The following is a 56,175-nucleotide window of genomic DNA, read 5'->3' as shown; positions in this document are numbered from 1 at the left end:
CCTCGCGGCCGCCGGCGTACGTCTCGCCCGCGAGGACCGCCGTCTCGCCGGCGGACTTCACCAGACGCACCCGGTGCTCCAAGACGTCACCCGGGTAGGCCCGCACGCCGACGGTCACCTCGTTGATGGAGCCAGCCAGTTCGAGCTTCCCGGCCAGCACGTCCGGGTTGGGCGTCTCCCACACCGACAGCAGCACCGCGGACTGCGCCCACGACTCGATGACGAGGGAGGTGGGGTAGGCGTAGTCGGCCGGGGCGGCTTCCTGGCCGAGCCGGGCGTAGCAGGGTTCGTTGCCGGAGACGGCCTTGAGCGCGGTCAGGGTCTCGCCCGGCACCACCCGCGTGACACGGTCGACCAGGAGGATCTCCCCCCGGTGCGGGATGGTGTTCTTGATCCGGACGACGCCGTACCCGGTCACGGGGTGTCCTCTTCCTGGTCGTGCTGGTGCCGCACGCGGTAGCGCAGGCGGATGTCGGCGACCTTGCCGCGGTTGGTGGCGACGGCCGCCTTGAAGAGCAGCCCGGCCGCGTTGTCGACGACGGACACGTCGGACAGGACCCGGTCGCCCGGGAAGACGGGCCGATGGAAACGGCAGCGGTCCATGGCGACCAGTTCGACGTCGGCGCCGTCCGCCGCGGGCACGTTGGTCCTGGCCCACTGGCGCACGGTGCGGTCCGCGGCCTCGATGAGGAACACGCCGGGCAGCACCGGAAAGCCGGGGTAGTGACCGGCGAGGACGGGGTCGTCGTCCACCGGGGCTTCGAAGACGGTGGCCGAGCCCTCGGCGCCGGTGCGGATCGTCTCCAGATCGCCCAGCGGCGAAGCGGCGCTCACCGTGTCTCCCGCAGCTTGCTCTCCAGCAGGTCGTACGTGGCCTGGAGGGAGCTGATCGAGGCCAGCTCGGTCTCGGCGAGCCGCACCCCGTACTCCTTCTCCAGGCGCACGGTGATCTCCAGTGCCATCAGGGAGTCGACCTCCAGGTCGTCCATGAAGTGGGCGTCGTCGGTGACCTCGGCCACGTCCAGATCCAGGACGTCGGCCACCAGATGACGCAGCTGCTCCTTGTCGAGCCCGGATGTGGTGATGTCGGCCATGGTGTGCACGCGTCCTTTCGGTGGTGGTGGATGTACGGGCGGTGCGACGCGGGGGTAGGTCGGCGTCATCTGGTGCCGGTACGCAGGACGACCGCGCCGGTCTGGCCGTCCGGGTCTAGGGAGGTGACCAGCACCGGCCGGTCCGCTTCCGCGGTGAGGGCCGCGGCGAGCTGGAGCGACGCGGAGGCCGCACCGCAGTCGCCGGTGAGTCTGCGCAGCCGCAGCCGGTCCGGCCGGTGCTCGCCGAAGATGCCCGCGAGTGCCGCGTCCTCGCGGGCGCCCAGCGGTCCGCCGCTGTCCGAGGGCACCAGCAGGCCGACCTCCTCGGGGCGCACGTCGGCCTCCTTGAGGGCCTCGGTGACGGCCCGTCCCAGGGCCTCGCCGGCCCACTCGGGGTCGGCGAAGGCGATGAACCGGGCACCGCCCAGTACGACGAGAGCGCTGCGGCCGTGGGCGCGGGCCCTGGCGAGCGGTTCGAGCAGGAAGAGCGCGCAGCCCTCACCGAGCGGCCCGGCGGGCTGCCGGTGCGGCCCGCCGGTACGGGCCCGGTACTCCAGCCAGGCGCGCTCGGTCGAGAACTCCTCGACGGCGCCGCACAGCACGGCCTCGCAGTGCCGCTGCCGCAGCAGCCGCGTCGCGTAGTTGAGCGCCAGCAGACCGGTCACCGCACCGCCCGCCACGGTGGTGTTGGGGCCGCGCAGCGTGTGCCAGATGGCGCTCTGGCCGGCGGCCCGGTTCATCACCGTGTTCGGGAACAGCGCCGGGTCGACGTGGAAGGGCTTCTCGCCGGTCAGGGAGTCCCGGGTGAAGTCCATGATGCTCTGCACGCTGCCGTGCCCGGTGCCCAGCACCATGCCCACGGCTTCCGGGTGGTCCTGGGCGAGGCCCGGGCCGGCCTGTTCCAGGAGCAGCCCGGCGGTGGCGACGGCGAGGGCGGTGGCGCGGTCCATCGCCCGGGTCCCCTTGCGGCCCAGCACGGCTCGTGGGTCGAAGTCCGGTACGCGGCCGGCCCGTTCGTACGGGCCGAGGTCCGCCGTGCCGTCGGCGGCCCGCACCGCCGGACGGTTGTCCCGTACGCCTTCGGTGAAGGGCTCGGCGCCGCGCCCGTACGGCGACACCGCGGACCAGCCGGATACGACCAGGGTGTCCGGGTCCGCCCCGGTGGCAGGACTGAGACTCATCGCTGTCTGCTCCAGAAGGTGGAAGTCGGTGGAAGTCGTAGGGGAACGGGCGGCGGGGCTCAGCCCCACGCACCTGCGGCGGCGTGCAGTTCCGCGCCGTCCACGCCGATGGTGTTGCCGGTCAGCCACGAGGACTCGCTCCGGGAGAGCAGCGCGACGGCGTCCGCGACGTCCTCGGGGCGCGTCAGACGGCCGTGCGGGTTGTTCTCGGCGGCGCGCTCCAGGTAGCCGGCGTGTTCGGGGATGCGGCGCAGCGCGGGGGTGTCGGTGGTGCCCGCACGCAGGGCGTTCACCGCGATACCGCTGGTCGCCAACTCGCAGGCCAGCTGGCGGACATGGGACTCCAGGGCGCTCTTGGCCGCGGAGACCGCACCGTAGCTGGGCAGGTGCTGCGAGGTGCCGGCGCTGGTCATCGCGTAAACCTTGGAGCCGGTGCGCAGCAGCCCGGCGGCGTACAGGTCCTGCGTCCAGTAGACGAGGCTGTTGGCCATGACGTCGAGGGTCATCTCCAGCTGCCGTGCGGCGATCGGCTGCTGCCGGCCGTCGCGCGGAAGGAAGGGCATCAGACTGCCGAAGGCGAGCGAGTGGACGAGGATGCGGATGCCTCCCGAGGCGCCGGTCAGTTCGGCGAGCTCGGCGACGAGCCCTTCGCGGGTGGCGCGCGCGGCGGCGTTGGCGTTGAAGAAGTGCGTCTCGACGCCCCGCGCGCGTAGTTCGGCGACCAGTTCCTCGATCTCCTCGGCGCGCGCCGCCGTGTCGAAGTGCACCCCGGCGATGTTGACGCCCTCGGCGGCGAGCCCGAGGGCGATGGCCCGGCCGATACCGCTGGAGGCCCCGAGGACCAGGCACCAGCTCCCTTCAAGCGGCTTCAGCATGCTGTGACTCCTGTGTCTGGTGGGGCGATACGGGGCTGACGCGGACCAGGGCGACATGACCGGCGCCGGTCGCGCAGACGACGAGCCGGTCGCCGCCCGCCCGCGCGGTGACGGCGCGGGCGAGGGCCAGGGCGGGGCCCAGGCAGCCGGTCCGGCGCGGCGGCAGGGGCCGTCCGGGCCCGGCTGGGTCGTCGGCCTCGGGCGGCCCGTCCGGGTGCGGGCCCGCGGCGTGCGGCTGCGGCTGCTGGACGGGGATGCTGGTGACCGCCGCGGCCACCGCCTCGGAGACCGCCGAGGAGTCCAGGTCCAGGTGGACGGTCGGGGGCGGGTCTGCCGCCGGGAGCAGCCGGGCGAGCGCCGCCGTGAGGGCGCGGTCGGCGCGGGCCCGCCCGTGCGTGGCCTCCAGCGCCGGGGGCGGTAGGAACAGCGAGCGGGTCCACAGGGTGGCGTGCACCTCGATGCCCCGGGCCCGGGCCGCGGCGGCGGGCTCCAGCGTGAGCGCCACGGCGCCCGTCTCGCCCCCGCCTCCGCGGGCGGCCGGAACGGGCTCCTCGGCCGCGGCCAGCACCAGCGTGTCGCACCGGCCCGAGGCCAGGGCGAGCGCGCCGGTGGACAGGGCGTCCAGGGCAGCCGTACGGGCGGTGGCGACGGTCAGGGCGAAGCCGTTCATCGACAGTTCGGCGGCCAGCCGGTTGCCGAGGACGTTGACCGCGAAGTACGGCGCCGAAGCGGGCGGGATACCGGCCGCGCCCTCGGCGGCGACGGTCGCGTCCATACTGTCGAACAGACCGGCGAGCCCGGCGTTGGTGGCGAGCAGGAGGCCACGCCGGTCCGCCGGATGCGCCTCGGGACACCCGCCGTCCGCGAGCGCGGCACGGGCTGCGGCGAGGACGTACCGGGCGGCCGCGGGCAGGTACTTGTAGCCGCGCGGACCGAGCCGCGCCCGGTGGTCGAACCACTCGGCGTCCGGGGACGCCGCGGCCCCGCCCGCCACGGCCGTCTCCGGGGCGTCGCCCCACGGGGAGACCACCCCCACACCGGTGACGGCCAGTTCGGCCGGAGCCGCATACCCGGTGCTCACCACGGCTCACCCCCGTCGTCCGGTCCGGGTCCGCCGGCCAGCACGAGGGAGGCGTTGTTCCCGCCGAACCCGTACGCGTTGACCAGCACCCGGCGGGCCGTCGCGGGCAGCGGCACCGCCTCGCACTGCGGCAGCAGCACCTCGCACTCCGGGTCCTGCTCCTTCAGCGGCACGTTCGGCGGAATCACGCCGTGCCGCAGAATCTGCGCCGCCGCGACCGCCGCCAGCGCGGCGGACGCGCCGCCGGTGTGACCGAGCAGCGCCTTGAGGCTGTACAGGGGCACGCGCGCGGCACGCGGGCCGAGGACTCGGTGCAGGGCGCGGCTCTCCAGGACGTCGTTGAGCCGGGTGCCGGTGCCGTGCGGGACCACGCAGCCGACTTCGGGTGCCGTGCTCCCCAGGGCCTCGCGCATGGCGCGGACGATCTGTTCGCCGTCGGACCGGGGAGCGGTCGGATGGTCGGCGTCACAGCTCCATGCGACCCCGGTCAGCCGCAGCACGCGGCCGGGGCCCTGCGGTGTGCCGCCGTCGTGGGACAGGACATCCCGGGCCCGGGCGTGGTCGGCCGACTCCACGACGAGCATGCCCGCGCCCTCGGCGAAGACCGTGCCGGCGCGGTCCTTCTCGAAGGGGCGGCAGCGCTCCGGGTCGACGGCGCCGAGCCGGTTGAAGCAGCCGAGCGCGACGCGCGAGTAGGGGTCGGAGCCACCGGCGATCACGACCTCCGCCTCGCCCGCGCGCACCAGGTCCGCCGCGATGCCCAGGGCGTACCCGCCTGCCGCGCAGGCGTTGGCGACGTCGTGGACGGTGGCGAACAGCCCAAGTTCGGCGGCGAGCGCCGCCGCGAGGCGGAACGGCGGCAGCCAGCCCCCGCCGCCCCGGCCGCGCTCGTTGGACCCCGGCTCGCCCATGCAGCTGCCGGCGACCACGGCCGTGCGGGCGGCGGCCAGGGACGCGGCGTCGAGCCCGGCGTCCGCGAGCGCCTCGGCGGCGGCGAGCGAGGCGAACCGCGTCGCCCGCTCGGCCGTCAGGTCGGGATCGGGCACCAGGCCGATCAGCGGCAGGTCCATCCGGGCGAGCGGGTCCGCCGGCCGGTCGGGCAGGCGGGTACCGGCCGCCGTCATGGCCTGCCACAGCGTGTCCGCGCCGGCACCGTGGCAGGTGACGGCGCCGACCCCGGTGACCACGACCTCGACCTCGCGGTTCATGCCGTCCGGCCCTCCAGGGCCGCGTTCATACGGTCGTCGAAGGGCACCAGGGACCAGTCGCGGCGGTTCTCGATCACCGCGTAACCGTGGGTGATCCGGCCGGTCGCGGTCTGCACGAGCGTGCCGTCGCGCACCACGTAGGTGTCCATGCGGGAGTCGTACGTGAACCCCTTGAAGACGCTCTCCACGGTGAGGACCACGTACAGGTCCTCCTCCATACGGGCCTCGTCCAGGACGGTGATCCGCGAGTGCGGCACCACCGGGATCCAGTTCCGCTCGTCCAGGAGCGTCTTGATGGACACACCGCGGTCGGCGACCAAGCGGTCCTTGGCCTCCTCCATCAGGCGCAGGTAACCGGACATCTGCTGGCGCTCGGTGAAGTGGCAGTACCAGTACGGGATCCGGAACCTCCAGGCGTACGCGTTGCGCCCCGCCGTCAGCTCCTTGACCAGGTCGTCGGCGGAGAGGTCCGCCGCCACCGGCTCCGGCTCCCAGCCGGGTTCGGCGGCGAGCCGGTCGACAGCGAAAGGCGCGAGCGGGGCCGGGACGGGCTCCGCGCCACCGCCTCGCGGGTCGAGGCGGAGCTGCACCCGGACGGTCGAGGTGACGGCCTTGAGCTCGGTCTCTCGCCGCACGTGCAGCGTGACGGCGAAGAGCAGTTCGCCGTCCTTCGCCCTGCGGTGCGGCCGAACCTCGGCGACGGCCGTGTCGTCGATGTGGAAGGCGTGCAGGATGCGGGTGTCGATGTCGACGATGTCCGTGCACAGGCCGTACACCTCGTAGATGGTGCCCGGAGCGATCCCGGCCTGCCTGAGGTGGTTCAGGACGGCTTCCTCGACGAGGTAGTTGACGTGCTTGAACCCGATCCAGGTGCAGATGTTGGAGCCCTCGTAGCGGGGGCGGATCTCCAGTCGGCTGGGCTCCTTCAGGGCGAGGACCGAGGCGGCGAGGTCGGCGGGGTGCGTGGTCACGGCGACTCCGGTGCGTAGAGGTGGAGTTACTGGAAGGCGGGAGGGGAAGCGGGGTGGAGCGGGGAGGGAATCGGTCAGGAGGCGGCGCGGGCCGGGAGCGCCGTACCGCCGGCGAGGCCGGGAAAGACCTCGCCCAGCAGGCCGTGCACGGCGTCCGCGAAGCGCTGCGGCTGTTCGGCCATCGCGAAGTGGCCGCAGTCCCCGAAGAGCTGGAACCTGCCATCGGGCAGGGCCGCGGCCAGCGCCCGGGCGTCGTCCGGCGGGGCGGCGAAGTCGTCCGCGCCGGCCAGCACGAGCACCGGCAGGCGCAGCGCGTCGACGTCGAGCCAGGGACTGCGCAGGTACGCGCCGAAGAACTGCTGCCAGCCGTACGGCCCGATCCGGTCCCGCACCCGTAGCGCCATGGCGCTGCGCAGCTCGGACGAGATGCGGTCTCCCGCGCCGATCCGCAGCCCCTCCTCCAGGATGCGGTGGAAGCCGCCGAGGTAGTACTGGGCGTCGTCCCAGCCGAAGTCCGCGGGACTGCGCCGGTGGAACGGGGCGACCACCACCACGGCCCCCGGCCCGCGCCCGGCTGCCCGGCGGGCGAGTACGTCCAGGGCGGGCCCCGCCGTGAAGGAGTGCACGACGAGCGCGTCCACCCCGCCGGGCACCCCGTCCAAGGCGTGCTCCACGTGGTCCGACGGGTCGTCCCGCAGGCTCCACCCGGGGTCGCCCTCGGCCCCCCAGGGCAGCACGGCCTCCCAGATCTCGACGCCGTCCGGCGCCAGCCGGTCGTAGGCGCGCCACACGGACGTACTGCCCGCCAGACCGTGCAGGAGCAGCATCCGCACCGGCGGCCCGGCGGCCCGGGCCGGGCGTCGGCGGCGGACGACGGCGACACGGTGCCCACCCGGCCCCAGGAGTCCACCGGGCCCGGCCGCGCCCTCCGAACCGGCGGAACCGGCCGAAGCAACTCCGGTATCCCCGTCCGGCGAGCCCTGCGCCCTCATCGCGCACTGCCCGCGAGCCCGGGCGCGACGGCGTCCGGCACGGTCAGGATCAGAGCTGCGCCGGCGTCCTGCCCGCCGGCGTCACCGGTGCCCGCGCTGACGAGCACCACGTCGTCCGCTCCGCCGCGGCCGCCCAGCCAGACGGCCGCCGCCGCGCACTGCAGCACGCCGTGCGCGCCGGACGAGGCACCGTGGAGCGCGGACAGGTCGCAGACCGGGACACTTCCCACCGCCGCGCCGAGACCCGGCGCGGGGGCAGGTACTCCGTCGGGGTGCTCGGGTACACACCACAGCCCGACCGTGCCCGGCCACCGGCCCCGCACCTCGGCGACCGCGTCGGCGTGGCCGCCCCGTCGCGCGTACGGGCCGACGGCTGCCAGCGGGCGCACGCCCCGGGCCTCGGCAGACGCGGGTGACTCGACCACGAGCGCCACCGCACCGTCGAAGAGGTCGGGGGCGCCGCTCGTGTCGTCCGGGTCCGCTCCGGGCGCGTCCGCGACATGGCGCACGGCCGGGTTGTCGGGCTCGACCCCGACGACGAGCATCCGCTCGACCCGGCCCGAAGCGATCATCAGCCGGGCCCAGTTGACGGCGTCGAGACCGGAGGTCGGCCCGTTGCACAGGGTCAGGTTGGCGCCGCGCAACCCGTGGGTGATGGCGACCCAGGAGGCGACGACGTTGCTGGAGGTGGCGGGCAGCATCATGGGGCTGGTCGCCAGGTAGCTGTCGTCAGCGATCGTCCGCACGGTCTCGCAGACCGTGTCGACGTTGCCGTAGTTGGTGCTCGCGCTCACGCCGACGCTCTCGCCCGGGACCCTCAGGCCGCCGGCGTCGTCGGTGAGTGCGGCCGCGCGCAGCGCGTCCCGGGCCGCCACCATGGCGAGCTTGGTGGCCCGGTCCTTGTAGCGCAGGCCGCGTCCGCTGAGCCGGGAGACCGGGTCCGCCGCCCGGCGGTGATCCGGGGGCAGCGGCCCGAGCAGGCCCTCCGGCCCCATAAGCCCGCGAACGGCGGTGCCCAGTCCGGTGATCACGGCGTGCGCCGTGGGTACGCTCCTCACTGGCCTCACTGGTCCGCTCCCTCCGGATGCCCCGCACTGCCACCGGGGTCCTCGATCCGCTCCACGACCGCCACGGCGTTGAGCCCGCCGAACCCGAACGAATCGATCTGTGCGAGCCGCAGCGGCTGCCGCGGCCGCTCGGCGGTGCCGCGCACCAGGCGGAAGCCAGCCACGGCGGCCACGGGGTCGTCGAGGTACACGGTCGGCGGGACGATGCCCGTGCGCAGGACGTCGACGGCCGCGACCAGGCTGTGCAGCCCCGAGGCACCCGCGGTATGGCCGGTCATCGACTTGATGGCGGTCATGTACGGCGACGGGGCGAGCCCCGCGAACACCGAGCCCAGCGCGGTGGACTCGGCCTCGTCGTTCAGCGGCGTGCCGGTGCCGTGCAGCATGACGAGGTCGATGTCCGCGGGTCGCACGCCGGAGCGCCGGTGCGCCTCCTGGATCACGGTGGTGATGCTCTTGGCGTCGGGTGCCGAGGGGTGGTACGCGTCGCAGTTGACCGCGACGCCGCGCAGCCTGGCGTGCGCCCGGGGCGCGGGGCAGGGACCGTCGGCCTCCCTGCGCAGCACCACGGCCGCGGCACCCTCGCCCTGCAGCATCCCGCGCCGGCCCCGGTCGAACGGCCGCACCCGGTCGGGTGCTTCGGGGTAGCAGCGGTCCAGCAGCCCGTAGGTGCTCTCGGTGATGGTGTCGACGCCGGCGACGACGACGGTGTCCGCCTCACCCAGGTCGAGCAGGTCCGCGCCCAGCGCCAGGGCGTACAGCGAGGCCGAGCAGGCGTTGGCCACGGTGTGGGTGTCCGCGGCGCCGAAGCGGCGCCGAAGCATGGTTCCGAAGTGCAGGTCGGACGCGTCGAAGGGGATCCCGTCCCGCCAGGACAGCTCCACCGAGCGCAACTCGCGCAGGGTGGTGCCCACCAGCACCGGTACGCGCGACAGGTCGTCCCCGAGGCCCGCGTCCGCCGCGGCTGCGGCGACGGCTCGTTCCAGCCAGCGCGTCGCCCGCAACGGCACGTCCACGCCGGGCTCCGGACGGTCGTCGATCTCGTACGCCATCCGGGCACGGAACCTGTCGTGGTTGTATCCGCGCAGCGGTGCGAGACCGCTGCGGCCGGCGACCAGCGAGTCGAAGATCTCCCGGACGCTGCCGCCGATGCTCGCGACGGCGCCCGTCCCGGTCACGATCCAGCTCATGCCGCGCTCCGGTACGCACCGAGGATCAGGACGGCGTTGTTGCCCCCGAACGCCAGGGCGTTGTTCTGCACCACGTTCAGCTCCGCCTCGACGGCCTTGTTGGGCACGCAGTCGACGGCGCACTCGGGGTCGGTCTCCCGGTGGTTGATCGTCGGCGGGATGAACCCCTCGGTGATCGCCAGCGCGCAGGCAGCCGCCGCGACGGCGCTGGCCGCGCCCATGCTGTGGCCGATCATCGACTTGATGGAGACGGTGCGCGGCATGGCCTGCGCACCGAAGACCTGGCGGATAGCGCCCGCCTCGGTGATGTCGTTCGCCTTGGTCCCGGTGCCGTGGGCGGAGACGAAGTCGATCTGGTCCGGGGTCACGCCCGCGTTACGGTGGGCGATCTCCATGGTCCGCGCGATGCTGTCGCGGTCCGGGGCGACCGGGTGCAGGGCGTCGCAGGCGAGCCCGTAGCCCAGGACCTCGGCGTAGATCCCTGCCCCACGGGCGAGGGCGGATTCCAGGCTCTCCATGAGGAGGATGCCCGCTCCCTCGCCTGTGAGGATGCCTTCGCGGTCCTTGTCGAAGGGACGGCAGACCTCGGGGGCGACCGTGCCGAGCCGGTAGAAACCGGTGAACGTCTTGCGACACGCGGCGTCGGCACCACCGCACAGGGCGATGTCGACGTCGCCGCTGCGCAGGGCGTCGTAGCCGTAGCCGACCGCGTAGTTGCCGGCCGCGCACGCGGTCGGGATCGTCACTGCCTCCACGTCCTCAAGGCCGAGCTCGCGGACGATGCCAGCCGACAGACGGCCGGCCGGAACGCGCCGGGCCACGCCAGGGTCGTACTCCTCGGGACCGGTCTCCAGCCCCGCGGCGACGAGCTGGTCCAGGTCGCGGGACTCGCCGTCCGTGGTGCCCACGGACACCAGGGACCGTCGCGAGCGCACGTCCGCCGCGGTCAGGCCCGCGTCCTCGACCGCCATCCGGGCGGCGGCGACCGAGAACTGGCTCGCCCGGCCCAGCTCTTCGGGGTGCTGCCGGGTGATCCAGCGCCCAGGCTCGAAGTCGGTGACCTCGCAGCCGTTGGCGTGGGCGAATCCGGTCGTGTCGAACGCGCTGATCGGCTTGACGCCGCTGCGTCCTTCACGGAGCCCGGCGGTGAAGGCCTCAACCCCGATGCCGATGCTGGTGACCACACCGAGACCGGTAATCACCACCCGACGTCCGCCGGTCCCACGGCGCGGGCCCCGGGGCTCGCTCTGACCTCGTGCGTCCGTACTGATCGAAGCGTTCATCGAAGCTCACCCATCTGGCGGTCGGGACGGCGATCAGCGCTGGGCGGCTTCGGCCACCACCGCGTACACGCCTTCCAGGTTGACCATGCGGCTGAGTTCGGCCTGGTCGATGGTCACCTTCTGGGTCCGCTCCAGAGCGGCGAGGATCTCGATGGCACGCAGCGAGTCCGCGTCGTGCTCCTCCTTGAAGAGGCTGGTCTCGGTGACCTCGTCCTCGTCGATCTCGAGAATGTCGCAGACGATCTCCTTGATCTCCTGCTTGCGGGCAGCGTCAGGGCCGTTCGTCACGCTCGCGTTGGTCATCTCGACTCCAATGAGGGATCCGTGCCGGATTCCGGCGACTGAGCCATCCGTGTGATGGGTCGAGAGTGGAATGGGCGGCTATACCCGGCCTATACGGCCTCTGCTTCGTCGACCCAGCCCAGCTGGGCCACGCGCAGCCCCGCCTGGAAACGGCTGCGGGCGCCGAGCCGGCTCATCAGTTCAGCGGTGATCCGGCGCCCGGTGCGCACGGACACGCCCAGCTTGCGGGCGACGACCTCGTCCGTGAGTCCCTCGCCGAGCAACTGCAGAACGGTCTTCTCCTGCGGTGTCAGCTCCCCGTCGCCGCGCTCCCTTGGCTGCGGCCGGCCACCGGCGAACGGGACGGCGTTCGCCCAGGCGCGCTCGAACAGGTCGCACAGCGCGACGATGACGCCACGGCCGTTCAGGACGAGAGCCCCGGCCGCGGAGTCGTCGGGATCGGTGGGCACCACGGCGTGGGTGCGGTCGAACACCAGCATCCGGCACGGCAGCGCGGCCGTGGTGCGCACCTCATCGCCGTGGGAGCGCAGCCAGCGCAGATGCTCCACCGTCGCCGGGTCGTTGTAGATGCTCTCCAGGTAGATGCTGCGCATGACCACACCTCGTGCGGCCAGGTTCTCGGTGAGGGGCTGACTGGCCAGGCGGCTGGCCTCACTCTGCGGACCCCCAGTCGCGAAGGCGAGAAGCTCGGACTTGCACTTCCCTGTCAGTTCCTCGATGCGGAGCCTGATCTCCTCAAGGCCACGGAGCCGTTCGATCACCGCGCCCCGCAGGTCCTGCTGGGCCGCGTTGTAGTCGTCGATGAACCGGGTTGCTTCCGTCCTCGCGTCCGCGAGCTGCTGCTGCCGCTCCAGGAGCTCGCTCTCCTGCTGCGCCAGAAGCGCCTTGAGAGCGACCTCCGGACTCACCACGCGGAGATGGTCCGGTGCGCCCCAGGCAGGTTTTACGAGAGAAAGGCGGGCACATTCGTCCAGCACGGAACGGACCAACTCCCGCGACCATCCCAGCGAGGCCGCGAGTTCATCTACGCTGCATTCGGGATTCCTCAGCATGGATCGGTAGATCTCGGACACATGGGGTGACAGGCCCAATGGGTCAAGCATCCGCGCTCCTCCCCCGTGGATCACACACGCCCGAACATCATGTTCGAACGGCAACGAATCCGCAACGAATATGCGACGCCGGGGGAGCGGAACAGCACGAGGGGGCCCGCTCCATTGGAGCGGGCCCCCTCGGTCATCACTGGCTGAATATCAATCCCATATGGGGTCGCCCTGAGCGCCCGGAGTGTCCGAGTCGACCGATAACGCACCCCAGATCGGGTCCTGAGCAGAAGCAGGCGCCGACAGAGCACCCCTCGCCACAGAGACACTCACCACACTCAAGACACCCGCGACCACAAAGGCGGGGACGATGCCGGCGATGCGCGGTAGACCCTTCCGCATATGAAGAACTCCCCTTAAGGCAAGGACTGCTTTCGGCTTTCAGACCGGAATCACCACCGGCCATCCATGAATTATCATCGACACAGGACAGAAATTGCCACGAAAAATGAATGCAGAGAGCTGCGCTGGCAGCACACTGACAGGGGAATCCCTAATTCCGAATTAACTGTGAGAAGTCTGTGCCACAGAAGCAGAGGTCCGACCTGGATCTTCTTCCGTTCGGCACAATCCGCTCCACGATGCGGCCGACCACCCATGCGCGGTCTGGCGGCAACCCCGGCCTCCAGCAGAGGGATCGGTGCAACTTGGTGCCACGGTGGAGATCGCCGAACGGTCCGGCTGAATGCCAGGCATCGGATCGCCCTCTCCTCACGCTCGGGACTGAGTCGCCTCCGAGTGTGGTCCAACGGCCGCTCCTTGAATGCCGCCGTTGTGCCAGGTCGTGCGCGTCTCGGAGTGTTCACGCGGCGCGGCGCCGATCACCTCGGTGGCCTCGGCGTCGATCAGCTCCTGCAGGATGCGCTCGCACACCACCCTGAGTGTGTTCGCGGACGGTGGTGTCGTGCAGTCGTGCGTAGTGGGCCGTCATCTGCGCGGAGTCGTGGTCGAGGATGCGGCGTACGACCTCCTGCGGGACGTCGCGGTTGATCATGCGGGTGCCCAGGGTGTGGCGGCACTGGTGCGGGGTGAAGTGGGCGGGACGTCCGTGTTCGTCGCGGGCCTCGCAGAGCTCCAGTCAGCGGTAGGGGGCCAGACGGTAAGTCGAACTCACCTTTGGGTGGCGGCCGTCGGGGTTCTTCGTCGGCCGAGGGAACAGGTGTGGGCAGCCCTCTGGCCAGCGGGCGAGAACACGCTGCTTCTGCTCGTCGCCGAGTCGGTGGACTTCCTCGTCGACGGGGACGAGGGCCTCGCGTTTCATCTTGTGGTTGACGTAACGGGGGTAGGGGGCGCCGTCGGCGTCCTTCGCAGTGGAGTCGAAGGCGAGTTTCAGTGCGTCGCTCACCAGGCAGAGTGGGCTCCACGGCGATCCGTGATCCCGGAGACCACCGCCGGCGCCCTACCGGGGACGAACCTGCGGCCCGGGCCGAGATCTACCGATTCAGCCGTACAACCGTCTCGAGCACCAGCTGCCCGCCGCCGGCCGACGGCTCGCCCCGTTCCCATGTTCTGGGTCCCCCGCCGGGGGCACCCAGCATGTGGTGCCCAAAGACCCCGTCACCAGCGGAAACGCTGAGGCCGGGGTCTTCGTGTTTGTGCAGGCGGATGCAGGCCGAAGCGGCTCTATGTCGGGGTCTGTGGGCGAGGCGTGGACGGGATCTTGAGGCATTCCCCCAGGTGAGCCCCGCAAAGTCACGGCACCAGAGGTGACCGGCCGACTGGTCTCGACAGCGTGATCTACCACCGCCGCAACGAAGTGAACGGACTCAGAGGTCCGTCGCATCTGGGTAGTGGCAACGAAGCTCGCTGAGCACGCGCTCGTCGACGGCCCTGACGTCCCACCACGAGCTGTCTGCTTCGGTCAGGACGACCACCAGCTCGTCCCCGGCGAACCCACGCGCTTCGGCGTCGATCAGCTGAAGGAACGGGGTCGTCAGTGACAACAGCGTCAACGTGTCCATGCCGACGCCGGCGGACCGCCGCTCAATCTCCAAACAGCGCGGATCCACGATCTCGTCGCACTCGACGCGCCACGTCAGGTCCAGGCCGAAGCTACCGAGGCGGACCAGCATCTCGGCCAGAGTCACGTAGTGCTTTCCGTACCAGGCAGGGAACGTGATCCCCTTCATCCCTGCCCCTGCTTTGGCCGTATCGCGCGACAAGCGACCCCCTTCGTTGAGCACAGACCCTAGGGCACAGGCCTGACCAGCTCACGCGCCCCATCGAACAGGCCCTAGTCGCAGGTGCCCCCCCAGTAGCCGATCTGCGCGGGCCTGTCGTCGCGGTAGAGCACTACGCAGTTCCCCTGGCCACGTCCCGGGAAGTCCAACCGGGGAGAGTGTCGCGGTCCCAACCGGGTGCTTGCCCAACTGTGTGACACCGCCGACGCACACCGGCGTACCCGCGCGGACGCGACGAATCATCACCTCCAGCGAAAGGCACATCACCCTAGGTCAGCAGGCCGCCCCAAGCGGTCACCCCCTCGGACGCGGCGCACGTGACACCGCCTGCTTCGAGTTTTTGCCCCTGCCTCAAGGGCACTCGGCCGGTGAGCGCGGAGGTACTGAGATGAGTGCCGGAGAGAAAACCAAGGCAAAGGTCGAACAGGTTGTCGGACGGACCGTGCGAAAGGCGGCCCATGCGGTGCACCAGGATGCCCTCGCAGCGAAGGGTGCCGCCCTCGAAGCGCGAGGCAGGGTGCGGGGCGCGAAGGAGAGGACCAAGGAATCCTTCAAGCGGTGACACGTCAGGACGCTTGAGTCACTGTGCGTGGTCGCCTCGTGTGGCACGGAGCCATTGACGAAAGGCAGTGGCCGACTGGAGAGCCGTTCCGCGGAGGGGCGCAACGGAGGAGGTTCGCGTCCGATCGCCCGGCGGTGTCAGTCCTGCCAGCCACAATGCCGTCCATGAGTGAGCGCTACGAGGTCGTCTTCTCCTGCTACTTGCGCGACGACACCCCCGAACAGGTCATGGCCGCCCTGCGGTGGCACTTGGGCATGGATGCCGAGTTTCCCGAAGGTCTCGACGATCAGGACGGCTACGGATTCCCGTACCCGCTGCTCCTCCCCGGTGGCTACGCGAACCGCCGGGTGCCCGGTGGAGACGTCGTGTCCCTGCGTCGCGAGGTGCAGGAGTTCACGAGATCCGGGGAGCGGTACGAATGGGAACTCTTCGCACGTAACGACTGGGTTGACGACTCCAGGCTTCACCTCCGGGGCCTGGGACCTGCTGGCCCCGCACATCGCGCAACCCGGCTACGGAGGTCACTTCCGCCACGTATTCGACACCGAAGTGACTGTCTTCGACTTCCACGACGGAACGTACGAGCCCATCAAGATATGGGGTGTCGACCCACGCTGACAGGCGGCAACGGGTTCGCTCCCCGCGTGACCTACCGAACGGAAGTCGGCGGCGAAACCTCCTGCGCCCTCCGGCGTCCCGGACCAGCGGCTGGGCTGTCTGTCGTCTGCCCGCGCTCGTCCACGCGTCCGGGCGGGGCACCGGCACTGCGGTGACCACCCCGCGGGACGAGGCCATGACATCGGCGACGAACCGCAGGCGCCCGATGTCGCGTCGGCACCGTGCCGGGCCGTGGTCGGCCGCGACCACCAGAGAGGCCGCGAGCAGGAGAAGTCGCCACGAGGCCATGACCGGGCGGCGCGTTGCGCGGGGCAGCTCCGCCAGGGAGTCGTGCAGTCGCTCGCAGTGGAACGGCACGTGGCGCTGCTCGTCGGTCAGGATCCGTCCGGGTGAACGGGGGTCGTCACCCCACCGCGCCGGCCGCTGCCGGGGAGCGGACGAGGGAGGACTCGTGCACAGCGAATACGGCGTCGCAGCGATCACGCACACCGGCGTCGTGGGTGGCGATGACCACGGCGCACCCGGCCTCGCTCATCTCGCGAAGGATGTCGATGACGACCGTGCTGTTGTCTTCGTCGAGTGCACCGGTCGGCTCGTCCGCGAGCACCAGGGCCGGCCGCTGGACCATGAGACGCGCCAGAGCCACGCGCTGCTGTTCGCCGCCACTGAGGTGGTAGATCTTCTCCTTCTCGCGCCCCGCCAGACCGACACGGTCAAGGGCTTCCGCGACAGCCGCACTGCCGTCGTTCCTGCCGGGACCGGAGCCGAAACCGGAGCCGAAACCGGAACCGGAACCGGAACCGGAACCGGAGCCGTTCCCCTTGCCGTTCCCCTTACCGTTCCCCTTGCCCTCGCTCCGCGCCAACCGCCGCGGCTTGGCCACCACTTCCAGGTTCTCGACGACCGTCGCGTTCTCGATCAACGCATAGTGCTGGAACAGATAGCCGAGAGTGTCACGGCGGAACCGACGGACATCGCCTCGGCCGAATCGGGTGATGTCCTTCCCCTCGTGCCGGATCGTCCCGGTACTCGGCCTGTCGAGCAGTCCGAGGCAGTTCAGGAGGGTCGACTTGCCCGATCCGCTCGGTCCTACGAGGGCAAGCATCTCGCCACGATTGACGGTGAGGTTGACGTTGCGCCACAGGGTCCGGGCGCCGAAGACCTTCGAAAGGTTCTCGATTTCTATCACAACATACTCCGGCTGAATGGAGGGTTTTTCGCACGGGCGGGGCTCACGACTCCGTCGCCCCTTCCTTCACGATGCGGCGATGGAAGAACGCGAGAGCGAGCAGCACGGCTCCCAGTTCGAAGACGACAAGACCGGTGATGACGGTGAGATCCAGTGCGCTGATGTGAATCGGCTGGAAGGGGGCAGGCGCACCGGCCGCGGCGAACCTCTTCAGTTCCTGGTTCTGCTGCCAGGCCTGGAAAGGGACCCGCGTGGCGAAGACAAGCGCGATGGCCACTTCCACGGCGAGGACGAAGCGGTGGTTGGCGACATATCTCCAGCCGCCGATGTGTCGTACGAATATGCTCTGCGCGTTCTTTCGCGCGTAGATGAGACAGACGCCGACCCCGGCGATGAGAAGCACTATCACGGCAACGACAAGGTTGAATATCTGAAGCCGGAGCTTGGTGACCGAGCTCCGTAGGTCCAGGGCGGTTTTCTGCCCGACCGGGCTCACCGAGTTCACGTAGTTCTGGACTTTTTTCGTCCTGATGGCATTCAGCACGTCATCGGGGTCGGGGAAGACCACTCCCGCCTGAGTGGCGAACGAGGTGTAGGCGTCGTCCGTGAGGAAATGCGAGCCATTGGGGACGGCGACGATGATCGGGTCGCGCACCAGGGACCTGTCCTCGTCCGCACTGTGCGCGGAATTGTAGACGTACGTGCCGGTGCTGTAGGCGAAGAGGCGCTGTCCGTCTCTGCTGCTGAGTGTTTCCATCGGGATGTGCCGGCTGCGATCCGGATCGATGATCTCGGAGGCCGCCTTGGTGATCGTCGCTGTGCGCGAGGAGAGGGAATCGGGAATGATGACCCGTACCGAGCGGGAGTCCGGTGCCTTGTCGCTCCGGGCCTCAGACACATAACGCCGTCCTGCCGGGTCGAAAACCGGCTGCTTGCCGAGATACGTGTCGTTGACGATGAGAATCTCTCCGGCCGGCAGTCGCGCCTCCGGCGCGGAGACCTGGAGGTCCCTGCGCCCGGCGACAATGACCTCGCCCCGCTTGTCGGCCTGGCGCAGCCACGGACCGACGTGGTCGTTCAGTTGGTCCATGTGCATGGCGAAGGCGCCGTTGAGGCGGATCGAGACCGCGTCGCCCACGGTGCCGTAGATGTGCCGGTTCTCCTGGCGGGTCAGTACGTCCCGGCTCGCGAGCGTGACGTTCGTGGCGATGCCGAGAGCGAGCAGCAGCGCGGGGACACGTACGAGGTAGACGCTGATGGACGCCGCCCGTGAGGGCAGTTCGCCCTTGAGGGCGTGCAGTACGTCGACCTTGTAGGTCAGAGCCAGCGCGCCCGCGTGCGTGGCCAGCACCAGGGCGACGAGCAGGGCGGCGATGCCCGCGGCCAGCGCGGCGAACAGCCCCAGCCAGGCAAGGCCGTTGTAGAAGCCGAGGAAGGCGAGCGCCGCGGCCGACACGGTGGCGACCGCGGTCAGCCAGAACACCGCCAGCTGCCGCAGCTCGCGTAGGAGGATGCCGGCGAAGGACATGCCCTGCATCCGCAGGATTCCGTACGACTTGGCGTTGAGCAGCACGCTCGCGCCGGTCATCGTCAGCGCCGCGAGGGCGACCACGCAGAAGGCCCGGTACAGGGGATCGTCCGAGTATCGGTCGACCAGTTCGGTGTACGACAAGGGGTGGGTGACGCCCACGGTCATGCCGTGGTCGCTGAGCTCCGCCTTCAGGGCGTCGGCCGCCGCGGCGGATCCGAACACGTAGTAGGAACCGCGCGGGTCCTGCTGTCCGATCTCAGAGATCGGATGCACCCGCGTCTCGTAGTTCCTGCTGAACGCCGGATAGCCCTTGTCCAACCAGTCCGCGGTCACGGAATGGGGTCCGCCCGGAGCCAGGTAAAGATGCCGGATCCCGTCGGGGTTCTTCAGATCGGCCACCTCGCGGGCCACCCCGACTTGGTGCTCGACCGAGAAGGACTTGATTTCCCGGACGACTTGGGCGCCGCTGACAGAATTGTCCGAATCCGCCACGTCGACCAGGGCCGAGTTTCCCAGGACCCCGCTCTCGTCCAGGCCGCGCAGGAACAGAAAGGCAAGGACCGCGGAGAAGGCCAGGACGGCGGCGTGGACGAATCGTATACCTCGATGCAGCATGGGATACCTAGGTCGAGGGCGCTCGCAAGCGCCCGTCCGGGAATTCATGGTCCGAGCAGAAAGGCTGTGGAGGCGAGGAATGCTCGCCTCCACAGCCAACAGAGCTCAGTCAGGCAACCGAGAGCGGCGCCACTCGTGGCTGCCTAGACTCGTCGAGTTTCGACCGGGAGGCTCAGCAGTTCGGGTTGTAGTAGTACGACACCGAGCCGTTCAGCCCCGCCGAGGCGAGGGACCACTTCCCCTTCGCGGTGCAGCCGCTGCCGAACACCGTGCCGCCCGTCTTCACCGAAGACGCGTGCTGGTTGTTCGGGTGCTTGTAGTTCGACCACGCCGTGTTGGCGCCGTGGTCGTAGCTCCACGTGCCGCCGCCCACGTCGACAGTGGTCGCCAAGGCCGGCGTGGCCGCGGCCATGATGATGGCAGTGGCCGCCAGCGCAGCCTTTACCCCGTTACGCATGCTCAAGACTGACTCCTCGTCATCCTGTTTTGGTCGGAACAGGGACAGATCTTGAACGAAAAATATGAGCACGAGCAACCGAATATTCGAGTAACCCAGATCACAGCAGTAAATCGACCGTGGCATGCATCAGGCAGGGTGCGTGATTTCCGGCCAACCGGCCAGGACCACGTGCGGTTCGGAGTGAGACATGAAACGCGCGAGTGGATGTCAAATAGCGTTTCCGGGTTGCACTAAATATCGCCAAGTTCAGGGCGTGGTTTTCAGCCATGACCTCCGGGGCGTGGCGGTCTTTTTCATGTACATGTACTGTCGTCGGGTTACGGGGAGGCGCAGACAATGTCCCTTGCCTTGCCGGCCAGTCTGGAATGCGTGCTTTTTCTCGGGGTGCTCCCGCGCGAACCGACAGCCGGTCCGGCGGGTCCTCAGTCATGTCGACGAACCGCTGACTTCAGTTCGCACCGCTACCCGAGGGCCCGACCACCTTCATGACTCCCCACCTGACCGCCCGCCGCCGACCTCTGCCCGTCTGGCTGATTCCCCCGCTGTGGACGCTGGCCCTCGGTGTGTGGGGACTGTCCCGGCAGCACAGCCTGTGGCGGGACGAGGCGGCGACCTGGCAGGTGGCCCAGCGGCCCGCCCCCGAGATCTGGCACATGCTGGGGCAGGTCGACGCCGTACACGGGCTCTACTACCTGTTGATGCACGGACTCTTCGAATGCTTCGGGCCCGGCACGACGACGCTGCGGCTGCCCTCCGTGCTGGCCATGGCGGTGGCCGCGGCCTGCGTGACCGTCATCGGCCGGCGACTGGCCGGGACCTGGGCGGGTCTGGGGGCGGGGCTGTCACTCGGCCTGCTTCCGGCGGTGCAGTTCTATCTCCAGGAGGGGCGCCCGTACGCACTGGTCACGGCCGGAGCCGCGATCTCGACGCTGCTGCTGGTGACCGTGCTCGAGGGCCGTGGCGGAACAGCGCGGTGGGCGGCCTACGCCGGCGCCGTCCTGCTGTGCGGGTTGTTGAACTGGCTGGCGCTGATGATTCTGCCCGCGCACGCGGCGACCCTGATCTGGACACGGGCCCGGCGCGCGGTGTGGACCCGATGGACGGCGGCCTCGGCGGCGGCCGTGGCGGGCGTGCTGCCCCTGATCCTGTTCAGCCGGAGCCAGTCCGAACAGATCTCCTGGATACCGCCGTTGACCTGGCACATGATGATCGGCCCGGCGGTCCTGCTGGCGATCGGTGGCCTCGGCGCCCTGCTGGACCGGCCGCGGGCGGGCCGGCTGTCGGCGGCAGCCGTGGGGCTGCCGCTGCTCGCGGTGCCGCAGGTCATCCTGGTCGGCCTCTCCCTGGTCCAGCCGCTGTTCCTGGACCGGTACGTCCTGTTCAGCCAGCTGGGTCTGGCGCTGCTGATCGGGACAGCGCTGGGCACGGCGGTACGGGCGGCCACGCCGCGTTTCCCGAGGGCATCGCCCTGGATCCTCCCCGCGGTGATCGCCGTGGCGATGGCGGCGCTGCTCCCCCAGTCACTGGCCAAGCGCTCCCCGGCCAGCCGGGTGGACGACGTCTTCGCCGTGGCGACGGACGTACAGCGACTCAAGGAGCCCGGAGACGCGGTGGTCTTCGTACCGGCTGCGCGACGCGACACCAAGCTGGTCTCCCCCCGCGCCTTCACCGGTCTGCGGGACATAGCCCTGACCGAGACTCCGGAGAAGTCCGGGACGCTGAAGGGTGTGGAGGCCGCCCCGGCCCGGATCCGGACCGTGATGCTGGCCCAGCGACGGATCCTGCTGGTGACGGACAGGCCGGAGGTCGCGACGCCGGTGTCGGCGCAGCGGGACCAGACGAAGATCGCCGTGCTGAAGAGGTACTTCACGCCGGTGACGGACGAGCAGGTCCGCGGTCGCAGGGTGACGGTGTACCAGCGCATCGGGAGTCCGTGACCGAAGGCTGTCCGTCAGGCCGGGTTCGGGGTCTTGGAGGTGGACCGGGTGTGGGGGGACTGCTGCCGGGTCCGCAGGGCCACCAGTGTCGCGAGGCCGGCCGCCGCCGCTCCGGCGAGCATCGCGGCGCGGTCACCGACCGCCATGCTGCTGTGGCCCGTTCGGTCCACCGCGTCGGCGATGGCGGGAAGCAGCGCCGCTCCCAGCGCGGCGCCGAGCTGGCGGCTCATGTTGACCACACCGCCCACCAGACCCTGGTCGCGGTCGGCGACGCCGGCGCTGGCGGTCACCATGCTTCCGAACGCCGTACCGGCGGTGCCGAACCCGACCAGGACCACGGCTGCGAGCGGCGCACGGTAGCCGCCGCCCATCGGGAGCTGAGTCAGGATCAGGAAGCCGGCGGTGGCGGCGAGTGCGGTCAGCACCAGGACACGCTGGATCCCCACGCGTCGCGCCAGCCGGGCGCCCAGCAATCCGGTCGCCAGGCCGACGATGCCCTGCGGGGCGACCACCAGGCCGGCCACCAGCGGGGACATGTGCAGAACTTCCTGGAGGTACACGGAGAGCACCAGCATCTCCCCGCCGTTCCACAGGCCGAGCAGCATCATCAGGGTGCCGGCACTGCGCAGCCCTCGGGTGCGCAGCAGCGCGAGCCGCACGAGCGGATCGGCACGCCGTTGCTCGACGGCGAAGAACGCCACGGCCGCCAGGGCCGACAGTCCGAGCGGAACCAGCACGCCGGCTGATCCCACGCTGGTGATCCCGGCCTGGGAGACCGCGAAGACCAGCGCGGCGACGGCTCCCGTGATGAGCGTCGCACCGACCGTGTCCAGGTGCCGGCCGGCCCGGCGCAGCCTCGACTCGTGCAGGAGACGGGGGGCCAGCAGCAGGGCGGCCAGCCCCACCGGAACGTTCACCAGGAACACCGAGCGCCAGCTGAAGAACTCCACCAGGACACCGCCGAGCACCTGCCCGGCGACGAAGCCGACCGACGCCGTCGCCCCGTACAGGCCCAACGCGCGGGTGCGCCGGGGGCCTTCGGGGAAGCCCGTGGTGATCAGGGAGAGCGCGGCGGGCGCGACCATCGCGGCGCCACAGCCCTGCACCGTGCGGGACACGATCAGGAGCAGCGGATCGTGCGCCAGCCCGCCGGACAGCGACGCGGCGGTGAAGACGCCGATCCCGGCCATGAACAGGCGCCGCCGCCCGTAGAGGTCCCCTGCGCGGCCGCCGAGGATCAGCAGCCCGCCGAAGGTGATCGCGTAGGCCGTGACCACCCACTGCACGGAGGTGGCCGAGATGCCGAGCTCGTGCTGGATGGACGACAGCGCGACGTTCACGATGCTGAAGTCGAGCACCACCATGAAGGACGCGACGAGGATCAGCGCGAGTCCCAGCCGTGGGTGCCCGGAGGCAGGGGCGGGGGTCGGCGTGCCCGCCGTCGGGACCGGGTCCCCGGGGGGCCGTGTCAGGCCGTTCTCCGGGTCGCTTCGGGTGGCCGGCCCAGCTGCTGCGGTCATCACCGGGGTCCTCTCTTGTGGGGTCCTGCGCGGCCCTTGCTCAGAAACCGCGCAGGAACCGCGCAGGGCTGGTACGGGGCTGGTACGGGGCTGGTACGGAGCTGGTCAGGCGGCGGTGTACACCGCGGCCAGATCGTCGTCGGCGTGCCTTACCGCGACGTCCCGCCAGCGGGGCAGCAGCGCCTGGGTGAGCGTGAGTTCGGTACCGCTGGCCCGCGCGGCCTGCACCGCCAGCTCGGCGTCCTTGAGCGCGTGCTTGAGCGCGAACGCGGGGGTGAAGTCACCGGTCAGCATGGTGGTGGCCTTCTGCATGGCGTACGGCGACCCGAGTGGCGTCGACTGCAGCAGGTCCACGATCGCGGTCGGGTCCAGACCGAGCCGGCGGGCGAAGGAGAGAGACTCCGCGGTGGTCTCGGCGAGGTCGACGAGCCAGTTGTTGAGCACCAGCTTGGCGCTGGTGCCGGCGCCGGCCGGGCCCAGCCAGACGGTGGCCCTGCCGAGCGCGCCGAACATCGGGGCGAGGCCGTTGCGCATCCGGTCCGGGCCGCTGGCCAGGATGATGAGCTGCCCGGCCCGGGCCGGGCCCTCGCTGCCGGAGACCGGGGCGTCCACGAACGTCACCCCGTGGCGGGTGGCGGTGCGGCCGAGCCGGGCCGTCCAGTCGGCTCCGACGGTCGCCATCTGCACCCAGACCAGCCCGGGTGCGTGGGCCAGGAATCCGTCGGGCCCGGTGGCCGCCTGTTCGGTGGCGGGACCGTCGGCCAGCATGGTGACGAGGATCCCCGCACCCCGGACGGCCTCCGCCGGGGTGGGTGCCACGGCGGCGCCCACGCCGGTGAGGAGTGCGGCGCGGTCGGGGGTCCGGTTCCACACCCGTACGTCGAAGCCTGCGCGGGCCAGGTTGGCGGCCATCGGGCCGCCCATTCGCCCGGTGCCCACGAACGCGATCGGCGGGGTCCCCGTTGCGTGGCGGCGACCGTGGCGGTCGTCGGGGCCGGTGTGCTGTCGGGCGGGCGTGTTGGTGCTCATGGCATTCCCTCCGGCGGTGGTGGGGTTCGTACTTCGACGGTCGCAGCCACGGAAATCCGCTGGTAGTGGCCCCACGCTTGCCGGGGTACAAGCCGGGCTTGTACGGGAGCGCAGACCTCGACGGCCGCAAGGGCGCGAGGGCGCAACACCGCAACACCGCAACACCGCAAGGCCGCAACACCGCAACACCGCAAGGCCGCAACACCGCAAGGCCGCAAGGCCGCAACACCGCAAGGCCGCAACACCGCAAGGCCGCAACACCGCAGGGGTAAAAGGCAGCCCTACCGGCCACACCGCCCCCTACGCCCCGCTGCCGCCCCGTCAGTGGGTTCGGCCGCTGTGGCGCTTCTGGTTCGGGCGGGTCAGGATGTGGGCGATCAGGTCGCGGGCCGCGCCGCTGGGCGGCGTGGCGGCGCCGTCCCAGACGGCGCGCAGGGTGCGGCGCAGGTCGAGTTCCGGTGTCTCCACCGCGACGAGCCGGCCGCCGGCCAGGTCGTCGGCGACGGCGAGTTCGCTGATGACCGCGGGTGCCGCGCCGGCCAGCGCGGCCGAGCGGATCGCCGCGGTGGTGGACAGCGACAGCGCCGCGGGGGCCTGCGGGGCACCGGGGCCGAGTACGGCGCTCAGCGCGGCGGCGAAGGTTTCCCGGGTACCGGAGCCGCTCTCCCGGCTCACCAGCGGGGTGGCGGCCAGTTCGGCGGCGCTGACGGGCCGAGGGCGTGCCCACGGGTGACCTGGAGCGACGACGACCGTGAGCCGGTCGTGGCCGACGGCCCTGCCGTGCAGTCCGGCGGGCTCGTGCGGGCCCTCGGTGAAGCCGATGTCGGCGATGCCCTCGGTGACATGGGTGACGACCATGGCGGTGTTGGCGTAGGTCAGGACGATCTCCGGGGCGTGCCTGCCCTGCGGGGTCTCCGCGCGGAAGGACGCCAGCCAGCCGGGCAGGAGCATCTCGGAGATGGTCGAGCTGGCGCTGACCCGGAGCCGGGCCCGCTGGCCGGTCCGCAGTGCCGTGATCCCGGCGTCCATTTCGGCCGCGACCCCCAGCAGCCGGGCGGCCCACTCCGCGATCATGACGCCTTCGACGGTCAGAGTGGACCCGCGTGGGGTCCGGTGCACGAGGGTGACCCCGGTCTGTGCCTCCATCGCGCGGATCCGCGCCGATACGGCCTGCTGACTCACCCCGGCCTTGCGGGCGACGCTGTTCAGGCTGCCTTCCCGGGCTACACCGAGCAGCAGTTCCAGCGCGGCCAGGTCGGGGACATGCGTGCTGAGCATCGTCCCAGTCCTCCCAGCTGTGAGCCAGGGTTCCTGCCCCTCAAGCGTACGGCCGCCATACGACCGCCACCGGGTCCGGTGGCGGTCGTGGGACGCGTTCAGATGCTCAGCGCGATCGCGGCACCGATGCCGCCCAGACCGAGCGCGACAGCGGCGGCGGCCCAGCCGTCCGAGCGCCAGGGGAAGAACCGGTCGACGGACAGCCGGCCAGGGCCGATGGCGGCGAGGGCGAGGGCGACGACACAGATGGCGACGCTGTACTCGACTCCGCCGTTCTGGATCCACAGGCCGTGGGCCCCGCTCACGGTCGCCATGGCGTTGATCATCACGCCGATGATGGCGGCGGCGGCCAGTGGAGTGAACAGTCCGACGGCCAGACCGAGCCCCCCGGCGAGTTCGGACAGACCTCCGAGCAGGGCGAACACCTTGCCCGGGTGGTAGCCGAGGGCGTCGAAGCTCCTGCCGGTGGCCGCCAGGCCCGGCCCCCCGAAGATGCCGAACAGCTTCTGCGCACCGTGGCCGGCCATCAGCAGTCCGAAGGTCAGCCTGATCAGCAGCAGCCCGCACTCCCCGGCGGACAGCCGAGGACCCGCGCCGGCATGCGTACCGCCCGGCGGGCCCGAGGCGACCCTGGCCGGATCGGCGGGCCTGCGGATCTCCGCGACGGGGCCCGCGGGGGCGCGTGCCTGGGTCAGTGACAGGACATGAGTTCTACCGAAGGGGTGGAGATGCAGAGCACGCATGACGATGCCTTCACAGGTGAGGACGATCCGGTCTGCCCGCCACAGGGCGAGTACTCCCCTTCGTCCAGCATTGCGCCATTGCCTCACCACATCCACCGATATGTTGAAATATGCATTATTTCGATCGTTGATAACGAGCGTGGTCGCCGGAGAAGCCGAGACGCGCGTCCGGCACCGCGCCGCGGCACCTGACGGGGGTGGTCTCATGCGGAGCGCTTGCGCGCTGCGACCGTCTTCTTGGCCGCCGACTTCTTCGCAGCCGTCTTCTTGGCCGTCGACTTCTCGGCCGTCGCCTTCCGGGCGGACGTCTTCGCGGCAGACGTCCTCGCGGCGGACGTCTTCGCGGCCGTCCCCTTCGCCGCCGCTTTCTTCGCCGCCGTCCCCTCCGCCGCCGTCTTCTTCGTCGCCGTCTTCTTCGCCGCCGCCCTCGGCCTCTTGCTCGGCATCGGGGTGACCTCCGCCTCCTCACCCGGCGGCTCCTCGCCCCTCGACTCCTTCGCCGCGCGGACGCTCTTCTCCAGGGCCGCCATCAGGTCCAGGACCTTGCCGCCCTTGGCCGGTTCGGGGGTCTCCGGTGGGGCCTCACCGGCCGCCTTCGCGGCGATGACCTCCTCCAGGGCCGTCCGGTACTCGTCGTGCAGGTCCTCCAGGTCGACCTCGCCGAGGGTGTCCATCAGGGCGTCGGCGAGGTCGAGTTCCTTGTCGCGGACGGTGACGTCGACGCCGGGGGCGACGCCCTCCGGGGCGCGGACCTCGTCCGGCCAGAGCAGGCCGTGCATGGCGATGGCGTCGCCGACCACACGGAGCATGCCGAGGCGTTCCCTGCCGCGCAGCGCGTATTTCGCGATGGCCACCTTGTGGCTGCGTTTCAGGGCCTCACGCAGGAGGGTGTACGGCTTCGCCGCCGGGGCGCCGCTCGCCGCCAGGTAGTACGCCGCGTCCATCTGGAGCGGGTCGATCCGGTCGGCCGGGACGAAGGCCACGATCTCGATGGTGCGGGCGGTGGGGATGGGCAGGTGGGACAGGTCGTCGTCGCTGATCGGGATGATCGAGCCGTCGGCGTCCTCGTACCCCTTGCCGATCTCCGACTGGGTGACCTCGCGGTCCTCCAGCTCGCAGAACTTGCGGTAGCGGATCCGGCCGTTGTCCTCGGTGTGGACCTGCCGGAAGGAGATCGAGTGGCTCTCGGTGGCGTTCACCAGCTTGATGGGGATGCTGACGAGCCCGAAGGAGATCGCGCCGTTCCATATGGATCGCACCTGCGGCTTCCTTCCGTCCGGACGTCCATCGCCTGTATGAGAATTTTGTATGAGATTGTCATCGTATGACGCCGATCACAGAGGTGGACGGGCGGCGGATCGCGCTCAGCAATCTGGAGAAGGTGCTGTATCCCGCGACCGGGTTCACCAAGGGCGAGCTGCTGCACTACTACGCGACGACCGCGGAGGTTCTGCTGCCGCATCTGCGCGACCGGCCGGTGTCCTTCCTGCGCTATCCGGACGGGCCGGACGGGCAGGTGTTCTTCACCAAGAACGTGCCGCCGGGTACGCCCGAGTGGGTCACCACCGCCGAGGTGCGCCGGTCGGAGGGGCCGGCCCGGATGGTGCTGGTGCAGGACCTGGCGAGCCTGATGTGGGCGGCGAACCTGGTCACCGAGTTCCATACGCACCAGTGGCTGGTGCGGACGCCCGACGAGGCCGACCGGATCGTCTTCGACCTGGACCCCGGGGCTCCGGCGACGGTGGTGGAGTGCTGCGAGGTCGCGCTGTGGCTGCGGGAACGGCTGGCCGAGGACGGGATCGAGGCGTACGCCAAGACGGCCGGATCGAAGGGGCTGCACCTGCTGGCCGGGGTGCGGGGGGCGTCCAGCGAGCGGGTGAGCGAGTACGCCAAGGGGCTGGCCGTGGCCGCGGAGCGGGCGATGCCGCGGCTGGTGGTGCACCGGATGACGCGGAGTCTGCGGCCGGGGAAGGTGTTCGTGGACTGGAGTCAGAACGCGGGTCGGAAGACCACGGCGGCCCCTTACACGGCGCGTGCGCGGCGGGAGCCGATGGTGTCCGCGCCGGTGACCTGGCAGGAGATCACGGAGTGCCGGCGCGCGGAGGAGCTGGAGTTCCGGGCCGGGGAGGTCGCGGGGCGGGTCCAGGAGCACGGGGACCTGCTGGCACCGCTACTGGACCCGGAACGGGCGACGCCGCTGCCGTGAGCGGGACGGGGCCGGCACGGCGCGGCTGCCGTGAGCGGGACGGGGCCGGCACGGCGCGGCTGCCGTGAGCGGAGACCAGCGACCAACCCGACACCGCCGCCCCGAACGAAGACCAGCGACCAACCCGACACCACCGCCCCGAACGAAGACCAGCGACCAACCCGACACCACCGCCCCGAACGAAGACCATCGACCAACCCGACACCACCGCCCCGAACGAAGACCAGCGACCAACCCGACACCACCGCCCCGAACGAAGACCAGCGGCCGAGCGTCAGACCCTTCCCCACGTGTTGCGGTCCCGTGCCATCGCGTGCAGTGCCTCGACGTCCGCCGGTTTGAGGACTCCGCCCAGGCGGGACAGGCCCTCCAGGTCCCGGTCGCGGAGGACGCGGACCGCGCGGGGCGGGGCCGTCAGCGTGACGTCCGCCGGGTCGGTCAGCGCCAGGACCGGGTGCACCTCGGCCGTCAGGGCGTAGGAGGCCCGGTCGGCGTCCGCGCGCAGGCGGCGCAGCAGCGGCCGGGGCGCACGGCGGCCCAGGGCGACCATCGGGTCGGCGACCAGGACCTTCTGCTTGCGGGCGTAGAGCGCGTGCACGCAGAAGAGGCCGCCGGGGCCGATGAGCAGATGGTGGAGGCGGTCGCCGCCGGGCAGCGGGACGGAGTGCAGGGCGTGCCAGCCCACGCCGTCCAGGTGGTCCAGGGCGTCGCCGACGGTCTGCTCGGCGGTCAGCGCGCGGCGGCGCGGGTCGGGGCGCAGGCGGTGGGCCGGACCGGGGTCCCGGTCGAGATCGATCAGCAGCGCCTCGCCGGGGCGGTTGGGCGCGAGGTCGTCGTCGGGGTGCAGGGTCAGCCGCGCCAGTTCGGCGGGCGTGGGTACCGGTGGCGGGCCGACCGTGACCGAGCCGGTCAGGAACGGCCGCAGGGTTTCGAGTACGTCGTCCCGACGCTCCTCGCTGAGCAGGTTGACCCGGCCCGCCTCACGGTCGTACCAGGCGATGTTCCGTCCGTCCGTGAGGCAGACGTACAGCCGTTCCTGGCCATGGCGCCAGGTCGGCACGACGCGCAGTCCGCTCATTGCGACATCACCCCTCGACCATGGGAACAGGCGGGGTGCTCCGCGGGCAAGAACCCCGCTACCTTTGACAGGGGTTGACGGACAGGGTTGGACGGGCAGGGGTTGGCGCGCGCAGCGGGGAGGCGCCGGTGCGGATCCGTGAAGAGCAGTACGACGTTCCGGCTCCGGACAGTCCGTGGAGCGAGGTGCTGCCCGGGCTGTGGATGGGCGGCCACGAGTTCCGGGGGCGTGCGGGGCAGCTGGAGTCCGTTGTCGTACGGGACGAGTTCGATCTGGTGCAGAGTCTGCTGCGGCTGCCCGGACACGGCCCGGACACCGGGGTCGAGCACCAGGTGTGGCCGATCCCCGACGGACCACTGGACGGTACCCAGCTGGCCGGCGTGATCCGGCTCGCCCGGACGGCCAGTGAGGCCCTGGACGCCGGGCGGTCGGTGCTGGTGCGCTGCTACAGCGGGTACAACCGGTCGGGGCTGGTGGTCGCGCAGGCGCTGGTGCACCGGGGTCGTACGGCCGAGGAGGCGATACGGCTGGTGCGGGCCCGGCGCTCCCCCTGGGCGCTGCACAACGAGCTGTTCGTCGCCTATCTGCGCGCCGGTCTGACCACCGCCCGGCTGCTCGAGGAACTCGCCGAGTAGCCTCTCCCGTGCCCTCTCCCGTGCGCCGGCCCCCCGGGCACAAAAAGGACTTCCCTACGAATCTGCGAATAAGGTGTACGGGGCCCCGAGACCCACAACCCCCCGAACCGCCCAGGAGCAGCGTGCCGACCCGTCGTCCCCTCCGTACCGCCCTCGCCGCCACCGCCGTCGCCCTGCTGGCGACGGCGGTGGCCGGCTGTGGCGACTCCGGCGGGCTCCAGGAGGCCGGAGCCACCCCGACCGCGGTCAGCCCCGTGAAGCTCTGGCCCGACCTGCGGCCGGCGTCCAGCCCGGCCTGGCCCTACGACGAGGGCAGCGCGCAGACCGTGAAGGGCGTCACGGTTCCCGGCGACGACCTCCACAGGGTCGATCCGGTGGCCGTCGTACGGGCGGAGATCGCCTCGGACTCGGCGGACTACGGGTCCAAGGGCGCGTACCACGAGACCACGAACCGGATGAAGGAGTGCGCGGCCGGGGGCGGCGGGGCGCGGTGTCCGCTGCTCAAGCCGTACTACCGGGATCTGACCGGGGACGGGCGGGACGAGCTGACGCTCGGCTTCCGGCTGTATCCGACCAACCAGACCGCGCTGCGCGTGTACACCGTCGAGAACCACCGGCTGGTGCAGGTGCTGGAGGACGACGACGCGATCATCGGGGTCGAGCTGGCCGGGCGGGCGGTCATCGTGCGGTCGCCGGCCGGGATCACCGGGTACGAGTACCGGACGACCTGGGCGTGGGACCCGGAACAGAAGGCGATGGTGTTCTCCCGGGACGAGTTCCTGCGCACCGGCAAGGCACGGCACAGCCGCACGCCGGCGCCCTCCGCCTCCGCCGCTCCCCCGGCTTCGGCTCCCGGCGCGCCCCCGGCTTCCGCCTCCGCCGCTCCCCCGGCTTCGGCTCCCGGCGCGCCCCCGGCTTCCGCCTCCGCCGCTCCCCCGGTCTCCGCCTCCCCCTCCGCGAGTGCGCGATGAGGCTTCCCCGCTGGGCCGGGACGCTCGCGGCGAAGTCGGCCGCGTTCATCACGGTGATGTGCTGTGCGCTGGCCGCGCTGCTCGGCGTGCTCGTGCATGTGTCGGTCACCGACCAGACCGTCGCCCAGGCCCGCGACCAGGCACTGTCCCGGCTGGCGGACGCGACGACCGCGTACGAGGCGGGCGACGCGCTGCTGCCGGGCTCGGCGATCGACCCGGCGGGCCTGCCGCCGCGGCTGCGGGTGCTGGCGGTGGCCGGGGAGCGCGGCACGATGGTCTCCAGGGAGGACGGTCGCCCCACGATGTGGGCGGCGGGCCCGGCCGATCACGGCAGGGCGCTCGCGGTGGCCGTCGACTACTCCCAGCAGGCCCGTACGATCGCCGGCCTCGACCGCTCCATCCTCTGGTCGTCGGTCCTCGCCATCGGGGCGACGCTGCTGGTCGGCGCGTTCGCGGTGACCCGGGTGACCCGGCGGCTGCACGGCACCGCGCAGGTGGCCCGGCGGATCAGCGCCGGGGACCTGGACGCGCGGGTGCACGACCCCCGGACGAAGGATCCGACCCGGCCGCAGGACGAGGTGGCCGCGGTCGCCGCCGCGCTGGACCGCATGGCCGCGTCGTTGCAGAGCAAGCTGCTGAGCGAGCAGCGGTTCACCGCCGACGTGGCGCATGAGCTGCGGACGCCGTTGACCGGGCTGCACGCGGCGGCGGAACTGCTGCCTCCGGGGCGGCCGACGGAACTGGTGCGGGACCGGGTGGCCGCGCTGCGCACGCTCACCGAGGACCTGCTGGAGATCTCCCGCCTGGACACCGGCCGGGAGCGGCTGGAGACCGATGCGGAGGCGCTGGGCGCGCTGGCCGAGCGGGTGGTGCGGGCGTCCGGGACGGAGACCGAGGTGAAGGTCGTACGGGACGTGTGCGTGGAGACGGACCGGCGGCGGCTGGAACGGGTGCTGGGGAACCTGGTCGCCAACGCGCACCGCCACGGGCGGGCGCCGGTGGTGCTGACGGTGGAGGGCAAGGAGGTCACCGTCCGGGATCACGGGGGCGGGTTTCCCGAGTACCTGGTGGCACACGGGCCCCAGCGGTTCCGGACGGAGGGCGGGTCCAAGGGGCACGGGCTGGGGCTGACGATCGCGGTGGGGCAGGCGGAGGTGCTGGGCGCGCGGCTGTCGTTCGGCAACGCGCTGGACGGCGGGGCCGTGGCGGTACTGACGCTCCCTTAGGGGTGGCGAGGGCACCATCGCGGCTGCGGGTGGGTGGGGGTTGATCGCGCAGTTCCCCGCGCCCCTCCAGGTAGGTGCACTGGTCCCACCTGAAGGGGCGCGGGGAACTGCGCGACAAGCCACGACGCACCCGCGCCCGCCCCTGTCCACCAGCCACCCCCGGCCACACGCCACGCTGGCGCAAGCCAACAAAGCACGCAACTAGCACTATGTGGGTAAGTTCCGGACATGACCAAGGCCGGAACCACCCTCACGGCGTCTGCGGCCCCGGCCGCCGCCGTCCGTCTCCCCCGGCGCCGTGGCATCGAGCTCGCCCTGATCGTGCTGGCCGTCCTGCTCTCCGTGTACGGCTACTGCGCGGTCGGCCTGGCCCGGACCGGCACCGTGCCGCCCGGTGCCGCCGGTTACGGCGCCGGCCTCGGCGTCCTCGCGCTCGTCGCCCATCTCGCCGTACGCTTTCGCGCGCCGTACGCCGACCCGCTGCCGCTGCCGATCGGCGTGCTGCTCAACGGACTCGGCCTGGTCCTGATCTACCGGCTGGACCTGCAGACCCCGGGCGACCGGGCGGCCCCCGCCCAACTCGTCTGGTCCACCCTGGGCGTCGGCCTGTTCATCATGGTCGTGCTGATGCTGCGCGACCACCGCCTCCTGCAGCGCTACTCCTACGTCTGTGTCGCCGCCGCGCTCGTCCTGCTGCTGCTCCCGATCTTCTTCCCGGCCGTCAACGGCGCCCGGATCTGGATCCGGATCGCCGGATTCTCCATCCAGCCCAGCGAGTTCGCGAAGGTGCTGCTCGCGGTGTTCTTCGCCGCGTACCTGGCCGCCAACCGCAACGCCCTCGCCTACGCCGGCCGCCGGCTGTGGTTCATGCAGTTCCCGACCGGGCGGGTGCTCGGCCCGATCGTCACCATCTGGCTGGTGAGCGTCGGCGTCCTGATCCTCGAACGCGATCTGGGCACGTCCCTGCTCTTCTTCGGCCTCTTCGTCGTCATGCTCTACGTCGCCACCGGACGCACCGGCTGGATCGCCGTGGGCCTGCTGCTCGCGGTACTCGGCGCGGTCGCCGTCGGCCATCTGGAACCGCACGTCCACGGCCGGATCGAGGACTGGCTGCACCCCTTCGCCTCGATCGACGCCGGGCACGGTCCGAACCAACTCGCGCAGTCCCTCTTCGCGTTCTCCGCGGGCGGGGTCCTCGGCACCGGACTCGGCCTCGGCCACTCGATCCTGATCGGCTTCGCCACCAAGTCGGACTTCATCCTGGCCACCGCGGGCGAGGAGCTCGGCCTGACCGGCCTGTCCGCGATCTTCCTTCTCTACGGGCTGCTCGTCGAGCGCGGCTACCGGGCCGGCCTCGCCCTGCGCGAGCCCTTCGGCCGGCTGCTCGCGGTCGGGCTGGCCTCGATCGTCGCGCTCCAGGTGTTCGTCATCGCGGGCGGGGTGACCGGGCTGATCCCGCTGACCGGGATGGCGATGCCGTTCCTCGCCCAGGGCGGCTCCTCGGTGGTCACCAACTGGGCGATCGTGGCCCTGCTGATCCGGGTGAGCGACTCGGCCCGCCGCCACTACGACGGACAGGTGGCCCCATGAGCCGCCACGACCGCCAGGGCGCCGGCCTGGCCCGGTACATCCGGCGGGCCCGCGCCTTCTGCGCCCTGCTGCTCTTCGCCCTGCTCGTCAACGCGGCCCGCGTCCAGGTGGTCCGGGCCCACGCCTACGACGACAACCCCGCCAACCGCCGCGCCACCATCGCACGTTACGGCCTGCCGCGCGGCGACATCCTGGTCGGCGGCGAGCCGGTCACCGGCTCCCGGGACAGCAGGGAGCAGCTCCGCTACGAACGCACGTACCCGCAGGGCCCGTTGTACGCCCCGGTGACCGGCTTCGCCTCCCAGCTGTACGGCACCACGTTCCTGGAGCACGCCGAGGACGCGCTGCTCTCCGGGACCGACCCGATGCTCGCGCCGTTCCCGCTGTGGAACGACACCAGCCGGTCGCAGAACCCGGGCGGGAACGTCGTCACCACCCTGAACCGGTACGCCCAGGAGGCCGCCTTCCGGGGCCTGGGCTCCCGCAAGGGCGCGGTGGCCGCGATCGAGCCGTCGACCGGCCGGATCCTCGCCCTGGTGTCCACGCCGTCGTACGACCCCTCCGAACTGTCCGGCAACGGCGAGCCGGTGGCCTCGGCCTGGGCCCGCCTCAACGGCGACCCGGAGAAGCCGATGCTCAACCGCGCGGTACGGCAGACGTATCCGCCGGGGTCGACCTTCAAGGTCGTGACGGCGGCGGCCGCCCTTGACGCGGGTGTGGTCACCGATCTGGACGCGCCGACCGACTCCCCCGACCCCTTCCGGCTGCCGGGCACCACTACCCGGCTGACCAACGAGGGCGACGGCTGCGCGGACGCCTCACTGCGGGCCGCCTTCGAGTGGTCCTGCAACACGGTCTTCGCCAAGCTGGGCGTGGACGTGGGGGTCGCGGACATGACGGCGACGGCCCAGGCGTTCGGCTTCAACGACAGGCACCTGCGCATCCCCTTCTCCGCCGTGCCGAGCACCTTCGACACGAGCGTGGACAAGGCGCAGCTGGCGCTGTCGTCGATCGGGCAGTACAACACCCGCGCCACCCCGCTGCAGATGGCGATGGTCGCGGCGGCGGTGGCCAACGGCGGGATGGCCCGGCCGCCGTATCTGGTGGAGCGGACCCTGCGGCGGACCGGCGAGACCGTCGGCACGGGCGGCGCCGGGCCGGTCCGGCAGGTGATGAGCCCCTCGACGGCCGTCCTGATGAAGGAGCTGATGACGGACGTGGTCGAGGAGGGCACCGGCTCCAACGCGGCGATCCGCGGCGCCACGGTCGGCGGCAAGACCGGCACCGCGCAGCACGGCATCGGCAACTCCGGCGTGCCGTACGCCTGGTTCGTGTCCTGGGCGCAGGCGGACAACGACCTGGAGCCGAAGGTCGCGGTGGCCGTGGTGGTGGAGGACGCGGCGGCCGACCGGGGCGACATCAGCGGGGGCGGGGACGCGGCGCCGATCGCCAGGGCGGTGATGCGGGCGGTGCTGGGGCTCTGAACCGGGGGCGGGCGGACGGGGACGGGTGGGCGGGGACGAGCAGGGACGGGCGGGCGGGACGAGCAGGGACGGGCGGGCGGGACGAGCGGGGACGGGCGAGCGGGGCCGGCTGAACCGGGCGGGCTGTTCGGGGGCGATGGGACGGGATCCGGGTAGACGCGGAGTCAACAAGTCGCGCGCGGGGGATTGACCGTCTTGCTGACAAGCGGTCTCATAAGAGCCGACGCAACATACCCCGGGTAACGAGGTGAGGGAGCCATGACGACCCTGACGGAAGCGGACGCGGTCGACGGACTGCGCGACGCGCTCGGCCTGCTCAAGGACCGCGAGCAGGTGGCCGAACGGCTGCTCGTCTCCTCCGCGAAGCACTCCTTCGACCCGGACAAGGAGCTGGACTGGGACGCGCCCTTCGAGGAGGGCAAGTGGTTCTGGCCGCCGGAGCTGGTGTCGCTCTACGACACCCCGATGTGGCGGCGGATGTCCGAGGAACAGCGGATCCTGCTCTCCCAGCACGAGGCCGCGGCCCTCGCCTCGCTCGGCATCTGGTTCGAGCTGATCCTGATGCAGCTTCTGGTGCGGCACATCTACGACAAGGCGGCCACGAGTGCGCACGTGCGCTACGCGCTGACCGAGATCGAGGACGAGTGCCGGCACTCGAAGATGTTCGCCCGCCTGATCGCCCGCGGTGACGCGCCCTGGTACCCGGTGAGTCGGGCCCACCTCAACCTGGGCCGCCTGTTCAAGACGATCTCGACCACGCCCGGTTCCTTCACGGCCACGCTGCTCGGCGAGGAGGTCCTGGACTGGATGCAGCGGCTGACGTTCCCCGACGAGCGGGTGCAGACACTGGTCCGTGGGGTCACGCGCATCCACGTGGTCGAGGAGGCCCGGCACGTCCGGTACGCCCGCGAGGAGCTGCGCCGCCAGATGATGACGGCACCTCGCTGGTCCCAGGAGTTCACCCGGGTCACCTCCGGCGAGTTCGCGCGGGTGTTCTCGGTGGCCTTCGTCAATCCCGAGGTCTACACGAACGTGGGCCTGGACCGGCGGGAGGCGGTGGCCCAGGTACGGGCGAGCGGCCACCGGCGGGAGGTCATGCAGAACGGCGCGCGGAAACTGACCGACTTCCTGGACGACATCGGTGTTCTTCGGGGCGCCGGTCGGCGGCTGTGGAAGAGCTCGGGGCTGCTGGCCTGAGCCCCACGCGTCCTCAGGTGGCGGTCGGAGCCGTCGGTCCTGGCTCCCCGAAAGTCTCGTCCGGGCCCTCCGTCGCCGTCTTCGGGATGGCCGGGGGTGTGTAGCGGCCCAGGGGCCGGGATCTCGGGTCCGGGCGCACGGCCCCCAGGATGGGGTTGGCGGCGATCGGGGAGACCTTGATCCTCGCACCGGGGCGGGGGGCCTGGACCACCTTGCCGTCGCCCAGGTAGAGGGCCACGTGGGTGGCCTCGGGGAAGTAGACGACCAGGTCACCCGGGCGCAGCTGGTTCAGCGGGACGTGGGGCAGGTCGGCCCACTGCTGCTGGCTGGTGCGGGGGATGGGGGTGCCGGCATGGTCCCAGGCCTGCGAGGTCAGGCCCGAGCAGTCGTACGACGTCGGGCCCTGCGCGCCCCACTGGTACGGCTTCCCCAGCTGCCGTACCGCGTAGCGCACCGCGCGGTCGCCCTCCTGGGACGGGGGCGGTGTGGTGGCGCTGAGGGCACCGGACGTGGTGAGTGCGCGCTGCGCGTCGGCGGTGCTGGTCCGCTCCAGGTCGGCCACGGCGGTCAGCTGGGCGGGGGTGAGGGAGGCCAGCATGCGCTCCACCTCGGACAGGCGGCCCTGGACCTCGTCGCGCTGCTTCTTCTGGCTCTCGGCGAGGGCGAGTCGGGTGTCCAGCGCCTTGCGGGCCTTGCGGGCCAGGTCGGTCTGCCGCTTCTCGTCGTCCGCGAGACGTCCCACCGTCTCGGCCCGCTCGCGCGCCAACTGCCCGATGACATGGCCCTCGTCGAGCGCGTGCTGCGGGTCGCGGGCCAGGAGCAGCCGCACGTACGGGGAGATCCCGGTGACGCTCTGGTACTGCTGCCGGGCCAGCCGGCCCGCCTCGTCCCTGCTGGAGTGCAGGGAGAGCCGGGACCTGGCCAGCTCGTCGTCCAGCCGGTCCACCTCGGCGCGCTGCCGCTCGAGCCGTTCCTCGGTCGCGTTGTAGGTCTCGGTGGCCTGCTCCGCCTGCCGGTACCGCTGCTGAAGGTCGGTCAGCAGCTCGGCCACCGGCCGCTCGGGGCCGGGCGCGGGCGGCGCGGCGAGCGCGGGCACGGGCGCGAGGACGGCCTGGGCCGCCACCGCCGCCGTACAGGCCAGGCGCAGGAACCTTCCTGACACGTCATCACCTCCGATGCGGGACGGCCTCTCCGTTCCGCATCGTGATAATCAGACCTGTACGTTTGATCCGCGCAGCGATTATGGGCTTATCGGCCCAGTCGTTTCACCCGTCCGTGTCATCCGGCTTGCGGAGCGGGGTGCTGTCCGGTGCGGGAGGCTGGTCCGGGACCGGATCCGGCTTCGACCACGGCCACTTCAGACCTTCTCCGCCGCCACCCCGGCCCGTGGGATCGTACTCGTACTTCCAGCCCTGGGTCAGGCCCAGGCGCTTGCTCTGTCCGCGGGGGACGCGCCGGTAGACCAGGACGGTGGGCGGGCCGCCGGCGGGGTCCGGGACCGGGATGCGGTACGTCTTCGGGGGGTGGCCGGTCATACCGAGCAGCACCGGGAGCACGCGCCCGTCCATGGGGCCGCCCTCGAACGGGGTGTCCTGACTCTTCACGGCACCAGTTTCAGCCATCCGCCGCGAGGGCGTCGACGAGGGCGGCCGTCTGCGGGTCGCGGCGCGCGGTGACGCTCAGTACGGCGACGAACTGGTCCACCAGCCAGTCCCGCAGCTCCTCGACGGCCGGCTGCTTGTCCTCGTCGAGCCAGATCAGGGAGGCCGCCTCGACGGCCGTGATCCACATGCGGACGGTCATCCGCAGCCGGGGCCCGGGGTCGGCGATGCGGAGGTGGCTGAGAATGTGCCGCGCGGCGGCCCGTCGTACGCCGTCCACGGTCGCCGTCGTCCTTGAGGTCTCGACCACGCTGCCGCCCTGGAGCAGGGCGCTGAAGCCGGCGTCGTGCTGGTCGACGAAGGCGAGATAGCGGTCGAGGGCACGGGAGAGGCGGGGCAGCAGGGGGCCCTCGCGGGGTTCGTCGAAGCAGTGCTCCAGCTCCTCGGCGGCCGACCTGAGGGCGGCCTCGTAGAGCTGCTGCTTGCCGCCCGGGAAGTACCGGTACACCAGGGGGCGGGAGACCCCGGCCGCCTCCGCCACGTCGTCGAGGGAGACGTCCTCGGGGACGCGCTGTGCGAAGAGCGAGAGGGCCGCTTCGAGGAGCTGGCTGCGCCGCTCCTCGACGGACAGCCTGCGGTAGGCGGGGGTGGCGGCCTGCGGGGTCATGGGTGCAGCGTATGCGCTCCGCCGGGGGCGCCGCGACGGGCGCCGGCCGTCGTCGGGCACGGCGCCGTCGTGGCCGGTCGCGCCCATCCGGCGGAGCCACATGTCGAATACAGCCCCGCGCCCTTTGGGTGGGACCAGCGCACCTGCCTGAGGGGCGCGGGGAACCGCGCGAGCAACCACCACGCACCCCCGGCCGGAAACCGCCCGGATCAGGCGGCGCCGGCCACCGATGCCAGATAGGCCTTCGGCTACTGGTGGAGGTGTTCCGCTCATCGACGCGAGTACCGTGCCCCATCCGTGCCCGATTGAGCGGTAAACCACGGTGAACCACGGCACCTGACGGGCGCCGAGCAACGCGAAGGCCCCTGACCGTCTCTCCCAGTCAGGGGCCTTTCACCTGCGGTGGGTGTGGGATTTGAACCCACGGTGACGGGCGCCACGACGGTTTTCAAGATTGCTCACGTGGTCGGTCCCTGACTTCCCCGCTTCCACAACACCGTGCCCGATGTTCGCCTCCAACGAGGAGGCGCCAGCCGGAGGAGCAAGGCATCCTCGCCAGGGACCGCCACGGTCCAAACCGTACCGAACCGACTCCGACCGCGTCCAAGGCCGAGCGCCGACCTCAACCGGGGTCAGCCCATGCCTCAGGGACAGTCGGCGCTGGGCCGTCTGAGGGCCGTCCGGGGGCGACCGCCGGCGACGGATGACGACAGGCGACGACAGTCCTTCCCCTGCTCAGCAATGGTCGCCTCGGCACCCGCGCAGGCTCCCATCAGCGAAGCACAGTTGAGGAACAACACGCCAAGGGTGACCATGGCCCGGATTCGAACCGGGGTTTCCGCATCGGGGCGAACCCGCGTACGACGTCCTAGGCCGCTGAACGACACATGGCCAGGCGGATCGTACTGACTCGGAGACCGGCGAGCCCACCTCTTTTCAGGGGATGCCGTCTCAGGTCACCGGCCCAGGTCGAGCCCGTCGCCGCGCCCGGATGGTCACCTGTGCCACTGATCCTCAAATGAGGCCAAATCGCGACCTACTACGACCCGGTCAGATTCGCTCACACTCGGACACATGGGGGCGACCGGCAATCGTGACGAGCACTTATGCCAGCGCTGCGGGGAGACCGACCCGACGGTCCGCAGTCGAGGGCGCATTGATCTCATGGCTGTGCTGTGCGACGGCTGTTGGAATCGGCTCGCCAACGAAATGGCGGAGAAAGAGGGCGCAACGGCGCCACCTCGACCCGCGTTCGACCCCGACGATGTGACGTTTGTGGAGCCGCCGACTTGCCGCCTGTGTGGGGCTGACGTGCGGGTTTATCCCACTGTCTATGATCGATGGGTCCATTTGGCCATGACGGAGCTGCCGGCCAAGGACGTTCCCCGGCCTTTCCGGTGGCGGTTGGTCGAGATCAAGCCCCCTCACTCTCCCGTCGTGATCGATATCGTGGCGGTCCGAGTGCGCGGCATTGATCCGATCCCGGGCGAGCTGGTGACACCGGCCCATCAGTTCCTGTGCGCTGCGGAGCAGGCCGGGCGATCGGTTGTCAAGAGGTCGCTTGATCGGTGACACCAGCGGCTGACACCAACAGCCGCGAACACGGTCGGATTCCGGCGTACTCCGGCGGCCGGCGTCGAGCCGCTTTCCCTGCGAAGTGCAGCGTGCGGAAAGCGTCGTGATCGACCTTATCCAGCTCGAAGGGCAGGTGATCAGGATGGCCAAGAAGCTCACGCCGGGTACGCCGGCGCCGAAGTCGGGACAGTACAAGGTCCCCGGCTCCAAGACCGAGGTCACGGCCGTGAAGGGCAAGCCCCTTCCGCCGACACCCATGGTTGGCCAGGGTTGCACGCTCGTTGACCCGACCAAGCACAAGCCGAAGGGCAAGTGATGGGCGGAGCAGGCTCTTCGGGGCCTGCCCCTCTCACAGCGCGCTTCAACCAACGGCTTGAACTTGGAGTTCCGCTCATGAACGTCTATCCGGCCCACGGGCATCCCGAGGGAACCAGCGGCAGGCCCTGGTTCAGGGCGAGGTAGCTGAACGTCACAGGCCACAGGCGGCCCCACATCCGGGGCCGTCTGTGGGCCGTCCGAGGGCAGCCAACGTCGACCAACAACGACAGAGGGCGACAGCCGGAGCCCAGGTCAGAGACCCGTCAGGCTCCAGCGACCGATGCCAGGTAGGCCTCCGTCTTCTCCGGCTCGTAGAAGAAGTTCTCGAAGTCGGAAGGGTCGTTGAAGCCGTTGGCGAAGCGGTTGGCCACCGGCGGGAGCTGACCTGCCGCACCGATGAGGTTGAGGATGTGCTCCGGCGGGGGCGCCAGCATCGCGTTCGTCCACTTGGTGACGTGCTGGGCGGTGTCCCAGTAGCGGTCGAAGGTCTGCTGCATCCAGGTCTCGTCGAACTCCTTCTCGCCGTGTTCGAGGATCGAGGCGAGATAGGCGGCGGCGCACTTGGCGGCCGAGTTGGAGCCCTGGCCGGTGATCGGGTCGTTGGCGACGACGACGTCCGCGACGCCCAGGACCAGGCCGCCGCCGGGAAGGCGGCCGACGGGGTTGCGGACGGTGGGTGCGTAGCGGCCGGCCAGCGTGCCGCCCGCGTCGGTCAGTTCGGCCTTGGTGGCCCGCGCGTACTCCCAGGGCGTGTACCGCTCCATGAGTTCCAGGGTCAGGGAGAGGTGCTCCGCCGGGTCCTTGACGCCGTTGAAGACGTCCAGCGGGCCGCCGGGTATGCCCTCCCAGAAGAGGATGTCGGCCGGTCCCGAGGTGGTCAGGGTCGGCATGACGAAGAGTTCGCCGACACCGGGGACCAGGTTGCAGCGGACCGCGTGGGAGTCCGGGTGCTCGGGGCGGGGGCCGAGGCCGTGGACGTAGGCGACGGCGAGGGCCCGCTGCGGCTCCGTGTAGGGGGAGCGGGAGGCGTCCCGGCCGAACATCTGGACCAGCTCGCCCTTGCCCGCCGAGACCAGCACCAGGTCGTAGGCGCGGGCGAAGTAGTCGAGGTCGCCGACCGCCGCGCCGTGGATGACCAGCTGGCCGCCGCGCTGGGCGAAGGTCTCCATCCAGCCGGCCATCTTCACCCGCTGGTCGACCGACTGCGCGTACCCGTCGAGCCTGCCCACCCAGTCGATCGCGCGGGCCGCGGGGCCCTCGGCCCAGGAGCCGGGGGCGGCGACCGAGACGCCGAGTCCTTCGATCTTCGGGGCCTGGGACTCCCAGAAGTTCAGCTGGAGATCGCGCTCGTGCTGCAGTGCCGTGTGGAACATGCACTGCGTCGACATGACCCGGCCGGAGCGGATCTCGTCCGCGGTCCGGTTCGACATCAGGGTGACCTCGTAGCCGTGGGACTGGAGGCCGAGGGCGAGCTGGAGACCGGACTGGCCGGCCCCCACGACGAGTATCTTCCGCATGCGGGTGGTGGCTCCTAACGAGGATCTACTCGGGGACTGCCCGAGGACTACTCAGGGGTTTCGTCCAGCGCGTGGGCGACCAGGGACAGCAGTGTCTCGATCACCGGGACACGGCGGCGGGCGTCCATGATCATTACAGGTATGCGCGGCGGGATCGTCAACGCCTCCCGCACGTCCTCGGGTTCGAAGCGCTCGCTGCCGTCGAAGTGGTTGACCGCCACGACGTACGGCAGCCCGCAGCTCTCGAAGTAGTCCAGCGCCGGGAAGCAGTCCTTCAGGCGCCGGGTGTCCGCGAGCACGACGGCCCCGATCGCGCCTCGCACCAGGTCGTCCCACATGAACCAGAACCGTTGCTGGCCCGGCGTGCCGAACAGGTAGAGCACGAGGTCGTCGTCGAGGGTGAGGCGGCCGAAGTCCATGGCCACCGTGGTGGTGAGCTTGCCGGGCGTGGCGGTGAGGTCGTCGGTCTCCTCGCTCGCCTCGGTCATCAGCGCCTCGGTCTGCAGGGGCGTGATCTCCGAGACGGCGGTGACCAGCGTGGTCTTGCCGACACCAAAACCGCCCGCCACGACTATCTTCGTGGCGATGGGGGCCCGGCCGCGGTCCGTCTGCCAGGACCGCACTTGCTCCTCGCCGTCGAGGAGCGGGGCGACGCCGGAGGCGTCAGAGACGGCGTAGTCCACTCAGCACCCTTTCCAGCAGAGCGCGGTCCGGGCGGCCCACGCCGTGACCGGTCCCCGTTCCGTACACACGGATCTTTCCCTGGTCCGCGAGGTCACTGAGCAGGACCCGGACCACACCGAGCGGCATCTTCAGCAGCGCGGCGATCTCGGCCACCGTGCGCATCCGGCGGCACAGTTCGACGATGGCCCGCATCTCCGGCATGACCCGGGTGTTGAGGGAACCATTCGTCAGTTCCTTGCGCTCCTCCGGGGCCTCCAGCGCGGCCGTGCTGCCGACGAACGTCTCCACGAGGAGCACGTGGCCGAAGCGGGTACGGCCGCCGGTGAGCGAGTAGGGGCGGACGCGGGCGGGTTTTCGGTCGCCGCGCACCGGGAGGTTCTGCCTGCGGTTCTTCGGCGCGTTGCTCACTGGCCGCTCCTCGTCGCGTCTGCCTCCAGGGATTTCCTCAGTTCGCTGCGGAGCTCGGGGGTCAGGACGTGACCGGCGCGGCCGACGAACAGCGCCATGTGGTACGCCACGACACTCATGTCGCACTCCGCGGAACCGTGCACGCCGAGCAGCGAGCCGTCGCTGATCGACATCACGAAGAGGCTGCCCTCGTCCATCGCGACCATCGTGTGCTTGACCCCGCCGAAGTCCATCAGCCGGGCGGCGCCGACGGTCAGGCTGCCGATGCCGGAGACGATGGTGGCGAGGTCGGCGGCGGAGCCGCGCGGGCCGCGCCGCCTCTCGGTGCGGGCCTCCCGGGCCGCTTCGTTGCGTCCGGGGTCCGAGGAGAGCAGGAGCAGACCGTCCGAGGAGACCACGGCGACCGACTGGATGCCGGACACCTCCTCCACGAGGTTGCTCAGCAGCCAGTGCAGGTTACGGGCCTCACTGCTCAGTCCGAAGGTACTGGGCGCGGTCAACTGCTTGCCTCCTCGACTGTGCCCCCCGTGGCTTCACCGGATGCGGCTGATCCGGGTACCGCTGCTGTGGTGCCAGGCACCTGGTTCTGGCCGGTCTGCTCGGCGATCTCCGCCGCGACGTCACGGCGGCCGGCGTCGGCGCCGCTGCGGAAGCCGCCGAGCCTGCGGCGCAGGGCGTCGGCGTCGACGCCGGTGCCGCGCTGGCGGGGGGCCGGGGCTTGGGCGGTGATCTTGGGGGTGCGCTTGGGGAGGCCCTTGCTGGTGACCGGGTCCTCGTCGTCGGCGCCGCCGTCCGCGAGGGGACCGTCGGTGCGGGCTTCGCCGAAGCCGTCGGTGCGGGCTTCACCGAAGCCGTCGATGCCACCCGCACCGCCTGTGCGGCTTCCGTGGGCGCCTGCGGGCGGCCCCAGCGGGGACCGCTCACCGTCGGCGCCCGCGGATCGCGGCCGGGTATGCCCCTCGGCGTCAGCGGGATGCGTCCGCTGACCGGCGGCTGGGTAGGCCTGCCCCCCGGCCGCGGGGTACGCCTGCTCTCCGGCGGCAGCGGCGGGGTACGCCTGCTCTCCGGCGGCAGCGGCGGGGTACGGCTGCTCCCCCGCGGTGGCTCGGGGTGGCTGTTCGGGTGTCGCGGTCGGTTGCTCCGAATGGTCCGGGAGCAGGAGTTCCATCGTCGTCTCGGCGAGGGTCTCCGCCGGGGCCTTCGGGCGGCCCGCCGGTTCGGGGGCCGTCGCCCTGGGTACGGCCGCCTGTTCGTGGGCGGGCTGCTCGTCGGCCTTCCGTACGGCCTGCTCCGCCAGCGTGACCAGGGGGTCGCCGGACTTCGGGCGGCCGTGGAGGACGTTGGAGTTGACCTCGGCGTCCGCGCCGGGCAGCGAGAAGCCGTGGGCGCCGCCGGCAGCCGTGGCGGCCGAGGGGACCGCCGTCGCGGGGGCCGCGGCCAGCAGGGCCCGGGGCAGGACCACGACCGCCGCCACCCCGCCCTGCTTCTGCTCGCGCAGCTGCACCCGGACGCCGTGCCGGTGGGCCAGGCGGGCCACGACGTACAGGCCGAGCCCGAGACCGTTCTCGCCCTCCTGGTCGTACGGCGCCTCGGGGTCGAAGTCGGCCAGGCGGCCGTTGAGGCGGACCAGGCGGTCGGCGGTCATGCCGATGCCCTCGTCCTGCACGGAGAGCATGACCTCGCCGCTCTCCAGCAGCCAGGCGGAGATCTCCACGGGCACGTCGGGCGGCGAGAACGAGGTGGCGTTCTCCATGAGTTCGGCGAGCAGGTGGCTGAGGTCGTCGGCGGCGAAGCCGGCCACGTGCGCGTGCGGGGGCAGCGCCGAGATACGGACCCGCTCGTAGCGCTCGATCTCGCTGACCGCCGCCCGCACGACGTCCACCAGCGGGATCGGGCCCGCGTGCTGCTGGACGTGCTCGGTGCCGGCGAGGACCAGGAGGTTCTCGCTGTGCCGGCGCATGACCGTGGCGAAGTGGTCGAGCTTGAAGAGGGTGGCCAGGCGGTCCGGGTCCTGCTCGCGCTCCTCCAGGCCCTCGATGACGGCGAGCTGCCGTTCGACGAGGCCGAGGGTGCGCAGCGCGAGGTTGACGAAGGTGCCGCCGATGCTGGTGCGCAGCCGCTCCAGCTGGTCGCCGGCGGCGGTCAGTTCGGCGCGCAGTTCCTCGCGGGCGTCGGCCATCTTCTGGCGCTGGCCGACCAGGTGCTTGCGGTCGGTCTCCAGGGTGGCGATGCGGTCGTACAGCTCGGCGGCGTGTGCGTGCAGGGCGTTGACCGAGCGGACGACCTGGGCGAACTCGTCGTCGCGGCCGGTGAACGCGACCGGTTCCGCGGTGCGCGGGTCCTCGGCCTCGGCCAGCCGCGCCGATCCCCGGCGGAGCACCGAGAGGGGGCGGGTGAGGGTGCGGGCCATGGCCGTGGCGATGCCGACCGCCACCAGCATCAGGGCGCCCAGCACCGCGATCCGGATCTCCAGCGCGGTGACGTCGTCGTCGCGGAGCCCCGCGAGGTCCTTGGTGCGGTGGTCGTAGAGGGCGGACTCGGCGCCCCGCATCAGGTCGACCCGGGCGGACAGCGCCGTGTCCAGCTTCTTGGTGCCGGTGGCGAGGTCGCCGTCGGAGAGGGTCGGCTGGTCGGTGAGGGCGGCCAGGTACTTGTCGGCGTCGTTGACGTCGTTGCCGGTGACCGTGGAGTCGTACGACTCGACCGCCGCCTCGGGCGCGGTGTCGCGGAAGGCGGCGAGGGCCGCGTCGGCGCGCAGCCTGGCCTGCTGGGCGGCGGCGGTGAGCGCGTCGCGCTGCTTCCGGTCGGCGTCCGAGGTGGTGGTGCTGGTGGTGGGCAGACCGGTGAGCGGGTCGATCGTGGTCCGGGTGGTGCTGGGGATGGCCAGGGCGGCGAGGAGGAGACCCCGGGCGGCCGCGGACTGCTGGACGGCGGAGTCCAGCTCGGCGAGCGCGTAGGCGCCGGAGCCGGCCCTCGGGGGTGTCTGCTCGGCCAGTTCCTCGGCGAGCCGGTGGAGTTCGGTGATGGTCCGGGAGTACGCCTCGTGCGCCTGCAGGGCCGTGCTCTGGCCGGTGAGCGCGGACCGGCGGACGGCCGCGATGCCGTCCAGGTCGGTGCGCAGCCAGCCCGGGATGTCGGTGTTCGCGCGCAGGTCCTCGACCTGGCGGTCGACCCGGGCGCCGCGGTCCTGCGAGGGCGCCTTGGACTTGGGGCGGCCCGCGGCGACGTAGGAGGTGACGTCGTCGCGCTCGTCGGCGAGCGAGTTGGCCAGCGCCAGGGCGTCCTGGGTGCGCCCGGCGAGGGTCACCAGGTCCTGGGAGTCGCTCAGCTGACCGGAGGCGGTCAGCAGGGCGGGCGCGCCGGCCCCCGCGATCGCCGCGGCGACCACCGCCACGGCCACGATCAGCCGCGTGCGGACATGCTTGCGACGGCCAGTGCCGACGGGATCGGCGGCGCCCGTTTCGGAAGCCGTCTTCTTGCCTGTGCGCCGAGGCCGCGTCTTCTGCACCGGTGCTCGCATTCCTGAACTCGTGTACCCAAGGAGCCGGGTGGCACCCCGTCATAATCCCCGGCATTTCGGTGCCAAGTGGTGCGTGTACCCGGTACGTGCACCCGTTATGTAGGTCCCCGACCCTCCCAGCGCCGGTGGGCGGCGGTCTCGCATCGCCTGACCCGCCACCCGAAGGAGTGAACATCGGAGGGGAGTTGGCGGGCAAGTTCCGGCGGAGCGTGCGGAACCCCTTTCCGGCGGGCCGGTTGGACGCGGGCGACAGGCTTTGACAGGATTCGCCACCACGCCTTCCCGGAGTGCGCCATTCCAGCCCAAAACAGGCGGCTGACCTGCGAGACCGCGTATATTCCCGGGCGGTTGCCAGCCTTTGGCGAAGATCGTGAAGGGGTCGTGCAGACTGGCCGGATGCGAACTGAACTCGTTTCGGAACCCGGTGCCCGCGACCGCCCCAACGAGGACTTCGCCGGTGTCGGACTTCCCGCCTCGGGGCAGGGGGGTTGTGCGATCGTCCTGGACGGGGTCACTCCACCCAAGGACGGGACCGGCTGTCTGCATTCCGTCCCCTGGTTCACCGCGCGGCTCGGCGGCGCGCTGACCGAACTGACCCTTTCGGCACCAGATCTGACACTGCGGGAGATCCTCGGACAGGCGATCCGGCGCACAGCCGACGCACATGGTGACACCTGTGACCTTTCTCACCCGCGCACGCCCCAGGCGACGGTCGTCCTGACCCGCTGGTCCGAGGAGACCCTGGAGTACCTCGTCCTGTCCGACTCCGCACTGCTCCTGCGCTCCCCCGACGGCCGGGTCACCCCGGTCCTGGACGACCGGCTCGACCGCGTCCCCCGCTCCTCGCTGGCCTCGGACGCGATCGCCGACGCCACGGTCCGCAACAAGGAGGGCGGCTTCTTCACGGCCGCCGCCGACCCCTCGGTCGCGGCCCGTGCGGTGGCCGGGAGCGTGCCCCGGAACAGGGTCGGCGCGTTCGCCGCCCTCACCGACGGGGCGACCCGCTGGACGGAGAAGTTCCACGAGGGCGACTGGGCGGCCCTCTTCGACGTCGTACGCAAGGAGGGCGCGCGGGCGCTGGTCGACCGGGTACGGGAGCTGGAGGCGGCCGACCGGGAGAAGCGGGCGTTCCTGCGGCGGAGCAAGACGCACGACGACGCGACGGTGGTGTACGTCGAGTTCTGAAGCCCCGGCGCGCCCCGAAGCCCCCCGGTGCGCCTGAAGCCCCCCGGTGCGCCTGAAGCCCCCGGCGGCGGCTACCTCTCCATCACGCCGTTCAGCTGGTGCAGCAGTCGGGCCAGTTCGGCGACCTCCTGGCGGGGCCAGTGGGCGAGCTGGCGGACGTAACGGCCGCGGCGGGCCTCGCGGACCGTGCCGACCCGGCGCCGGCCCTCGTCGGTCAGGGCGACCAGCCAGGCCCGTCCGTCGGCCGGGTCGGGTTCGCGGGCGATCAGCCCGAGCTCCTCCAGCGCCCGCAGCTGGCGTGACATGGTGGCCTTGCCGACGCCGATGTAGGCGGCCAGTTCGGTGGCGCGCTGGCCGCCGCACTCGTCGAGCCGGACCAGCAGACCGTAGGCGGCGGACTCAAGGTCGGGGTGGACCTCCCGGGCCATCTCCCCCTGGTTGGCCCGGGCGCGTCGCAGCAGCACCGTCAACTCGCGTTCCAGGGTCAGGAATTCCTGGTCTGCACCACTTGGCGTCAACCCGGTGGCGGCGCGCTGTTCGTCGCCCTTGTCGTCCTCGTGCACGTCAGCACCCCTGATCGGTTTCGCAGTCCTGAAAGTTTCCGTCAAACCCCGTCATCGCCGCAGCTCGCCAAGTATTCCGCAGGCGTAGACCAACGGCAGCCTCCGGACCCCCTTCCCCGGTGTTCTCCACGTGCGTAGCGTCTCTACCAGGCAATCGATGGCATGCCCACGCCAGCGGTTGGCGTCGCGCCGTGTGACCCCGCGTCGTGTCGCGCCTCTCACGCCGACCGTCTCTGGCATATCTGGGACCCCACCTCACCCCACGGAGGCACGTCATGCCCGTGCACAGACCCGCCCCCACTGTCCTCACCGGACTCCTCGCGCTGCTGCTCGCGACGGTCTCCATGCCCCCGGCCCACGCCGACCCGGCCGCCCCCGCCCGCGGTTCGGCGTACATGGGCATGGGCGTCCTGGCCCACGACGGCCAGAGCGGTACGCCCAAGAGCGGCGACGCCACCCAGACCGAGGGTGTCGACGTCGCCGGCTACCAGGGCAACGTCGCCTGGTCGACCCTGCTGGGCAGCGGGGTCAAATGGGCGTACACCAAGGCGACCGAAGGCACGTACTACACGAACCCCTACTTCACCCAGCAGTACAACGGCTCCTACGACGTGGGCATGATCCGTGGCGCGTACCACTTCGCGACCCCGGACACCACGAGCGGCGCCACCCAGGCCAACTACTTCGTCGACCACGGCGGCGGCTGGTCCAAGGACGGCCGGACCCTCCCCGGCGTCCTCGACATCGAGTGGAACCCGTACGGCGCCGCGTGCTACGGCAAGTCCGCGAGCGCGATGGTCAGCTGGATCGCCGACTTCCTCACCACCTACAAGGCACGCACCGGCCGGAACGCCGTGATCTACACGGCGACCAGCTGGTGGACCGACTGCACCGGCAACTACAGCGGATTCGCCGCCGCCAACCCGCTGTGGGTCGCCCGGTACGCCTCGGACGTGGGCACGCTGCCGGCCGGCTGGTCGTACTACACGGCGTGGCAGTACACGTCGTCCGGCCCGACCGTCGGAGACCACGACAAGTTCAACGGGGCCATTGACCGGGTGATCGCACTCGCCAACGGCTGACACCGCACAGCACGAAGGCCCGGGCCTCCTCGCGGGGACCCGGGCCCTCTTCATCCGGCAGCGTCCGTCACGCCGCTACCGGAACCTCCGGCGTCGCGCCGTTCGTGGCGGGCGCGAGCGCCAGCTCCAGGACCTGGCGGACGTCGGTGACGGCGTGGACGTCGAGCTTGTCCAGCACCTCCGCCGGGACGTCGTCCAGGTCGGCCTCGTTGCGCTTGGGGATGATGACGGTGCTCACCCCGGCGCGCTGGGCGGCGAGCAGCTTCTGCTTCACGCCACCGATCGGCAGCACCCGGCCGGTCAGCGAGACCTCACCGGTCATCGCCACGTCCGTGCGGACCAGCCGGCCGGACAGCAGGGACGCGAGGGCCGTCGTCATGGTGACGCCGGCGCTCGGGCCGTCCTTCGGGACCGCGCCCGCCGGGAAGTGGATGTGCACGCCCCGCTCCTTCAGGTCGCCGACCGGGAGTTCCAGTTCGGCGCCGTGCGAGCGGAGGAAGGACAGGGCGATCTGCGCGCTCTCCTTCATCACGTCACCCAGCTGACCGGTGAGGGTCAGACCCGCCGCGCCCGTCTCCGGGTCGGCCAGGGACGCCTCCACGAAGAGGACGTCGCCGCCCGCTCCGGTGACCGCGAGCCCGGTCGCCACACCCGGGACCGCCGTACGGCGCTCGGCCGGGTCCTGGGCGGACTCGGGCACGTGGTGCGGCCGGCCGATCAGGGCGCGCAGGTCCCCGTCCATGATCGTGAACGGCAGCTCCCGCTCGCCCAGTTCGTGCTGGGCCGCGACCTTGCGCAGCAGCCGGGCGATCGACCGCTCCAGGGTGCGCACGCCCGCCTCGCGGGTGTACTCGCCGGCGAGCTTGCGCAGCGCGCTCTCGTCGAGGATCACCTCGTCCTTGGCCAGTCCGGCCCGCTCCAGCTGGCGCGGAAGCAGGTGGTCACGGGCGATGACGACCTTCTCGTCCTCGGTGTAGCCGTCCAGGCGGACCAGCTCCATACGGTCGAGCAGGGCCTCCGGGATGGCCTCCAGGACGTTGGCGGTGGCCAGGAAGACGACGTCGGACAGGTCGAGTTCCACTTCCAGGTAGTGGTCGCGGAAGGTGTGGTTCTGCGCCGGGTCGAGGACTTCGAGCAGGGCGGCCGCCGGGTCGCCCCGGAAGTCGGACCCCACCTTGTCGATCTCGTCGAGCAGGACGACCGGGTTCATCGAACCGGCCTCCTTGATGGCCCGCACGATCCGGCCGGGCAGCGCACCGACGTACGTACGCCGGTGACCACGGATCTCGGCCTCGTCCCGGACACCGCCGAGGGCGACCCGGACGAACTTGCGCCCCATGGCATGGGCGACGGACTCACCGAGCGAGGTCTTGCCGACGCCGGGCGGGCCGACGAGGGCCAGCACGGCACCGCCACGGCGGCCGCCGATGACTCCGAGACCCCGGTCGCTGCGGCGCTTGCGCACCGCCAGGTACTCGGTGATCCGCTCCTTCACGTCCTCCAGGCCGGCGTGCTCGGCGTCCAGGACCGCCTTGGCGCCCTGGATGTCGTACTGGTCCTCGGTCCGCTCGTTCCACGGCAGTTCGAGCACCGTGTCCAGCCAGGTGCGGATCCATGAGCCCTCGGGCGACTGGTCGCTGGACCGCTCCAGCTTGTCGACCTCCTTGAGGGCGGCCTCGCGGACCTTCTCCGGCAGGTCGGCGGCCTCCACGCGGGCGCGGTAGTCGTCGGACTCCTCGCCGTCCTTCGCGGAGTCGCCGTTCAGCTCGCGCAGTTCCTTGCGGACGGCTTCGAGCTGGCGGCGGAGCAGGAACTCGCGCTGCTGCTTGTCGACGCCCTCCTGGACGTCCTTGGCGATCGTCTCGGCCACGTCCTGCTCGGCGAGGTGGTCGCGCAGCTGCTGGGTGGCGAGCTTGAGACGGGCGACCGGGTCGGTGGTCTCCAGGAGCTCGATCTTCTGCTCGGTGGTCAGGAAGGGCGAGTAACCGGAGTTGTCGGCGAGCTGGGACACCTCGTCGATGGCCTGCACCCGGTCCACGACCTGCCAGGCGCCGCGCTTGCGCAGCCAGGCGGTGGCGAGGGCCTTGTACTCCTTGACCAGTTCGGTGACATGACCGGGCACCGGTTCCGGGACGTTCTCCTCGATACGGGTGCCCTCCACCCACAGGGCGGCACCCGGGCCGGTGGTACCGGCGCCGATGCGGACGCGGTGACGGCCGCGGATCAGCGCGCCGGGGTCACCGTCGGCCAGCCGGCCGACCTGCTCCACGGTGCCGAGCACACCGGTGCTCGGGTAGGTCCCGTCGATACGCGGCACCAGCAGCACCCTGGGCTTGCCGGGCTCGGTACGGGCGGCGGCCTGGGCGGCCTCCACGGCGGCACGTACATCGGGGTCCTTGAGGTCCAGCGGGACCACCATCCCGGGCAGCACGACCTCGCCGTCGAGCGGCAGCACAGGGAGGGTGAGTGATGCGGACGTCGAAGCCATGATCTCCCCTTCGGCATTGAACTTGAGCTATGCCGACTCAATGCATGTGAGCCTCGGAATGTTCCCCGGGCCGCGTTCGCTCTGAGCGATCGGGTGGTGACCTGGCGGTATGGCACCTGTGAAAGAAAAACAGTGGACCGGCACGGGTGCATTCCCCCTACGGTCGGCCGATGACCGACACCGACGCGGCCCTGCTGGCCGCCTACGACGCCCAGATGCGCGCCGTCCAGCCCGTCCCCGCGCCCGGGATCACCTACCAGCACGACGGCCCCGTGCTCCGGGTCGTGGGCCAGCACCGCGGCTTCGTGACCGGGCCGCGTGACTGGGGCGGTGTGCGCGGCCCCGAGCTGGACGCGCTGATCGCCCGGCAACGGGACTTCTTCGCGGCCCGCGGGGAGGCGGTGGAATGGAAGACGCGCGGGCACGACGACCCGGCGGACCTCCCCGGCCGGCTGCGCGCGGCGGGCTTCGTGCCCGAGCCGCGGGAGACCGTCGTGATCGCCCCGGTCGAGGAGCTGGCCGCACGGTCTCCGGCGCTTCCCCCGGAGGTGGCCCTGCGCCGGGTCACCGCCGACGCGGACCTGGACCGCATCGCGGCGCTGGAGACGGCGGTGTGGGGTGAGGACATGGCGTGGATCGCCGGGTACCTGCGGGGCCGGCTCACGGTCGCACCCGACGACAACGAGGTGTACGTGGCCGAGGCGGCCGGGGAGGTCGTGTCGGCGGCCTGGGTGGCCTTCCGGCCCGGCACGGACTTCGCCGTGCTGCTGGGCGGCTCCACACTCGCCGAGTGGCGGGGCAAGGGCGTCTACCGCGCCCTGGTGGCCCTGCGGGCGACCCGGGCGGCCGCCCGGAACGCGCCCTACCTCCTCGTGGAGGCCTCGGCCGACAGCGCCCCGATCCTGAAGCGGCTGGGCTTCAGGGCGGTGACGACCACGACCCCGTACGTCTGGACCCCGGCTCACTGACGCAGTCCACACGGCGCGCCACGGCGGCGGGCAGCGGCTCCTGGAATCCCGGAGCCGGCCAAGGGGCCCGCGGCGTCGCGCCGGGACTGAGCCCCTGCGTCACGGAGCGGTCGTGGCCGTACCGCTCGCGCCCGCCCGGGCCTGTTCCCGGTACCAGCGCCGGACCGCAGGCCAGAGCGCCGTCCCGATGCCCAGTGAGATCAGATGGCCCCAGTTGGTCATCGGGTCCTCGAAGGCGATGAGGTCCGTGACGAGGCTGTAGCCGACCACGGCGAGCAGGGGCCAGCGCAGCCAGGGGGTGAGCAGGCCGGAGAGGGCGCCGATGCTGGCGGCCACGCCGAAGCTGATGCCGTAGTCGAGGCGGTGCAGGGAACTGTCGGGGAGGTGGCCGACCAGGACCGCGAAACCGACCGGGACCTCGGTGGCGAGGGTGGCCAGCACATGGCCCGTCAGGAAGACGAGGATCGTCCGGGCACCCCCTATCCGCCGCTCCAGCGCGGTCAGGACCAGCACGAAGGCGAGGGCGTACGGGGAGAGGAGACCGCCGGCGACCCACAGCGCACTGGCCAGCAGGACGAAGACGGGCGTGCGCAGGAGGTGGGCGACGTCGGTGCTGGAGTCCTGGTAGACGGCGTGCAGCAGGCCGGGGCCGGCGTAGACGGCGAAGAGCGAGGTCAGGGCCAGGACAGCCGTGTAGGCGAAGGTGACCGGGGCGCCGGTGGGGGTGGGGAGCAGGCGCCAGGGACGGAGGCGGAGGGCGGGGCGCAGGGCCCTCGGGGCGGGGAGCCCGTCCGAGCCGCGCTGGCGGGGCACACCGTCCAGCAGGACGGCCACCTCCGCCGCGGGGAACGGCCCCGCCGCCAGAGCCCCCGGCGAAGTCGCCAGAACGGGCTCCGGCGTGGGCGTCGACGCGGCCCCAACGGTCCGTTCCACGGTGAGGCGCTCCTTCCGTTTCACCTCACCAGCCTTCGCCGTCCCGCGAGTCGCTGTCTATGACCGAGGCCACGCGGAGAGCGATTCACAGGATTTTCCGAATAACTGTGAGGGGTCGGGAGGAAACCATATGAGTCACCTGCGGCCGACTGCGGGCGCGAAGCGCCGGGCGGCCCCTCGAACGAGTGACACCCGGGGGGACCGTCCGACACCCGTAATTCGCGTGGCCGCAAAGCCCTGTTGGGGCAGGATGGCCGGCATGGCGAACATCATGGGCCCGGTGTCCGTGGACGACGGTCCCCCCGTGGTCCTGGACCGGCGCGAGGGGCCGTACGGCGAGGTGGTCCTGCGCAGACACGGCGGGCTGCTGCAGATCATCGCCAACGGCTGCTTCCTGATGGACACCTCCGACGGCCGCTCGGAGCGGCTGCTCGTGGACGCCGCCCGGGACGCCCTGGACGGACGGGCGGAGCCGGCCGTGCTGATCGGCGGGCTCGGCGTCGGGTTCTCGCTCGCGCACGCCGCGCGGGACCCCCGCTGGGGGCGGATCACGGTCGTGGAGCGGGAGCCGGCGGTCGTGGACTGGCACCGGGACGGCCCGCTGTCGCCGCTGTCCGCGGGCGCGTTCGCCGATCCGCGCACGGTGATCGTCGAAAACGATCTCGTCGCGTACGTCAATGAGACTTCCGACACATTCGACGCGCTGTGCCTGGACATCGACAACGGGCCCGGCTGGACCGTCGACGAGGACAACGAGGGCCTCTACTCACCGGCCGGACTCGCAAGCTGCGCAAGGGTGTTGAGGCCGGGCGGGGTGCTCGCCGTATGGTCCGCGCAGCCCTCTGCCGAATTCGAGGAAACCTTGTGGAATGCCGGGTTCAAACAGGTGCGTACCGAAGAGATCCCGGTTGCCCGGGGCGTTCCGGACGTCGTTCACCTTGCCGTCCGCCCTGGATAGCGAGTGCGGCGCCTGTCCCCGTAATGTGCATCCCTGACGCGGATCATTCAAGCGTCAATCGCAGTCATGGGATCACCCCACTGGTTCCGGAAAGCACACAGGGGCGGGCGATGGAGCAGACACACACCTCCCACAACGGCACGGCGACGGCTACTCCGGGCGCCCAGCGCCGGGTTCTGGTCGTCGAGGACGACCCCACGATCGTCGACGCCATCGCGGCCCGCCTGCGCGCCGAGGGATTTCTCGTGCAAACCGCGGGCGACGGGCCGGCGGCCGTCGACACCGCCGAGGCCTGGCAGCCCGATCTGCTGATCCTCGACATCATGCTGCCCGGCTTCGACGGTCTGGAGGTCTGCCGTCGCGTGCAGGCCCAGCGGCCGGTGCCGGTGCTGATGCTCACCGCGCGCGACGACGAGACCGACATGCTGGTCGGCCTCGGGGTCGGCGCCGACGACTACATGACCAAGCCGTTCTCCATGCGGGAGCTGGCGGCCCGGGTGCACGTCCTGCTACGCCGGGTGGAGCGGGCGGCCGTCGCGGCCTCCACCCCCCGGTCCGGCATCCTGCGCCTGGGCGAGCTGGAGATCGACCACGCGCAGCGCCGGGTGCGGGTGCGCAGCGAGGACGTGCATCTCACGCCGACCGAGTTCGACCTGCTGGTGTGCCTGGCCAACACCCCGCGCGCGGTGCTCTCCCGTGAGCAGCTGCTCGCCGAGGTGTGGGACTGGGCGGACGCCTCCGGCACCCGCACGGTCGACAGCCACATCAAGGCGCTGCGCCGGAAGATCGGCGCCGAGCGGATCCGCACCGTGCACGGTGTGGGCTACGCGCTGGAGACACCGACGCCATGACCGCCGGGCCGGCCGGACCGAGAGGCCCCGGGGAGGAGCCCTGGGGCACCGTGCGCCCGTTCTCGATCAAGACCAAGCTCGGCGCGCTGGTCGTCGTCTCGGTCCTGATCACCACGGGTCTGTCGATGATCGCGGTGCACACCAAGACGGAGCTCCGCTTCATCACGGTCTTCTCGATGATCGCCACACTGCTGATAACGCAGTTCGTGGCCCATTCGCTCACCGCGCCGCTGGACGACATGAACGCGGTGGCCCGGTCCATCTCGCAGGGTGACTACACGCGCCGGGTGCGGGAGAACCGCCGGGACGAGCTGGGCGACCTGGCCGAGACGATCAACGTCATGGCCGACGAGCTGGAGGCCCAGGACCGCCAGCGCAAGGAACTGGTGGCGAACGTCTCGCACGAGCTGCGCACGCCCATCGCGGGGCTGCGGGCCGTCCTGGAGAACGTCGTCGACGG

The 56,175-nt window shown here is 71.3% G+C and carries 53 protein-coding genes, 1 tRNA gene and 2 pseudogenes (2 of these 56 only partly in view); 16 read left to right on the top strand and 40 right to left on the bottom strand.

From position 1 onward, the window contains the following. The 22 genes and pseudogenes from ACWDGI_RS04560 to ACWDGI_RS04455 all read right to left on the bottom strand — a co-directional run. Positions 1-418 carry the 5' portion of a 3-hydroxyacyl-ACP dehydratase FabZ family protein gene (locus ACWDGI_RS04560; RefSeq protein ID WP_450755214.1) on the bottom strand. Its footprint begins 86 nt before the window's first position, so only the first 418 of its 504 coding nucleotides appear in the window; the start codon lies at positions 416-418; its stop codon lies beyond the left edge, outside the window. Then, entirely contained in the window at positions 415-834 is a 420-nt protein-coding gene (locus tag ACWDGI_RS04555; RefSeq protein ID WP_450755212.1) for a 3-hydroxyacyl-ACP dehydratase FabZ family protein, read from the bottom strand. Before ACWDGI_RS04555 ends, ACWDGI_RS04560 begins: the two co-directional genes overlap by 4 nt. Beyond that, positions 831-1,094, bottom strand: a complete 264-nt coding sequence (locus ACWDGI_RS04550; RefSeq protein WP_450755210.1) for an acyl carrier protein — start codon at positions 1,092-1,094, stop codon at positions 831-833. The genes ACWDGI_RS04555 and ACWDGI_RS04550 overlap by 4 nt, the downstream gene beginning before the upstream one ends. Before the next feature lie 65 nt (positions 1,095-1,159). Further along, on the bottom strand, positions 1,160-2,275 hold the full coding sequence (locus ACWDGI_RS04545) for a beta-ketoacyl synthase N-terminal-like domain-containing protein (RefSeq protein WP_450755208.1): 1,116 nt from the start codon (positions 2,273-2,275) through the stop codon (positions 1,160-1,162). A 59-nt stretch (positions 2,276-2,334) separates the two neighbouring features. Beyond that, positions 2,335-3,150 carry an SDR family oxidoreductase gene (locus ACWDGI_RS04540; protein ID WP_450755206.1) on the bottom strand — a complete coding sequence of 272 codons (816 nt, stop codon included), beginning with the start codon at positions 3,148-3,150 and terminating at the stop codon, positions 2,335-2,337. Continuing rightward, complete coding sequence (locus ACWDGI_RS04535) at positions 3,134-4,231, bottom strand: beta-ketoacyl synthase N-terminal-like domain-containing protein (RefSeq protein ID WP_450755204.1); 1,098 nt, start codon at positions 4,229-4,231, stop codon at positions 3,134-3,136. The genes ACWDGI_RS04540 and ACWDGI_RS04535 overlap by 17 nt, the downstream gene beginning before the upstream one ends. After that, complete coding sequence (locus ACWDGI_RS04530; RefSeq protein WP_450755202.1) at positions 4,228-5,439, bottom strand: beta-ketoacyl-[acyl-carrier-protein] synthase family protein; 1,212 nt, start codon at positions 5,437-5,439, stop codon at positions 4,228-4,230. The genes ACWDGI_RS04535 and ACWDGI_RS04530 overlap by 4 nt, the downstream gene beginning before the upstream one ends. Further along, on the bottom strand, positions 5,436-6,410 hold the full coding sequence (locus tag ACWDGI_RS04525; protein ID WP_450755200.1) for an acyl-CoA thioesterase: 975 nt from the start codon (positions 6,408-6,410) through the stop codon (positions 5,436-5,438). Before ACWDGI_RS04525 ends, ACWDGI_RS04530 begins: the two co-directional genes overlap by 4 nt. 74 nt (positions 6,411-6,484) lie before the next feature. Continuing rightward, a complete protein-coding gene (locus ACWDGI_RS04520; RefSeq protein WP_450755198.1) occupies positions 6,485-7,402 on the bottom strand; it encodes an alpha/beta fold hydrolase in 918 nt (305 codons plus the stop codon). Then, entirely contained in the window at positions 7,399-8,460 is a 1,062-nt protein-coding gene (locus tag ACWDGI_RS04515; RefSeq protein WP_450755196.1) for a beta-ketoacyl synthase N-terminal-like domain-containing protein, read from the bottom strand. The genes ACWDGI_RS04520 and ACWDGI_RS04515 overlap by 4 nt, the downstream gene beginning before the upstream one ends. Positions 8,461-8,465: 5 nt before the next feature. After that, a complete protein-coding gene (locus ACWDGI_RS04510) occupies positions 8,466-9,659 on the bottom strand; it encodes a beta-ketoacyl synthase N-terminal-like domain-containing protein (protein ID WP_450755194.1) in 1,194 nt (397 codons plus the stop codon). Further along, the gene (locus ACWDGI_RS04505; RefSeq protein ID WP_450755192.1) at positions 9,656-10,942 is read right to left on the bottom strand and encodes a beta-ketoacyl-[acyl-carrier-protein] synthase family protein; all 1,287 of its coding nucleotides are present in this window, start codon (positions 10,940-10,942) and stop codon (positions 9,656-9,658) included. Before ACWDGI_RS04505 ends, ACWDGI_RS04510 begins: the two co-directional genes overlap by 4 nt. A gap of 33 nt (positions 10,943-10,975) precedes the next feature. Then, the gene (locus ACWDGI_RS04500; RefSeq protein ID WP_450755190.1) at positions 10,976-11,245 is read right to left on the bottom strand and encodes an acyl carrier protein; all 270 of its coding nucleotides are present in this window, start codon (positions 11,243-11,245) and stop codon (positions 10,976-10,978) included. 89 nt (positions 11,246-11,334) lie between these two features. Further along, entirely contained in the window at positions 11,335-12,156 is an 822-nt protein-coding gene (locus tag ACWDGI_RS04495; RefSeq protein WP_450755188.1) for a DUF6879 family protein, read from the bottom strand. 895 nt (positions 12,157-13,051) lie between these two features. Beyond that, a pseudogene (locus ACWDGI_RS04490) lies at positions 13,052-13,230 on the bottom strand (transposase); the annotation flags it as partial. Beyond that, positions 13,151-13,426 carry a tyrosine-type recombinase/integrase gene (locus tag ACWDGI_RS04485; protein ID WP_450755317.1) on the bottom strand — a complete coding sequence of 92 codons (276 nt, stop codon included), beginning with the start codon at positions 13,424-13,426 and terminating at the stop codon, positions 13,151-13,153. The pseudogene ACWDGI_RS04490 and the gene ACWDGI_RS04485, both read right to left, overlap by 80 nt. Further along, positions 13,427-13,693: a hypothetical protein gene (locus ACWDGI_RS04480; RefSeq protein ID WP_450755186.1), complete on the bottom strand. Its 267-nt coding sequence runs from the start codon at positions 13,691-13,693 to the stop codon at positions 13,427-13,429. Positions 13,694-14,114: 421 nt separating this feature from the next. Next, positions 14,115-14,435, bottom strand: a complete 321-nt coding sequence (locus tag ACWDGI_RS04475) for a hypothetical protein (protein WP_450755185.1) — start codon at positions 14,433-14,435, stop codon at positions 14,115-14,117. A gap of 1,381 nt (positions 14,436-15,816) precedes the next feature. Then, positions 15,817-16,095: pseudogene (locus ACWDGI_RS04470) on the bottom strand (ferritin-like domain-containing protein); the annotation flags it as partial. Positions 16,096-16,111: 16 nt separating this feature from the next. Continuing rightward, positions 16,112-16,897: an ABC transporter ATP-binding protein gene (locus tag ACWDGI_RS04465; RefSeq protein ID WP_450755183.1), complete on the bottom strand. Its 786-nt coding sequence runs from the start codon at positions 16,895-16,897 to the stop codon at positions 16,112-16,114. A 43-nt stretch (positions 16,898-16,940) separates the two neighbouring features. Continuing rightward, positions 16,941-19,091 carry a hypothetical protein gene (locus tag ACWDGI_RS04460; protein ID WP_450755181.1) on the bottom strand — a complete coding sequence of 717 codons (2,151 nt, stop codon included), beginning with the start codon at positions 19,089-19,091 and terminating at the stop codon, positions 16,941-16,943. A 124-nt stretch (positions 19,092-19,215) separates the two neighbouring features. Further along, positions 19,216-19,500, bottom strand: a complete 285-nt coding sequence (locus tag ACWDGI_RS04455; protein ID WP_450755179.1) for a lactococcin 972 family bacteriocin — start codon at positions 19,498-19,500, stop codon at positions 19,216-19,218. A gap of 488 nt (positions 19,501-19,988) precedes the next feature. On the opposite strand from ACWDGI_RS04455, the gene ACWDGI_RS04450 reads away from it, so the two are divergent. Next, on the top strand, positions 19,989-21,440 hold the full coding sequence (locus tag ACWDGI_RS04450; RefSeq protein ID WP_450755177.1) for a glycosyltransferase family 39 protein: 1,452 nt from the start codon (positions 19,989-19,991) through the stop codon (positions 21,438-21,440). Between the two features lie 14 nt (positions 21,441-21,454). Here ACWDGI_RS04450 and ACWDGI_RS04445 read toward each other — a convergent pair whose 3' ends face one another. The 5 genes from ACWDGI_RS04445 to ku form a co-directional block, all read right to left on the bottom strand. After that, positions 21,455-22,960 (bottom strand): MFS transporter, encoded by a 1,506-nt coding sequence (locus ACWDGI_RS04445; RefSeq protein WP_450755175.1) that lies wholly within the window; start codon positions 22,958-22,960, stop codon positions 21,455-21,457. A 105-nt stretch (positions 22,961-23,065) separates the two neighbouring features. Then, a complete protein-coding gene (locus ACWDGI_RS04440) occupies positions 23,066-23,989 on the bottom strand; it encodes an NAD(P)-dependent oxidoreductase (protein WP_450755173.1) in 924 nt (307 codons plus the stop codon). A 321-nt stretch (positions 23,990-24,310) separates the two neighbouring features. Then, positions 24,311-25,267 (bottom strand): LysR family transcriptional regulator, encoded by a 957-nt coding sequence (locus ACWDGI_RS04435; protein ID WP_450755171.1) that lies wholly within the window; start codon positions 25,265-25,267, stop codon positions 24,311-24,313. A gap of 98 nt (positions 25,268-25,365) precedes the next feature. Further along, positions 25,366-25,848 carry a DoxX family protein gene (locus ACWDGI_RS04430; protein ID WP_450755316.1) on the bottom strand — a complete coding sequence of 161 codons (483 nt, stop codon included), beginning with the start codon at positions 25,846-25,848 and terminating at the stop codon, positions 25,366-25,368. A 365-nt stretch (positions 25,849-26,213) separates the two neighbouring features. After that, entirely contained in the window at positions 26,214-27,269 is a 1,056-nt protein-coding gene (ku, locus tag ACWDGI_RS04425; protein WP_450755169.1) for a non-homologous end joining protein Ku, read from the bottom strand. A 65-nt stretch (positions 27,270-27,334) separates the two neighbouring features. Here ku and ligD point away from each other — a divergent pair, with 65 nt between their 5' ends. Beyond that, a complete protein-coding gene (gene ligD, locus ACWDGI_RS04420) occupies positions 27,335-28,216 on the top strand; it encodes a non-homologous end-joining DNA ligase (RefSeq protein WP_450755167.1) in 882 nt (293 codons plus the stop codon). Positions 28,217-28,490: 274 nt separating this feature from the next. Here ligD and ACWDGI_RS04415 read toward each other — a convergent pair whose 3' ends face one another. Beyond that, the gene (locus tag ACWDGI_RS04415) at positions 28,491-29,294 is read right to left on the bottom strand and encodes a nuclease-related domain-containing protein (RefSeq protein ID WP_450755165.1); all 804 of its coding nucleotides are present in this window, start codon (positions 29,292-29,294) and stop codon (positions 28,491-28,493) included. A 128-nt stretch (positions 29,295-29,422) separates the two neighbouring features. Here ACWDGI_RS04415 and ACWDGI_RS04410 point away from each other — a divergent pair, with 128 nt between their 5' ends. The 6 genes from ACWDGI_RS04410 (at position 29,423) to ACWDGI_RS04385 (ending at position 36,397) form a co-directional block, all read left to right on the top strand. Then, positions 29,423-29,929, top strand: a complete 507-nt coding sequence (locus ACWDGI_RS04410; RefSeq protein WP_450755163.1) for a protein-tyrosine phosphatase family protein — start codon at positions 29,423-29,425, stop codon at positions 29,927-29,929. Between the two features lie 122 nt (positions 29,930-30,051). Beyond that, positions 30,052-30,900, top strand: coding sequence for a hypothetical protein (locus tag ACWDGI_RS04405; protein WP_450755161.1), 849 nt, complete (start codon positions 30,052-30,054; stop codon positions 30,898-30,900). Continuing rightward, complete coding sequence (locus tag ACWDGI_RS04400; protein WP_450755159.1) at positions 30,897-32,126, top strand: ATP-binding protein; 1,230 nt, start codon at positions 30,897-30,899, stop codon at positions 32,124-32,126. Before ACWDGI_RS04405 ends, ACWDGI_RS04400 begins: the two co-directional genes overlap by 4 nt. A gap of 228 nt (positions 32,127-32,354) precedes the next feature. Further along, positions 32,355-33,716 (top strand): FtsW/RodA/SpoVE family cell cycle protein, encoded by a 1,362-nt coding sequence (locus tag ACWDGI_RS04395; RefSeq protein WP_450755157.1) that lies wholly within the window; start codon positions 32,355-32,357, stop codon positions 33,714-33,716. Then, positions 33,713-35,200 carry a penicillin-binding transpeptidase domain-containing protein gene (locus tag ACWDGI_RS04390; RefSeq protein WP_450755155.1) on the top strand — a complete coding sequence of 496 codons (1,488 nt, stop codon included), beginning with the start codon at positions 33,713-33,715 and terminating at the stop codon, positions 35,198-35,200. The genes ACWDGI_RS04395 and ACWDGI_RS04390 overlap by 4 nt, the downstream gene beginning before the upstream one ends. A gap of 258 nt (positions 35,201-35,458) precedes the next feature. Then, positions 35,459-36,397 carry an AurF N-oxygenase family protein gene (locus ACWDGI_RS04385; protein ID WP_450755153.1) on the top strand — a complete coding sequence of 313 codons (939 nt, stop codon included), beginning with the start codon at positions 35,459-35,461 and terminating at the stop codon, positions 36,395-36,397. Between the two features lie 13 nt (positions 36,398-36,410). Here the strand turns inward: ACWDGI_RS04385 and ACWDGI_RS04380 are convergent, their stop codons facing one another. The 4 genes from ACWDGI_RS04380 to ACWDGI_RS04365 form a co-directional block, all read right to left on the bottom strand. Further along, a complete protein-coding gene (locus tag ACWDGI_RS04380; protein WP_450755151.1) occupies positions 36,411-37,559 on the bottom strand; it encodes an NlpC/P60 family protein in 1,149 nt (382 codons plus the stop codon). 103 nt (positions 37,560-37,662) lie between these two features. After that, positions 37,663-38,001, bottom strand: a complete 339-nt coding sequence (locus ACWDGI_RS04375; protein WP_450755149.1) for a hypothetical protein — start codon at positions 37,999-38,001, stop codon at positions 37,663-37,665. Positions 38,002-38,011: 10 nt separating this feature from the next. Next, positions 38,012-38,665 (bottom strand): TetR/AcrR family transcriptional regulator, encoded by a 654-nt coding sequence (locus ACWDGI_RS04370; protein WP_450755147.1) that lies wholly within the window; start codon positions 38,663-38,665, stop codon positions 38,012-38,014. 808 nt (positions 38,666-39,473) lie between these two features. After that, a tRNA-OTHER gene (locus tag ACWDGI_RS04365) sits at positions 39,474-39,558 on the bottom strand. Positions 39,559-39,739: 181 nt separating this feature from the next. Here ACWDGI_RS04365 and ACWDGI_RS04360 point away from each other — a divergent pair. Both ACWDGI_RS04360 and ACWDGI_RS04355 read left to right on the top strand, forming a co-directional pair. After that, positions 39,740-40,237 carry a DUF6083 domain-containing protein gene (locus tag ACWDGI_RS04360; RefSeq protein WP_450755145.1) on the top strand — a complete coding sequence of 166 codons (498 nt, stop codon included), beginning with the start codon at positions 39,740-39,742 and terminating at the stop codon, positions 40,235-40,237. Positions 40,238-40,343: 106 nt separating this feature from the next. Beyond that, positions 40,344-40,556: a hypothetical protein gene (locus tag ACWDGI_RS04355; protein WP_450755143.1), complete on the top strand. Its 213-nt coding sequence runs from the start codon at positions 40,344-40,346 to the stop codon at positions 40,554-40,556. A 265-nt stretch (positions 40,557-40,821) separates the two neighbouring features. On the opposite strand, the gene ACWDGI_RS04350 is transcribed toward ACWDGI_RS04355, so the two are convergent. Genes ACWDGI_RS04350 through ACWDGI_RS04330 form a run of 5 tightly spaced genes read right to left on the bottom strand, consistent with a single transcriptional unit; the run spans position 40,822 to position 46,675 of the window. Continuing rightward, positions 40,822-42,075 (bottom strand): styrene monooxygenase/indole monooxygenase family protein, encoded by a 1,254-nt coding sequence (locus ACWDGI_RS04350; RefSeq protein WP_450755141.1) that lies wholly within the window; start codon positions 42,073-42,075, stop codon positions 40,822-40,824. A 47-nt stretch (positions 42,076-42,122) separates the two neighbouring features. Continuing rightward, on the bottom strand, positions 42,123-42,758 hold the full coding sequence (locus tag ACWDGI_RS04345) for a GTP-binding protein (protein WP_450755139.1): 636 nt from the start codon (positions 42,756-42,758) through the stop codon (positions 42,123-42,125). Beyond that, positions 42,739-43,167: a DUF742 domain-containing protein gene (locus ACWDGI_RS04340; protein WP_365801610.1), complete on the bottom strand. Its 429-nt coding sequence runs from the start codon at positions 43,165-43,167 to the stop codon at positions 42,739-42,741. The genes ACWDGI_RS04345 and ACWDGI_RS04340 overlap by 20 nt, the downstream gene beginning before the upstream one ends. Next, the gene (locus tag ACWDGI_RS04335; protein WP_450755136.1) at positions 43,164-43,667 is read right to left on the bottom strand and encodes a roadblock/LC7 domain-containing protein; all 504 of its coding nucleotides are present in this window, start codon (positions 43,665-43,667) and stop codon (positions 43,164-43,166) included. Before ACWDGI_RS04335 ends, ACWDGI_RS04340 begins: the two co-directional genes overlap by 4 nt. Then, positions 43,664-46,675, bottom strand: a complete 3,012-nt coding sequence (locus tag ACWDGI_RS04330) for a nitrate- and nitrite sensing domain-containing protein (protein WP_450755134.1) — start codon at positions 46,673-46,675, stop codon at positions 43,664-43,666. The genes ACWDGI_RS04335 and ACWDGI_RS04330 overlap by 4 nt, the downstream gene beginning before the upstream one ends. A 408-nt stretch (positions 46,676-47,083) precedes the next feature. Here ACWDGI_RS04330 and ACWDGI_RS04325 point away from each other — a divergent pair, with 408 nt between their 5' ends. Beyond that, positions 47,084-47,872, top strand: coding sequence for a protein phosphatase 2C domain-containing protein (locus ACWDGI_RS04325; protein ID WP_450755132.1), 789 nt, complete (start codon positions 47,084-47,086; stop codon positions 47,870-47,872). 71 nt (positions 47,873-47,943) lie between these two features. Here ACWDGI_RS04325 and ACWDGI_RS04320 read toward each other — a convergent pair whose 3' ends face one another. Further along, a complete protein-coding gene (locus tag ACWDGI_RS04320; RefSeq protein ID WP_450755130.1) occupies positions 47,944-48,435 on the bottom strand; it encodes a MarR family winged helix-turn-helix transcriptional regulator in 492 nt (163 codons plus the stop codon). A 275-nt stretch (positions 48,436-48,710) separates the two neighbouring features. Here ACWDGI_RS04320 and ACWDGI_RS04315 point away from each other — a divergent pair, with 275 nt between their 5' ends. Continuing rightward, positions 48,711-49,517, top strand: a complete 807-nt coding sequence (locus ACWDGI_RS04315; RefSeq protein WP_450755128.1) for a lysozyme — start codon at positions 48,711-48,713, stop codon at positions 49,515-49,517. A 67-nt stretch (positions 49,518-49,584) separates the two neighbouring features. On the opposite strand, the gene lon is transcribed toward ACWDGI_RS04315, so the two are convergent. After that, positions 49,585-52,005, bottom strand: coding sequence for an endopeptidase La (gene lon, locus ACWDGI_RS04310; RefSeq protein WP_450755126.1), 2,421 nt, complete (start codon positions 52,003-52,005; stop codon positions 49,585-49,587). A gap of 170 nt (positions 52,006-52,175) precedes the next feature. On the opposite strand from lon, the gene ACWDGI_RS04305 reads away from it, so the two are divergent. Further along, complete coding sequence (locus ACWDGI_RS04305; protein WP_450755124.1) at positions 52,176-52,973, top strand: GNAT family N-acetyltransferase; 798 nt, start codon at positions 52,176-52,178, stop codon at positions 52,971-52,973. A 99-nt stretch (positions 52,974-53,072) separates the two neighbouring features. Here ACWDGI_RS04305 and ACWDGI_RS04300 read toward each other — a convergent pair whose 3' ends face one another. Further along, entirely contained in the window at positions 53,073-53,906 is an 834-nt protein-coding gene (locus ACWDGI_RS04300; protein WP_450755122.1) for a rhomboid-like protein, read from the bottom strand. Positions 53,907-54,165: 259 nt separating this feature from the next. Between ACWDGI_RS04300 and ACWDGI_RS04295 the strand changes: the two genes are divergently transcribed. The 3 genes from ACWDGI_RS04295 to ACWDGI_RS04285 form a co-directional block, all read left to right on the top strand. Beyond that, a complete protein-coding gene (locus ACWDGI_RS04295) occupies positions 54,166-54,864 on the top strand; it encodes a spermine/spermidine synthase domain-containing protein (RefSeq protein WP_450755120.1) in 699 nt (232 codons plus the stop codon). Between the two features lie 110 nt (positions 54,865-54,974). Then, positions 54,975-55,715 carry a response regulator transcription factor gene (locus ACWDGI_RS04290; protein WP_351747300.1) on the top strand — a complete coding sequence of 247 codons (741 nt, stop codon included), beginning with the start codon at positions 54,975-54,977 and terminating at the stop codon, positions 55,713-55,715. Continuing rightward, a protein-coding gene (locus ACWDGI_RS04285) for a HAMP domain-containing sensor histidine kinase (protein ID WP_450755118.1) crosses the window boundary here: on the top strand, positions 55,712-56,175 show its start. 628 nt of this gene lie beyond the right edge of the window; the window shows 464 of its 1,092 coding nt (coding positions 1-464); its start codon is at positions 55,712-55,714; its stop codon lies beyond the right edge, outside the window. The genes ACWDGI_RS04290 and ACWDGI_RS04285 overlap by 4 nt, the downstream gene beginning before the upstream one ends.

The sequence above is a fragment of the Streptomyces sp. NPDC001220 genome (assembly GCF_053597895.1).
Note: the sequence above shows the minus strand (reverse complement) of the source record. Positions and strands in the feature narration are given on the sequence as shown.

What these genes read in the sequence shown, in the direction of transcription:
- ACWDGI_RS04550 (WP_450755210.1), bottom strand. Translation starts at nt 1,094, where the DNA reads ATGGCCGACATCACCACATCCGGGCTCGACAAGGAGCAGCTGCGTCAT.
- ACWDGI_RS04545 (WP_450755208.1), bottom strand. Translation starts at nt 2,275, where the DNA reads ATGAGTCTCAGTCCTGCCACCGGGGCGGACCCGGACACCCTGGTCGTA.
- ACWDGI_RS04540 (WP_450755206.1), bottom strand. Translation starts at nt 3,150, where the DNA reads ATGCTGAAGCCGCTTGAAGGGAGCTGGTGCCTGGTCCTCGGGGCCTCC.
- ACWDGI_RS04530 (WP_450755202.1), bottom strand. Translation starts at nt 5,439, where the DNA reads ATGAACCGCGAGGTCGAGGTCGTGGTCACCGGGGTCGGCGCCGTCACC.
- ACWDGI_RS04520 (WP_450755198.1), bottom strand. Translation starts at nt 7,402, where the DNA reads ATGAGGGCGCAGGGCTCGCCGGACGGGGATACCGGAGTTGCTTCGGCC.
- ACWDGI_RS04510 (WP_450755194.1), bottom strand. Translation starts at nt 9,659, where the DNA reads ATGAGCTGGATCGTGACCGGGACGGGCGCCGTCGCGAGCATCGGCGGC.
- ACWDGI_RS04505 (WP_450755192.1), bottom strand. Translation starts at nt 10,942, where the DNA reads ATGAACGCTTCGATCAGTACGGACGCACGAGGTCAGAGCGAGCCCCGG.
- ACWDGI_RS04500 (WP_450755190.1), bottom strand. Translation starts at nt 11,245, where the DNA reads ATGACCAACGCGAGCGTGACGAACGGCCCTGACGCTGCCCGCAAGCAG.
- ACWDGI_RS04460 (WP_450755181.1), bottom strand. Translation starts at nt 19,091, where the DNA reads ATGAATTCCCGGACGGGCGCTTGCGAGCGCCCTCGACCTAGGTATCCC.
- ACWDGI_RS04455 (WP_450755179.1), bottom strand. Translation starts at nt 19,500, where the DNA reads ATGCGTAACGGGGTAAAGGCTGCGCTGGCGGCCACTGCCATCATCATG.
- ACWDGI_RS04450 (WP_450755177.1), top strand. Translation starts at nt 19,989, where the DNA reads ATGACTCCCCACCTGACCGCCCGCCGCCGACCTCTGCCCGTCTGGCTG.
- ACWDGI_RS04445 (WP_450755175.1), bottom strand. Translation starts at nt 22,960, where the DNA reads ATGACCGCAGCAGCTGGGCCGGCCACCCGAAGCGACCCGGAGAACGGC.
- ACWDGI_RS04440 (WP_450755173.1), bottom strand. Translation starts at nt 23,989, where the DNA reads ATGAGCACCAACACGCCCGCCCGACAGCACACCGGCCCCGACGACCGC.
- ACWDGI_RS04435 (WP_450755171.1), bottom strand. Translation starts at nt 25,267, where the DNA reads ATGCTCAGCACGCATGTCCCCGACCTGGCCGCGCTGGAACTGCTGCTC.
- ligD (WP_450755167.1), top strand. Translation starts at nt 27,335, where the DNA reads ATGACGCCGATCACAGAGGTGGACGGGCGGCGGATCGCGCTCAGCAAT.
- ACWDGI_RS04415 (WP_450755165.1), bottom strand. Translation starts at nt 29,294, where the DNA reads ATGAGCGGACTGCGCGTCGTGCCGACCTGGCGCCATGGCCAGGAACGG.
- ACWDGI_RS04400 (WP_450755159.1), top strand. Translation starts at nt 30,897, where the DNA reads ATGAGGCTTCCCCGCTGGGCCGGGACGCTCGCGGCGAAGTCGGCCGCG.
- ACWDGI_RS04395 (WP_450755157.1), top strand. Translation starts at nt 32,355, where the DNA reads ATGACCAAGGCCGGAACCACCCTCACGGCGTCTGCGGCCCCGGCCGCC.
- ACWDGI_RS04390 (WP_450755155.1), top strand. Translation starts at nt 33,713, where the DNA reads ATGAGCCGCCACGACCGCCAGGGCGCCGGCCTGGCCCGGTACATCCGG.
- ACWDGI_RS04385 (WP_450755153.1), top strand. Translation starts at nt 35,459, where the DNA reads ATGACGACCCTGACGGAAGCGGACGCGGTCGACGGACTGCGCGACGCG.
- ACWDGI_RS04370 (WP_450755147.1), bottom strand. Translation starts at nt 38,665, where the DNA reads ATGACCCCGCAGGCCGCCACCCCCGCCTACCGCAGGCTGTCCGTCGAG.
- ACWDGI_RS04360 (WP_450755145.1), top strand. Translation starts at nt 39,740, where the DNA reads ATGGGGGCGACCGGCAATCGTGACGAGCACTTATGCCAGCGCTGCGGG.
- ACWDGI_RS04350 (WP_450755141.1), bottom strand. Translation starts at nt 42,075, where the DNA reads ATGCGGAAGATACTCGTCGTGGGGGCCGGCCAGTCCGGTCTCCAGCTC.
- ACWDGI_RS04325 (WP_450755132.1), top strand. Translation starts at nt 47,084, where the DNA reads ATGCGAACTGAACTCGTTTCGGAACCCGGTGCCCGCGACCGCCCCAAC.
- ACWDGI_RS04315 (WP_450755128.1), top strand. Translation starts at nt 48,711, where the DNA reads ATGCCCGTGCACAGACCCGCCCCCACTGTCCTCACCGGACTCCTCGCG.
- lon (WP_450755126.1), bottom strand. Translation starts at nt 52,005, where the DNA reads ATGGCTTCGACGTCCGCATCACTCACCCTCCCTGTGCTGCCGCTCGAC.
- ACWDGI_RS04305 (WP_450755124.1), top strand. Translation starts at nt 52,176, where the DNA reads ATGACCGACACCGACGCGGCCCTGCTGGCCGCCTACGACGCCCAGATG.
- ACWDGI_RS04295 (WP_450755120.1), top strand. Translation starts at nt 54,166, where the DNA reads ATGGCGAACATCATGGGCCCGGTGTCCGTGGACGACGGTCCCCCCGTG.
- ACWDGI_RS04290 (WP_351747300.1), top strand. Translation starts at nt 54,975, where the DNA reads ATGGAGCAGACACACACCTCCCACAACGGCACGGCGACGGCTACTCCG.